Genomic DNA, 57,671 nt, shown 5'->3' with positions numbered 1-57,671 from the left:
CATCGTGACCACCGCCTAAACCGGCCCCACGCTGGCGGCCCACCGCATCGATCTCATCAATGAAGATGATGCATGGCGCCGCTTTCTTGGCCTGTTCAAACATGTCACGAACGCGGGAAGCCCCCACACCAACAAACATTTCAACAAAGTCGGAACCGGAGATGGTAAAGAAGGGGACTTTGGCTTCACCGGCAATGGCTTTTGCCAGCAGCGTTTTACCGGTACCCGGAGGACCAACCATCAGTACGCCTTTCGGAATTTTGCCGCCAAGCTTCTGGAAACGACTTGGCTCACGCAGGTATTCCACCAGCTCGCTAACTTCATCTTTCGCTTCGTCACATCCGGCAACGTCAGCAAAAGTGGTCTTAATCTGATCTTCTGTCAGCATACGGGCCTTGCTCTTGCCGAAGGACATCGCGCCCTTCCCGCCGCCGCCCTGCATCTGACGCATAAAGAAGATCCATACACCGATCAGTAGCAGCATTGGGAACCATGAGATGAAGATCGATGCCAACAGGCTCGGCTCTTCTGGTGGTTCGCCTACTACTTTCACATTTTTAGTCAACAGGTTATCGAGTAACTTGGGATCGTTAACAGGAATGTAGGTGGTGTATCGATTACTGTCTTTTTTGGTTACGTTAATCTCACGCCCGTTAATACGTGCCTCGCGGACCTGATCCTGGTTCACTTCCGACAAGAAGGTTGAATAATCAACCCTACGGCCATTCGACTCGCTGGGCCCAAAACTCTGGAAAACAGACATCAGCACAACTGCGATGACTAACCAGAGAATCAGGTTTTTCGCCATGTCACTCAAGGGATTAACCTCATATTACAACGGTGTTAACAGACAGCGTAGGGTACTATATATCCTTCACACTTGGAATCGCTGCGATGTTGACAGCCATTACAGTCATTCTGGTTATAGTTTGCGCCCTGTCGCTACAATATACACTTCACGCGAACGAGAGCGTGAAGCGTCCGGCTTACGAATTTTCACTTTGGTAAACAGGGAGCGAATTTCCCGCAGGTATTCTTCAAAGCCATCTCCCTGAAATACCTTCACTAAAAAGCTGCCGCCCGGTGCCAGAACGTCACGGCACATCTCTAACGCCAGCTCACACAAATACATCGATCGGGGAATATCCACCGCAGGTGTACCGGTCATGTTAGGTGCCATGTCAGACATCACCACCTGAACTTTGGTGTCCCCTACGTGTTCCAACAGCGCTTTCAGCACCAGTTCATCACGGAAATCGCCCTGTAGGAAATCGACGCCAACGATAGGATCCATTGGCAGAATATCACAGGCGATGACGCGACCTTTTGACCCAATCTGCGTGACCACGTATTGCGACCAGCCGCCGGGAGCCGCGCCGAGGTCGACCACGGTCATCCCATGTTTGAACAGCTTATCGCCTTGCTGTATTTCATCCAGTTTAAACCAGGCGCGCGAACGCAGCCCTTTTTTCTGTGCCTGAAGCACATATTTATCGCTAAAGTGTTCCTGTAGCCAGCGGCTGGAACTGGCCGAACGCTTTTTACCAGTCATACAATTTCCAACTATGATTCAACGTAGCGATAAATAAACCGCGCAAATCAGCGCTGCCGATTTGGTGATACACCAGAGATGGCGGTAGAATGACCCGTTTTCAATCCCAATGTAAGTAAAATATACGATGAATCTGAGTACCAAACAAAAACAGCACCTGAAAGGTCTGGCCCATCCGCTGAAGCCCGTTGTTATGCTGGGCAACAATGGTTTGACCGAAGGGGTGCTGGCCGAGATCGAACAAGCACTGGAGCACCATGAACTTATCAAGGTGAAAATCGCCACAGAAGACCGTGAGACGAAAGCCCTGATCGTTGAAGCTATCGTGCGCGAAACGCGTGCAGTTAACGTGCAGGTTATCGGCAAAACGCTGGTGCTGTACCGTCCAACGAAGGAACGCAAAATCGCCATTCCGCGCTGAGGTAAGAGTGCGGCGGTCGCCGCCCACTTCCTGCCATGCTCAGATCTGGAGAAAGTGCCACGCTCCTGACTTTGATAAAAGGCCGCGCAGCGGCCTTTTTCTTTTCTTTACAAAACCACTCTTCTGGCCTGGACAGTCTGAGTTGCCGAAAAGCGGCAATCGTTCTTATCTCCACAAGCTTACACAAGTATATGATTCGGGTGAACAACTGATCTGCCCGCCGTGAATTTGCACCGCGTGCGCAGCTCACTCACATGCCACGCAAAGGCGACAAGCAGTGTGGATAGTCGCGAAAATCAGAGATATTCCACTTTTATGATTTCGTATTCCACATCGCCGCCGGGGGTTTTAATCACGGTAACATCGTCTGCCAATTTGCCCACCAGGCCTCGCGCCATCGGCGAGTTCACTGAAATCAAATTTTGCTTAAAGTCCGCTTCGTCGTCGCCCACGATGCGGTAAGTAGACTCTTCGTCAGTTTCAACGTTCAGTACGGTTACGGTCGCACCGAAAATCACCCGGCCATTAGCGTTACCGGCCATTTTGGTAACATCAATTACCTGAGCGTTTGACAGTTTCGCTTCAATTTCCTGAATACGCCCTTCGCAGAAACCCTGTTCTTCGCGCGCAGCATGATATTCCGCGTTTTCTTTCAGGTCACCATGCTCACGCGCTTCAGCAATTGAGGCAATAATTCTGGGCCGTTTGACGGTTTTCAGCTCTTCCAGCTCTTCGCGCAGCTTGTCCGCGCCCCTTAACGTCATCGGAATCTGATTCATCTCAATACCTCGTAAAATCTGTCCTGTTCATCGTGTCGTCGTCCTGACGGCTAGTTTGCAGAAAAGGCGTTCTGCGGCGTCTGTTACTGATTTAAAACGAAAGAAACCTGACCCGGAGCAGGCTCCAGGTCAGGATCATTTTTGCAATTTGATACGTATTTTACCCCAGAGTTCCACAGGGGTCATCGTTTACTTTCCACCATGATGCACCGTAGTATGGCAGCATCACCTGTCAGTTAACGCGAGATTATGCGATTTTCACGAATTGTTACCGGCATTACCTGCGCATTTATGCTGCAAGTGCAGGCTGCGCCCGTCGAAGAGTACAGCGAATATTTACCCGACGGCGCAAATCTGGCGCTGATGGTACAGAAAATTGGTGCGGCAACGCCATCGATTGACTATCACAGCCAGCAGATGGCGCTGCCGGCAAGCACCATGAAGGTTATTACCGCCCTGGCTGCCCTGTTGCAACTCGGTCCGGATTATCGTTTCCATACCCAGCTGGAAAGCAAAGGCAGCCTGAGTGGTAATACGCTGCACGGCGACCTGGTGGCTCGCTTTGGCGGTGACCCGACTTTAACGCGCCAGGATCTGCGCAATATGGTCTACGCCCTGAAAAAACAGGGCGTGCAGCATGTTGAAGGTAATCTGGTGATTGATACTTCGGTCTTCGCCAGCCACGACAAAGCCCCTGGCTGGCCGTGGAACGACATGACCCAGTGCTTCAGCGCACCGCCGGCTGCCGCCATTGTCGACCGTAATTGCTTCTCGGTATCGTTATACAGCGCGTCGGTTCCGGGCGATAAAGCCTTTATCCGCGTGGCGTCTTACTATCCGGTAAACATGTTCAGTGAAGTGCGCACGCTGGCTAAAGGCTCGCCCGATGCTCAGTACTGCGAGCTGGACGTGGTGCCCGGTGAGTTGAACCGTTTCACGCTGACAGGCTGCCTGTCACAGCGTGCCGAACCGCTGCCGCTGGCCTTTGCCATTCAGGATGGTGCCAGCTATGCAGGCGCGCTGCTGAAAGCCGAGCTACAAAATGCCGGAATTGATTACAGCGGCCATCTGGTCCGCCAGACGCTGCTGACCCAGCCGGCCACGGTACTGGCTGAAACCCGGTCGGCTCCACTGCATGACCTGTTGAAGATCATGTTAAAGAAGTCCGATAATATGATCGCCGATACCGTATTCCGCACCATAGGCCGCGAGCGTTTTGGCGTGCCGGGTACCTGGCGAGCGGGTTCAGATGCCGTGCGTCAGATCCTTCGTCAGAAAGCAAATATCGACCTGGGTAACAGTATTCAGGTGGATGGATCGGGGCTGTCACGCCACGATTTAATCACCCCGGCAACCATGATGCAGGTGCTACAGTACATTGCGCAAAATGACAGCCAGCTGGACTACATTTCAATGCTGCCGCTGGCCGGTCATGATGGCACGTTACTCTATCGTGGCGGCCTGCATGAGGCGGGCGTTGACGGCAAGGTTTCAGCCAAAACCGGTTCTCTGCAGGGAGTCTATAATCTGGCAGGCTTCATGACCACCGCCAGTGGGCAACGCGTTGCTTTCGTACAGTTCCTTTCAGGCTATGCCGTTCCGCCGCAGGACCAGCGTCAGCGCCGTGTCCCCCTGGTGCGCTTCGAAAGTCGCCTGTATAAGGACGTTTACCGGAATAACTAAGCCGATGAAAATACTGATTGTAGAAGATGATACGCTGCTGCAACAGGGTCTGAACCTCGCCCTGACGGGAGAAGGTTATGCCGTTGACTGCGCGGCGAATGCGGCCCAGGGGACGGCGTTTTTGCAAAGCGGCCAGTATAGCCTGGTGGTGCTGGATCTTGGCCTGCCGGATAGAGATGGCGCCGATCTGCTACGTCAGTGGCGTAAGGAACAGCAGGATCTGCCGGTGCTGATCCTCTCCGCACGTGATGCCCTGTCCGACCGAGTGGATGGACTGGATGCCGGTGCCGACGACTACCTGATGAAGCCCTTTGCGCTGGCCGAGCTGAAAGCGCGCGTCCGCGCGCTGATCCGTCGCTATCAGGGCCAAAGCGATAACCTGTTGCAGCATGGCGATATCACCCTCAATCTCTCTTCACAGCAGGTTGCTGTCGATCTTCAGCCGGTGGACGTGACGCCGAAGGAGTTTTCTCTGTTGACCCGCCTGCTGATGCGTATTGGCCAGACGGTACACCGCGAAACTTTGCAGCAGGATCTCTATAGCTGGCAGGATGACACCTCTTCAAATACACTTGAAGTTCATATGCATAATCTGCGGCGCAAACTGGGTAAAGATCGGATTAAAACGGTACGCGGCGTGGGTTACCGGCTGGAAGAGCGCTGATGAACAGTATGCGCAGGCGTTTGCTGGTGATGCTGGCGCTGATCGTGCTCAGCTGTCAGCTATTGAGCACGTTTTGGCTGTGGCATGAAAGCCGCGAACAGATTGGCTTTCTGGTCAATGAAACGCTGTCGGCACAAGCACGAAATGAACAGGTAGAGAATGAAATCCGCGAGGCGGTCGCCTCGTTACTGCTGCCTTCGCTGGTGATGGTCTGCTTTACCCTGATGCTTTGCTTCTGGGCAATCAGCTGGGTTATCCGCCCGCTGCGCGCGCTGGAAGCCAGCCTGGTTTCCCGCTCGGCTGACAATCTCACCCCGCTTCCTCTGCATTCAGAAATGGATGAAATTGTTGCCGTTACCGGCGCATTGAATCAGCTCCTGGGCCGGCTGGACAACTCTTTGCAACAGGAGCGCCTGTTTACTGCCGATGCCGCCCACGAACTGCGCACGCCGCTGGCCGGATTGCGTCTGCACCTTGAACTGCTTGAGCAGCAAGGGATATCACAATGCTCGGTGCTTGTAGCACGTATCGACCAGTTGATGCATGTCATTGAACAACTGCTGATGCTGGCGCGCGTCGGCCAGGAGCTGGCCAGTGGTCATTATCAAACGATGAGCTGGCAAGAGGTTCTGGATCCGCTGCGCCAGGAAATGGACGAACTTCTGGCACTGCGGCGGCAGCGGTTCATTGTCAGTGGTGATAGCGGGATCAAAGTACAAGGAGATGCCGTGCTGCTGCGCCTGATGCTGCGTAATCTGCTGGAAAATGCTTCACGCTACAGCCCGGAGGAAACAACCATTACGCTGCTGTTGACAGCGGATGCAGAAGGCAGCAGCGTCATCGTGCGTGATGAAGGCCAGGGCATTGATGCCGCCTCCATGCAGGATGCCATCAAAGCGTTCCGTCGCATGGACAGGCGCTATGGCGGCAGCGGTCTGGGGCTGAATATTGTTCAGCGTATCGTACAAATCCATCATGGACGCCTGAGCCTGACTAACCGCAGCGATTGCTGTGGCCTGGATGTCTGCTGCTGGCTGCCAAAGCAGCTGGGTTAGCGCTGCCGGTTGCAAAACGGATCGACAAACTGACGCTTTAAGTTTATCCGCGGACTGGCTCCGTTCACCATGCGGGCCGCAAGTGGCAACGGTTGAGCCCAGCGCCAGCCTTCTGCGCACAGCTATCGCCGGAGGCAGAGAGCAAAACGGGACGCCATCAGAATGCATCCCGTTGCTTTCAGCGTGGCTTAACGCTGATAAATGGTTTCGACGCCTTCTTCGTCATCTTCATCCCAGTCATCGTCCCAGTCGTCGTCTTCTTCCGCTTCTGGCTGCGCTTCTTCCAGCTGCTGACGATGGTAATCATCCCACATGAATTCCACTTTTTCTGGCTGTTTGGCGGCCAGTTCAGCTTCTTTCGGATTGGCTTTGATAAAGGCCATCACGTCCCAGCACAGCGCATTCACACCCGTGCGGTTCGCCGCAGAGATCAGATAGTATTTGTCAGTCCAACCCAGCGCCTCAGCGATAGCTTTGGCACGAGACTCCGCCTCTTCTTCATCCAACAGATCAACCTTGTTGAACACCAGCCAGCGCGGCTTCTGGAACAGCTTATCGCTGTATTTTTCCAGCTCGCCGAGGATGATGCGTGCGTTCTCCACCGGGTCGCTTTCGTCGATCGGGGCCAGGTCGATGGTGTGCAACAGCACGCGGCAACGCTCAAGGTGCTTGAGGAAGCGGATCCCAAGGCCAGCGCCGTCAGATGCACCTTCGATCAGGCCAGGGATATCGGCAACAACGAAACTTTGCTCGCTGTCCATCCTTACCACGCCCAGGCTTGGCACCAGCGTGGTAAACGGATAATCAGCCACTTTCGGCTTCGCTGCGGAAACGGCACGGATAAAGGTCGATTTACCGGCGTTAGGCAGGCCCAGCATGCCAACATCCGCCAGCAGCATTAGCTCCAGCTGCAGATCGCGTTTCTCACCCGGCGTACCCATGGTTTTCTGACGTGGAGTTCGATTCACCGATGATTTGAAGCGCGTGTTACCCAGCCCGTGCCAGCCGCCTTTGGCCACCATCATTTTTTGCTGATGATGCGTCATATCGCCCAGCGTTTCACCGGTTCCCTGGTCGATAATGCGCGTTCCGACCGGTACTTTGATCAGAATGTCATTACCGCGTTTACCGGTACAGTCACGGCTCTGACCGTTCTGACCACGTTCTGCGCGGAAAGATTTCTCAAAACGGTAGTCGATCAGGGTATTAAGGTTCTCATCGGCCTGCATATACACGTCGCCGCCGTCACCGCCATCGCCGCCATCAGGACCGCCGCGCGGAATGTATTTCTCACGACGGAAGCTCACGCAGCCGTTACCGCCATCGCCAGCTACTACCAGGATCGTCGCTTCATCAACAAACTTCATTTTACTTCTCCGTCACTCATACGCCCGGATTCCCATGCAGGTGGCATCGGAACGGGATTGCTCCGCCGTGGCCATAAGCGATGACCAACTGCGAAAAACATGGCGCCTGACAGCACGACTATTGCTCCGACAAACCCTAAAGTATGAAGCTGCGGAATGGCAAAAAAGTCGGGCCAGCCAGGCGATAACAATGCTGAAAAACAGGGCAAACAGCGCCGCTAGCGCCACCATTGTGCTGACCTTCGCCGCCCGCCTGCTTCCGTCAGCGCGCCAGACACACCAGGCTGTTCAGCGCACAAAAAATCAGGCAGCCCAGCTACCCGACGTCCAACTGCCATACCAAATCCAGGTCAGCTAAAGGCAGTAAAACCACTGCGCATAAAGTGTACAACAAATACAGGATCCGTTGTGAGACCGGGCTGGAATTAAACAACATCACCAGCCAGCGGGGATGCCGGTAAAAGCCCCGGGGCGACAGCTGGCGTTTAACGCCAGAATCGTACCAAGACTGAGGACTGCGAGGAAAAGCGGTAAAATACCACCGTGAAGAGTTCATCGCCTGCCGTAACAGCTTCGTCACGATCGGGGCCAGCCCCGGCTTATGGCGGCGAACGGCGCCAGCGCCATCCCCATTTCTGCCTGTTGCCTTGTCACTGACATTCAGTGCTCTGACAGCTCGGGCAGAATGTAAAAAGCCCCGCAGTCTAGTGCGGGGCTTTTCTTTTCGTCGCAGCAAGCGCCTTAACGGCTGCTCTGCGGCACAAACACCGGATTACTCAGCAACGATGCTGATGTATTTACGGTTGTTTGGGCCTTTAACTTCGAACAGGACCTTACCAGTTGCGGTAGCAAACAGGGTATGGTCACGACCGCAGCCTACATTGGTGCCCGCGTGGAATTTGGTGCCACGCTGACGAACGATGATGCTACCAGCCAGTACAGATTCGCCGCCGAAACGTTTTACGCCCAGACGTTTTGCATTGGAGTCACGACCGTTACGAGTCGAGCCGCCAGCTTTCTTATGTGCCATTTGTCAGATCTCCTCTTAGGCGCTGATGCCAGTGATCTTCACATCAGTGAACCACTGACGGTGACCCTGCTGCTTACGGTAGTGCTTACGACGACGGAACTTAACAATCTTGATTTTGTCCCCACGACCGTGAGCAACGATTTCCGCTTTAATCACGCCGCCTGAAACTAAAGGTGCGCCGATTTTAACGTCTTCGCCGTTGGCAATCATCAGAACCTGGTCGAACTCAATCGTTTCGCCGGTTGCGATGTCCAGCTTTTCCAAGCGAACGGTCTGACCTTCGCTTACTCGGTGTTGTTTACCACCACTTTGGAAAACCGCGTACATATAGAACTCCGCTTCCGCGCTTGCCTTTTTTTGATTTCAGGCTGCGCTATAAATATTCACAATAGGGCGCGAATTCTACGCAACTTCCCCGCCAAAGACAAGTGCCTGTTACGCTGTATTGCAGAAAAAAAACGCAACGCGAATGGAGACGTTTCACCGCCGCGTTTTTCAAGTACAATCTGTCATACATTTCATGCCACAGGCACGGGTAAAAGCGCTTATCATCGTTGCGAACTGAGCGATAGCTGAACAGACTAATGAACTTAGAACAGATAAACGAACTCACCGCGCAAGATATGGCGGACGTCAATGCGACAATACTCGACCAGCTGAACTCAGATGTGTCCCTTATCAACCAGTTGGGTTACTACATTATCAACGGCGGAGGTAAACGCATCCGCCCTATGATTGCCGTGTTGGCTGCGCGGGCAATCAATGATTATGCGGGTAAACAACATATTACCGTGGCCGCGCTGATCGAGTTCATTCATACCGCGACGCTGCTGCACGATGACGTGGTAGATGAATCCGATATGCGCCGTGGCAAAGCCACCGCCAACGCCGCCTTTGGCAACGCGGCCAGCGTACTGGTTGGTGATTTTATCTACACCCGCGCCTTCCAGATGATGACCAGCCTTGGGTCACTGAAAGTACTGGCATTGATGTCAGAAGCAGTGAACGTGATCGCCGAAGGCGAAGTGTTACAGTTAATGAACTGTAATGACCCGGATATCACTGAAGAGAGCTATATGCGGGTGATCTACAGCAAAACTGCCCGTCTGTTCGAAGCGGCAGCGCAGTCTTCCGCCATTCTGGCTGGTGCCAGTGCGACAGAAGAGCAGGCTTTACAGGATTATGGTCGTTATATTGGTACCGCATTCCAGTTAATTGACGATCTGTTGGATTACAGTGCTGACGGTGAAACGCTGGGCAAAAACGTCGGCGACGACCTGAGTGAAGGAAAACCTACCCTGCCATTGCTGCACGCGATGCGTAACGGAACGCCCGAACAGGCCAGCATGATCCGTTCAGCCATTGAAGAAGGAAATGGGCGCCACTTACTGGAATCCGTTCTGGAAACAATGAACCAGTGCGGGTCGCTGGAGTGGACGCGTAATGCCGCTGAAAAAGAGGCTGACAAGGCCATTGCTGCGTTGGCAGCCCTGCCAGATTCACCGTGGCGTAGTGCACTGGAAGCACTGGCTCATATGTCGGTTCAGCGCACGTTTTGATACCAGCCACAAGGGAGGCCCGGCACAAGCGCCTTGCTTCCCGTTATCTACGCGACTCTCGCCCCACCATCTGACCGCCATCAAAACATTCTGAAACAACAACACGCAGTTTCCTGAACTTTGTGTAGCCTTACGCAAAAAATCGGTTACGCCACAAATTAATTGGAATTTAACGGAAATTAAATGCTATAAAAACCGTGTTACATCCAGATATGACTGGTTTTTAGCAAGGGAGTTCGGCGAAAGGCTGGCGTACATCACAGTATTCTACCGCTGTAATTTTAAAAAGTGCTCAAGGAGGATAAGCACATGACACACAACCCGCAAGACTGGCACCCCGCCGACATCATTGCCGCCTTACGTAAAAAAGGCACCACGCTGGCTGCACAGTCGCGACTGGCAGGCTTGAGCTCATCAACCCTGGCCAACGCATTATGCCGTCCATGGCCAAAAGGAGAATGGATCATCGCCACAGCTTTGAACATTCATCCATCTAAGATCTGGCCCAGCCGGTACTTTGATGTGAACACACATCGTCTTATCGACCGCCAACAGCGCATTCGACGATAGAAAACAGGGCCGGTATTCGCTACCGACCCTGTTTTTATTTAGCGGAATATTACTCTTCGCCGCTGATCCGCTGGATATTTGCCCCAAGGGCTATCAGCTTATCTTCGATATGCTCGTACCCTCGGTCGATATGATAGATGCGGTCCACCAGCGTGGTGCCTTCCGCAATACAACCCGCCAGCACCAGACTGGCGGAGGCACGCAGGTCGGTCGCCATGACCTGTGCGCTGGAGAGCTTCTCAACGCCGTGACATATCAACGTATGGCTTTCAATCTCGGCGTGCGCACCCATGCGAACTAACTCTGGCACGTGCATAAAGCGGTTTTCGAAGATGGTTTCAGTAATCACCCCCGTGCCTTCAGCCACCAGGTTCAACAAACTGAACTGCGCCTGCATATCGGTTGGGAAACCGGGATGCGGCGCTGTGCGTAAATTGACCGCTTTAGGCCGCTTACCGTGCATGTCCAGGCTTATCCAGTCTTCTCCCATCTCGATGTCCGCACCGGCTTCGCGTAGCTTAGCCAGTACAGCATCCAGCGTATCGGGCTGCGCCGCACGGCAGGTAACCTTACCGCCGGAAATCGCTCCCGCCACCAGGAAAGTACCGGTTTCGATGCGGTCAGGAAGTACGCGATAAACACCGCCACCAAGGCGATCAACACCTTCGATGGTGATACGATCGCTGCCGGCACCGGTGATTTTCGCCCCAAGCGTGTTGAGGAAGTTGGCAGTGTCGACAATTTCCGGCTCACGCGCAGCATTCTCGATAACGGTGGTGCCCGTTGCCAGCGTCGCCGCACTCATGATAGTGACGGTTGCACCCACGCTGACCTTATCCATAACGATATGCGCCCCTTTCAGGCGACCCGCGACAGAGGCTTTAACGTAACCTTCTTCCAGTTTGATCTCGGCGCCGAGCTGCTCAAGGCCGGTGATATGAAGATCAACCGGCCGTGCGCCGATAGCGCAACCACCGGGCAGTGATACTTGCCCCTGGCCAAAACGTGCCACCAGCGGGCCCAATGCCCAAATCGAGGCGCGCATGGTTTTCACCAGTTCATAAGGCGCGCAGTAGATATCCACATTGCTGGCATCCAGATGCACGGAACCATTACGTTCGGCCTTCACACCGAGCTGGCCGAGCAGCTTCATGGTGGTATCAATGTCTTTCAGTTTCGGGACATTCTGGATCTCGACCGGCTCTTCAGCCAGCAGAGCAGCGAACAGGATCGGCAATGCGGCGTTTTTTGCCCCGGAAATGGTGACTTCACCATTCAGCCGGGTCGGACCCTGTACACGAAATTTATCCATTGCAACTACTCTCTGTTGTCAAACATAAAATCTGCTGTCAGCCCTCACCACGAAGCGCGTGATGAGATCTGCGCAGCTTAAAAACCGTTTAGCTTACGGTCACGCGCCCATTCTTCAGGGGTGTAAGTCTTTATGGAAACCGCATGAATACGGTTATCGGCAATGTAAGCCATCAGGGGGGCATAGACCGTCTGCTGCTTCTTCACGCGGCTCATCTCGCCGAAAAGTTCACCAACGGCAATGACCTGAAAATGGCTACCTTCGCCAGTTACGTGGACTTCCTGCAAAGGTAACGCGCTCATTAGCACGGACTGAATTTCACTATTTTCCATGATGCTTTAAATTTCACTTGATAATAAACAGACATACATCTTAGTGGAATCTGCCCAACTCTTAAACAAACAAAAGATGCCCGATGGCATACGAGCAGACCTGAATGGAAGCTCACAGCACGACAAATACAGCGAAAACAGGGGCCGGGACAGCCCCTGGTGGATGAAAAGTCATAAACTTAATACGTTCTCTGCATTGATCAAACAGGCAGTGAACAACCGCGTTTTAATTGCTGCAGACGATAATTTTCTGCAAATTATAGAGCGTGATGAGCGAATTCAGTTTGTCAGTAATTCCGCTAAAGCGCGGTTTCCTGCCGTTATCAATGGCGATCTGTTGCAGATGGACCAGCAATGCCAGTCCTCCCGAATCCACTCGCTGCAGAGCGGAAACGTCAATCGTCTCTACGTGCTGCATCACCGCCTCTCGCTGTTGCCATAACGGCAGCAGCGTTTCACGCTCCAGTTCACCGATGAGGCGGAGCTGGCCCGTCTCAACTTCCCAGCGCAGTTGCTCGTTCATTATGACTGCTTGTTCAACGTAACGGCCTGCTGAGCATAGGATTTCAGGCGCTGGGTTAAACCATCAATGCCTTTCTGGCGCAGGACATCACTCCATTCATTCTGCTTGGTGGTGATCATACTGACCCCTTCAGCGATCATGTCATACGCCTGCCAGTGACCGTTGACGCTATTTTTGCGCCACTGGAAGTCCAGGCGCACCGGTGGCCGGCCATTAGGATCAACGATGGTGACGCGAATGGCGATGATATTTGCTCCGCCAGTGGGTTGTTCTGGCGCAATTTGATAGGTCTGGCCATTGTACATCGCCAGCGCCTGACCATAGGCCTGAGCCAGATAGTCGCCGAAGGCTTTAAAATAAGCGTCACGCTGTGCCGGAGTGGCGTCTTTGTAGTAACGGCCCAATACTAAGGCGCCAGCGTACTTGACCTGCACATAAGGCAGTAGCTCTTCACGTACGATCTGGCGCAGATAGTTGGGATCCTTTTTGATTGCAGGCTGTTCATTTTTTAGACGACTGAACGTTTTCGCTGCGGCTTCATTCATCAGCTTATAAGGATTGGTCTGGTCAGCTTCCGCATGAGCTGCTAAAGGTGCAATGGCCAGCATCGCCACCATGAGTAAACGTTTTAACATTATTTGCCCTCTTATGGATTATTCGCTGCTGCCGGGGCAACTTGCCCCTGAGCTGCCTTATCACCTTCAGCAGGTGGGTTCTTTTCATCATTGTTGCCGCTCTTGTAAAGGAACTGGCCAATGAGATCTTCCAGCACCATGGCAGATTTGGTGTCCTGAACAGTCCCGCCATTTTTGAGAAGAGCAGTGCCCATTTCCGGGTCATTGAAACCGATATTCAATGCCAGATACTGCTCACCCAACAGCCCGGAGGTGCGTACCGCCAGCGAACTGGTATCCGGGATATTGTTATATCGCTCGTCGATATCCATGCTGACCTTCGGCGAATAGCTTTTCGCATCAAGCGTAATATCCGATACGCGGCCTATCACTACCCCGCCGACTTTCACCGGCGAACCGGGCTTCAACCCACCCACGTTGTCGAAAGTGGCATACAGTTTCCAGGTCGACACATTGCCAAATGATTTGAGATCGGTAACGCGCAGACAGAGAAAAATAATTGCGCAAAGCGCTAACAGTAAGAAGGCACCTACCCAAATTTCACTTTTTTTTGATTGCATTGCATTAATTCCCAAACATCAGTGCTGTAAGCACAAAATCAAGACCAAGTACCGCCAGCGAGGCATGTACTACAGTACGCGTTGTTGCCCGACTTATACCTTCAGACGTCGGAATCGCATCGTAGCCGTTAAACAGCGCAATCCATGTCACGGTCAGCGCAAATACGGCACTTTTGATTGTGCAGTTGATAATATCAGTTTGCAGGTCGACCGCATTCTGCATCGCCGACCAGAAATAGCCGGGATCGATACCCTTCCAGCTCACGCCAACCAGAGTACCGCCGAGAATGCCTACCGCAACGAAGATCAGCGTCAGTAGCGGCATGCTGATAAAACCGGCCCAGAAGCGCGGCGAAATGATGCGCCGCAGCGGGTCAACCGCCATCATCTCCATGCTGGAAAGTTGTTCAGTAGCCTTCATTAAACCGATTTCAGCCGTCAATGCCGAGCCGGCGCGCCCGGCGAACAGCAGTGCCGTTACCACCGGCCCCAGTTCACGCAGTAACGACAACGCCACCATCATGCCCAGACTGGCTTCAGCGCCGTAAGTTTTCAGAACCAGGTAACCTTGCAGCCCCAGTACCATGCCGATAAACAGTCCGGAAACCACTACGATCAACAGCGACAGCACGCCAATGCTGTACAGCTGTTTAACCAGCAGCGGCGCATGCCGGCGAAAGCGTGGAATGCCAAACAACGCATGGAACAGCATTAATCCGGCGCGACCAAGAGAGGCGCAAAAACGAATTCCCTGACGCCCTAATAACGCCAGTGCTTGTAGAAACATCAGTGTGTTAACTCCCTGAGCCGACTAAATCTTGCAGATAATCCCCGGCGGGGAAACGGAATGGTACCGGCCCGTCGGCAATACCATCGATAAACTGACGCACGCGAGCGTCATCATTTTTACGCAGATCGGGGGCGGTGCCCTGAGCGATCACTTTCTGATTAGCAATAATATACGCGTAATCGGCAATGCTTAGCACTTCTGGCACATCGTGGGAAACCACGATACAGGTCACGCCTAAAGAGTGATTGAGTTCGTCGATGAGCTTTACCAATATGCCCATGGTGATAGGATCCTGGCCAACAAACGGCTCGTCGAACATAATCAGATCCGGCTCCAGCGCAATCGCCCGCGCCAGCGCTACGCGGCGGGCCATGCCGCCAGACAGTTCAGAAGGTTTGAGATGTGCCGCACCGCGCAGCCCGACGGCTTCCAGTTTCATCATTACCGTGCTGCGCAGCAACGGGGCGGGTAAATGGGCGTGTTCACGCAGCGGCCAGGCCACATTATCGAATACGTTCAGATCGGTAAACAGCGCGCCCGACTGAAACAGCATGCTCATCTTTTTGCGCGCTTCATACAGCCGGGAGCGGGAAAGTGCAGGAATATTCTCGCCATTGAACCATATCTCCCCGCTGTCCGGCGGCAGTTGCCCGCCAATCAAGCGCAGCAGTGTGGTCTTACCAATACCGGAAGGCCCCATTATAGCCGTGACTTTTCCCCTGGGCACCGTAAGCGAGATGTTATCGAAAATCGGCCGATTGCCACGGGAAAAACTCACGCCCCGGACATCCACCAGATTCGTTTCCGTCTGGCTCATAGTTACCTCGATTCTTCTTCTCAGACGATTAATTTAATCCCGATGGTAACGTATTACCTGCGGGGCTGAACACTTTTACAGAAACTTACCGCATAAGATGTAGCTTAAGTGGCCATAAGTTTTACTTTTTGCTTAGACACCGTCAAAATCACTGCCATTAAATCGCCGTAACTTATTGTCATGTACGGCAACCGACGATTATAACCGATTAAAAGGACACTTCATGCTCGTTGCTACAGCACTATTGATTATCGGTTTAGTCTTATTGGTTTACGGTGCCGATCGTCTGGTGTTTAGCGCAGCTATTTTATGTCGTTCTCTGGGCATACCCCCGCTAATTATTGGTATGACCGTGGTGGGTATTGGCACCTCGCTGCCAGAAATGATCGTCTCATTTTCTGCCGCCGCACGCGGGCAAATGGATATCGCAATAGGGACGGCGATGGGTTCAAACATCGCCAATATTCTGTTGATCCTCGGCGCTGCCGCGGTGCTGCACCCGCTAACGGTACATTCTAACCTGATTCGCCGCGAACTCCCGCTGATGCTGCTGGTGACTCTGCTATGCGGCGTCATGCTGTTTGATAACCAGCTGAGCCGTGGCGATGGTCTGACCTTAATGGCTATAGCGACGGTCTACCTGCTGTTTATCATTAAAATCGCCCGCCGGGCCGAGCGCGAAAATAATGATTCGTTAACCCGTGAACAGCTGGCCGAACTGCCGCGTGACGACACAGGCAATACCGTTGCATTCCTGTGGCTGGCAGTAGCGCTGATCGTTCTGCCCATGTCAACCAACATGGTAATCGATAACGCCACGGTGATTGCCGACTACTTCGGCGTCAGTGAACTGGTCATCGGACTGACGATTATATCGGTCGGCACCAGCCTGCCGGAACTGGCTACCGTCATTGCCGGTGCGCTGAAAGGCGAAGATGATATCGCCATCGGTAACCTGATAGGTTCTAATATTTATAATTTGGCTATTGTGTTGGGTATTCCGGCATTGCTACATCCCGGCTCGTTCGATGCAGCCGCCTTTGCCCGTGACTACTGGGTGATGCTCGGCGTCAGCGCGCTGTTTACATTGATCTGTTTGCAGCGCAGTCGCCGCATTGGGCGGCTGGCTGGGGCGCTGTTGCTGTGCGGATTTATCTGCTGGGTGGGCATTCTGTATCAATTCCCCTCAGTGACCTTTTGGTAAAAGGACCGACAATGATGACGCATCTCACTGCCGAAAACGACTTTGATTTTCAACAGGCCGGAAAAGAGGTCTTGCAGATTGAACGCGAAGGCCTGGAACAACTCGACCGCTACATTAACGATGACTTTACCCGTACCTGCGATCTGATTTACCGCTGTCGCGGCAAAGTAGTCGTCATGGGGATGGGCAAATCAGGGCACATTGGCAAAAAAATTGCCGCCACCTTTGCCAGTACCGGTACGCCCGCTTTCTTTGTACATCCTGCTGAAGCCAGCCACGGCGATTTGGGCATGGTCACCTCTGACGATGTGGTGATTGCCATCTCTAATTCTGGCGAATCTTCAGAGATTTTGGCCCTGATCCCGGTGCTGAAGCGCCTGCACGTCACATTAATATGCATCACCAGCCGTCCGGAAAGTGCAATGGGGCGTGCGGCAGATATCCATCTGTGTGTTAAAGTTCCGCAAGAAGCCTGCCCGCTTGGCCTGGCACCGACCACCAGCACCACCGCCACGCTGGTGATGGGCGATGCGTTGGCCGTTGCGCTATTGAAAGCCCGTGGCTTTACCCAGGAAGACTTTGCTCTCTCTCATCCCGGCGGGGCACTGGGGCGCAAGCTGCTGCTGCGCGTTGATGATATCATGCACTGTGGTAATGATATGCCACACGTCAGCCGTGACGCCTCACTGCGTAACGCCCTGTTGGAGATGACGCAGAAAAACATGGGGATGACGGTCATTTGTGACGCTGCGATGCAAATCGGAGGTATCTTCACCGATGGTGATTTACGCCGCATCTTCGATATGGGCATTGATATTCAGCACGCCAGTATTGAAAGTGTCATGACGCCAGGCGGCATTCGCGTGCGGCCTGGTACGCTGGCGGTGGATGCACTGAATCTGATGCAAACCAGGAATATCACCTGCGTCATGGTTGCCGAGAACAATCGGCTACTTGGCGTGATCCATATGCATGACATGCTGCGCGCTGGCGTAGTTTAATCAAGGAAGCGAACCATAATGAGTCACCCAGCAACCACCGTTGACACCTGCTACGGCCCGGTAAACCAACAGGTAATCACCAAAGCACAGGATATCAAACTGTTGATCTGTGACGTGGACGGCGTGATGTCGGACGGCGTGGTCTATCAAGGCAATAACGGTGAAGAGCTTAAAGGCTTCAACGTGCGTGATGGCTACGGTATTCGCTGCCTGCTGACATCCGGGACAGAAGTAGCAATTATTACCGGCCGCAAAGCGAAACTGCTGGAGGACCGCTGCATCACGCTTGGTATTACGCATCTTTATCAAGGGCAGTCAGATAAGGTTTTGGCCTTCCGGGAACTTCTGGATAAACTGGCACTCGGTGCTCACCAGGTGGCCTACATTGGCGATGACCTGATTGACTGGCCAGTCATGGCACAAGTCGGTTTGAGCGTAACCGTCGCCGATGCGCATCCCATACTGCTGCCCCGTGCTGACTACGTGACGCGCATCGCTGGCGGGCGCGGTGCGGTGCGCGAAATATGTGACCTGATATTAATTGCACAGGGTAAGTTTGAAACGGCTACAGGGCAGTCTGTATGAGTAAAACAAGACGCTGGATAACACTGATACTGGCGGTTATCGCCATAGTGTTGATCGGTTGGAATCTGACGGACAGTGATAACGGTAAAGGGGCGGTCACCAGCAATGATACTGAACCCACTTATATGAGCGATAATTCACGTACGCTGGTGTATAGCCCGACAGGCTCCATTAGCTATAAGCTGGTTTCTGACAAAGCGACCTATTACGCTACCGATGCGGTGAGCTGGTTTGACAACCCGGTGATGACAACATACGACGATAGCAAGGCTGCGTCCTGGACGGTACGTGCAGATAAAGCCAGGCTCACCAACGATCGAATGTTGTATCTCTATGGGCATGTGCAGGTAGACAGCCTGACTCAGGATGCACAGCTTGAGCGGATCAAAACGGACAACGCACAGGTCAACCTGACCACCCAGGACGTCACATCGGAGGATCGGGTAAACCTTTACGGCCGGAGCTTTAACTCTACCGGCATGAAGATGCGTGGGAATTTGCGGAACAAAACTGCCGAGTTGATTGAAAAGGTCAAAACATCTTATGAAATTCAAAATGAACAATAAAAGCTTAAAGTTACTGACAGCCGGCCTGCTGCTGGCCAGTAGCGTTCCGGCATTCGCGCTGACCGGCGACTCCAATAAACCCGTTAATGTTGATTCAGAAAACCAGGCGCTGGATATGCAGGGTAATGTGGCAACCTTCACCGGCAACGTGTTGGTCACTCAGGGCAGCATCAAAATTACGGCGGATAAGGTGGTCGTGACCCGTCCGGGCGGCGATAGCAAAAAAACCATTGTCGATGCCTATGGCAATCTTGCAACGTTCTACCAAATGCAGGATAACGGTAAACCGGTTCAGGGCCACGCTGAGAAAATGCGTTACGAGCTGGCGAACGATCGGGTCGAGTTAACCGGGAACGCCTATCTCGAACAGCTTGACAGTAATGTAAAAGGCGATCGCATTACCTATCTGGTAAAAGAACAAAAAATGCAGGCTTACGGCAACACCGGCAAACGCGTTACTACCGTGCTGGTGCCGTCACAGCTGCAAGATAAAGACCCTTCGTCAAACGGCCAGAAGAAGAGTAACTAACGAATATGGCAACCTTAATTGCAGAAAACCTGGCGAAAGCCTACAAAGGTCGTCGGGTGGTTGAAGATGTCAGCCTGCAGGTTAAGTCCGGCGAAATCGTTGGTCTGCTTGGCCCTAACGGGGCGGGCAAAACAACGACATTTTATATGGTCGTAGGGATTGTGCCGCGCGATGCGGGGCGCATCGTGATCGATGAAGAAGACATCAGTATATTGCCGTTACACGCGCGCGCGCGCCGGGGGATTGGCTACTTGCCACAGGAAGCCTCTATTTTCCGTCGCCTGAGCGTTTACGACAATTTGATGGCGGTATTGCAGATCCGTAACGATCTCACCAGCGAACAGCGCGAAGACCGTGCCAATGAGCTACTGGCAGAATTTCATATCGCGCATCTGCGTGATAGCCTGGGACAGGCCCTATCCGGGGGCGAACGCCGCCGCGTGGAAATTGCCCGCGCGCTGGCAGCCAATCCAAAATTTATCCTGTTGGATGAGCCTTTCGCCGGGGTTGACCCCATCTCCGTGATTGATATAAAAAAAATAATCGAACATCTGCGCGACAGCGGCCTTGGCGTCTTGATCACCGACCATAACGTCCGTGAAACGCTGGCAGTCTGCGAACGCGCCTACATTGTCAGTCAGGGGCATTTAATCGCCCACGGTACCCCAGAAGCGATCCTGGCCGATGAACAAGTGAAGCGTGTCTATTTAGGCGAAGAGTTCAGACTCTGATAAGGTGTTCACCTTAGGTATGATTTCTGGGGAATTAACATCCTGAATATGAAGCAAGGTCTACAACTCAGGCTGAGCCAACAGCTTGCCATGACGCCACAGCTGCAACAGGCCATTCGCCTGTTACAGCTCTCTACGCTTGAACTACAACAAGAAATTCAGCTGGCGCTGGAAAGTAACCCGCTGCTTGAACAGACCGATATTCATGAAGAGGTGGCCAGTCGCGAATATCAGGAAACCGAGGCGCTGGATACCCGGGAAGCACTGGAACAGAAGGACATGCCGGAAGAGCTGCCGCTGGATGCCACCTGGGATGAGATTTATACCGCCGGAACGCCCTCAGGGACCGGCACCGACTACCATGACGATGAATTGCCCGTCTATCAGGGGGAAACAACGCAGACGCTGCAGGACTATCTGATGTGGCAGGTAGAGCTGACGCCGTTTAGCGATACCGACCGGGCAATTGCAACGTCGATTGTCGATGCCGTAGATAATACCGGCTATCTGACGGTTTCACTGGAGGAAATCCTCGACAGCATGGGTAACGACGAGCTGGCACCAGAGGAAGTCGAAGCGGTACTGAAACGGGTACAGCGCTTTGACCCTGTTGGCGTCTGCGCGCGCGATCTGCGTGACTGTCTGCTGGTTCAGCTATCGCAGTTCGCTCAAGAGCATCCTTTTCTCAAAGAGGCTCGTCTGATTGTCAGCGAACATCTCGATCTGCTGGCAAACCATGATTTTCGCAGTCTGATGCGCGTCACGCGCCTTAAGGAAGAGGTGCTGAAAAGCGCCATGCAGCTGATTCAGACCCTCGACCCCAGGCCAGGTCAGTCGGTCAATACTCAGGAACCGGAGTATGTTATCCCGGACGTACTGGTACGCAAAATCAGCCATCGCTGGGCGGTAGAGCTTAATGCTGACAGCGTGCCGCGGCTAAAGATTAACCAGCATTACGCTTCTCTTGGCACAAATTCACGCAGCGATAGCGACTCGCAGTTTATCCGCAGTCACCTGCAGGAGGCGAAATGGCTGATCAAAAGTCTGGAAAGCCGTAATGATACCCTGCTAAAAGTGACCCGTTGCATCGTCGACCGACAGCAGGCTTTTTTTGAACAAGGTGAAGAGTTTATGCGCCCGATGGTACTGGCAGATATTGCCAGCGCGGTCGAGATGCATGAGTCAACTATTTCGCGCGTCACCACGCAAAAGTATCTGCACAGCCCGCGCGGTATTTTTGAACTGAAGTATTTTTTCTCCAGCCACGTCAATACCGACAGCGGGGGCGAAGCCTCATCCACGGCCATTCGTGCGCTGGTGAAAAAGTTAGTCTCGGCGGAAAACCCTGCCAAACCGCTTAGCGACAGCAAGTTAACCTCCATGCTTTCCGAACAGGGAATTATGGTCGCCAGGCGCACTGTGGCAAAATACCGAGAGTCTTTATCCATCCCGCCATCGAATCAGCGTAAACAGCTGGTTTGAACGAACAGAGAAGGAAGACACGATGCAGCTCAATATTACCGGACAACACGTTGACATCACTGAACCATTGCGCGAGTTTGTTACCACTAAATTTGCCAAACTGGAGCACTATTTTGACCGGATTAACCAGGTCTATATTGTTTTAAAAGTGGAGAAAGTGACGCAAATTGCAGATGCCACGCTGCATGTAAACGGCGGCGAGCTGCATGCCACCTCGGAAGATAAAGATATGTACGCGGCGATTGACGGCCTCATCGATAAGCTGACGCGTCAGTTGAATAAACATAAAGACAAGCTAAAACAACACTAAACTTCACTAAGCACCGGCTGGATTTTTCAGTACCGAAATCATGAGTGAGGCTGAACGCGGTTAACGGCTCGTCTTCTGTTCAAAGACGAGCCGTTACTCGATGCGGCATGTTAATCTTATGATCCAACCCTGGGAAAATGCCATGCGCCCTGCGGAAGTGAATAAGTAAGTGAAACTATGATGAACAACGATGTGAAACTGGAACTGGACTCCGTGCTAAGCGTCGCCTGCACGCGTAACGATGTACATTGCCAAAGCAAAAAACGCGCTCTGGAAATTATCAGTGAACTGGCGGCTAAACAGCTTAACCTGCCACAACAGATAATTTTCGATGCTATTCTGACGCGCGAAAGAATGGGCAGTACCGGCATCGGTAGTGGCATTGCCATCCCGCACGGCAAATTAGAAGAAGATACTTTGCGCGCCGTAGGCGTTTTTATCCGCCTGGAGAACCCCATCGCTTTTGATGCCATTGATAACCAGCCTGTGGATTTGCTGTTTGCCCTGCTGGTGCCGGCAGATCAGTGTAAAACGCACCTGCACACACTTTCTCTGGTCGCCAAACGTCTGGCAGATAAAACGGTCCTGCGTCGTTTGCGCGCGGCACAAAGTGATGAAGATCTGTATCATATCATCACTGAAGATCACCATGAGATCTAACCGATCGGTGATCTATCCATCATCATTGGCGTAATAATAAAACAATTGCAAAACGCCAAATGCAGTCAGCGATACAGACGCCGTTCACAGCACATCTCGTAGAAACACCGTCCGGCGACAGCCCGGGCAAAGCGGCTAATGCGATTGCAATTTAAAGCACAAAGGTGCAAAGCGCTAAACTGGGGGAAAAGTAAATGGTGCTGATGATCGTCAGCGGTCGTTCAGGCTCTGGAAAATCGGTGGCGCTGCGTGCCCTGGAAGATATGGGATTCTACTGCGTGGATAATCTACCCGTGGTATTGCTGCCCGATCTGGCTAACTCACTGGCAGAACGCAATATGCCTGCTGCGGTGAGTATTGACGTGCGTAACATGCCGGAATCCCCGGAGGTATTCGAACGCGCACTCACCAGCCTGCCTGACAGTTTCTCGCCGCAGCTGCTGTTTCTTGATGCCGATCGCAATACCTTGATCCGACGCTACAGCGATACCCGCCGTCTGCATCCCCTTTCCAGTAAAAATTTGTCGCTGGAAAGTGCCATTGATGAAGAAAACGTTCTGCTGGAACCGTTGCGTTCACGCGCCGATCTGATTATTGATACCTCAGAAATGTCCGTTCATGAGCTGGCAGAAATGCTGCGCACCCGCCTGCTGGGTAAGCGTGAGCGCGAACTGACAATAGTTTTCGAATCGTTTGGCTTTAAGCACGGCATTCCAATCGACGCCGATTACGTTTTTGACGTGCGCTTCCTGCCCAATCCGCACTGGGACCCGAAGCTGCGTCCGATGACCGGCCTTGACCGCCCCGTCGCCGCGTTCCTCGACCGCCATACTGAAGTTCATAACTTTATTTATCAGACGCGCAGTTATCTGGAGCTGTGGTTGCCGATGCTGGAAACGAACAATCGCAGCTATCTGACCGTCGCCATCGGCTGTACCGGTGGTAAACACCGCTCGGTATATATTGCTGAGCAACTGGCAGACTATTTCCGCTCGCGCGGTAAAAACGTTCAGTCCCGCCATCGTACGCTGGAAAAACGCAAACCATGAGCATAAAGCAGACCGTTGAGATTAAAAACAAGCTGGGTATGCACGCCCGCCCGGCGATGAAGCTGTTTGAGTTAGTACAAAGTTTTGATGCCGAAGTGCTGCTACGCAATGAAAGCGGCACAGAAGCCGAAGCCAGCAGCGTTATTGCCCTGCTGATGCTGGATTCTGCTAAAGGCGGCCATATTGAGGTGGAGGCCAGCGGCCCCGAGGAAGAGAAAGCGCTGGCGGCGGTCATCGACCTGTTTAATGCCGGTTTTGATGAAGACTGAGCCAGGGATCAAGGCCGACAACTGACAGCCGGCTTTCTCCTCGCTACCGCCTGTTTGCCACACGGGGGTTAATTTTCACTGCAACTTATGTTCACGCAGAAAGCCTTCCCCGCCTAACTGACGCATTTGGCGTAAAATCCATTGCTGCCGCTGGCGCAAGTAGGCAGACGGCGCATCAGCCCTGAAATGAAGCGGAGCAGGCAGAACCGCCGCCAGCAATGCCGCTTCAGAACGGGTCAGACGGCTGGCAGGTTTATGAAAGTAGCGCTGCGCTGCCTGCTCAACGCCAAAAACCCCTTTTCCCATTTCAGCAACGTTAAGATAAACGGTGAGGATCCGCCGCTTGGTCCAGACAGACTCTATGCCCAGGGTTAATCCGGCTTCCAGCCCTTTGCGTACCCAGCTGCGCCCGTCCCAGAGGAAAACATTTTTAGCCGTCTGCTGCGATAACGTCGAGGCGCCACGCATCTTCTTTTTCTCGCCATCGCTGTCCAGCACCGACTGGATTGCCGCAAGATCAAATCCCCAGTGAGTGGGATACTTTTGATCTTCAGCGGCGATCACCGCCAGCGCCATCCACGGTGATATATCCGGCATGTCAACCCAGTCCGAGTGGGCGACATAGCTGAAGTCGCCGCTAAACCATGCCGCCAACTGCCGCTCAACCATCACAGCAGAGAAAGGTACCGGCACAAAAGCAAAAACCACTAAACCGCTCAACCATAAACCCGTTACGCCCAGCACCAGACGAATAATCCAGTACCTGACAGACTTTAACCTGCTGTTTTGGCCGTGGCTCATATACGTGGAACCACTAAATTGCGATCTGCGTAAAAATCCACCAGGATTTCTCCATAAAGATAAGTTAATCTGTTCTTAGCGGAATCGGTTCCATTAAAACGTACGATCTCGCTACAACCCACAACTTGATGGCCAGCCGGGTAGTCATCTGGCAGGCGAATGATTCAAAATTCTAATATTTATCCTCATCAAGTCAGTGAAAAATGACATCCTTTGAAATAAGTTCATGCAGAATTTTTCACTATGCTACTTATTTCGCCGCGCAAAGGTACTGAACTGAGCAATTCTGCCCGATGGCAGGGTCTGCTTTTAAATATTTCTGATCAACTATCGGATAATTTGTGGTAATACAAATCAGAACGTTGCAGCTATTGCTCAGAAAAACTCAACAAAATAAATAAAAACAGATGGTTAAACTGAACTCATGCCGATATGATAACATCAGGCTCCGTCGGAGAGAAAAAGCGGTTCAACTTATGCGTTCAACCTAATCCTGCGGGTCAAAAAAAAGACAAATATGTTTAAAAAGTAAGCAATCTGTCGTTCAAATTGATTCCTTGCTTGACTAAATGCTCAAATTCGGGTCTCCTGTTGAAAGACGCCGTTCAACATCACACATTTTAATGAATCTGGTAACATGTGATGAAGGATTTGCTAAGCTAGTAACACGATGTTTTAAGTTCTACCCAATACCAAACCTGTGCTCCCGACGATACCTATCAGAACAGCACAGGTTACCAATTTCCCTGGTGTTGGCGCAGTCTTCGCGCACCCCGGCTTCGGTCGGGGTCATTTTTTTTCAGCGTCTGTTACCCATTGCCGTAAAACTTCCATATCATTCCGCCACTCAAGTTTAAGTTCATCGATCCATTCCTGAACGTTGTCCCACCATGCCGGCAGCTCCGGGCTTTGAATCTGTTTAGCCACCTGCTGCAAATGCATCAGGCCAACAGAACCCGCTGCACCCTTAATTTTGTGCCCCTCTTCCACAATCCCTTTCTGGTCGCGAGCCATCATATTCGAGTCCAGCACCGCCAGATATCCGGGCATCATCTGCTTAAATATCGCCAGGCTTTGGTGGATTAACCCGGGGCCAACCAGCTCCATATACTGTTCCAGCATCGGTAAATCGAGTAACGCCAGCTCCTTTTCCCCCATGCCAGGCTCAGGATCCGCCGTGCGATCCTCTGGCTGGCAATCCCAGTATCCTTTGATCATTGCCGTCAGTGCAGGTACCGCCAGCGGTTTGCTCAACACGTCATCCATGCCGGCATCCAGATATTCCCGTTTGTCCTTCAGCACGTTGGCCGTCAGCGCCACCAGCGGTGGCAGCGGTGCATCGGGATAGCGCAGATGAATAGCGCGCGCCACATCCAGCCCGGTCATATCCGGTAGCTGAATATCCAGCAACACCAGATCGAACTCATCCGGGTCAAACATATCCAGCGCTGCCTGACCGCTCATCGCCACTTCCACGCTGTTGCCCAGCTTCTCAAGCACGGAGCGGGCCACCACGACATTCAGCTCAATGTCTTCTACCAGCAGGACATGCAGGGCCGGCAGCGGCAGTTCTTCTTCAGCACCATCGTTCTGTGCTACTTCCGCCACGCGCGGCGCGTTAACAATCAGGGTAAAGCACGATCCTTTGCCGGGTGCGCCTGAAACGCTGATATCCCCACCCATGCTTTGAGCCAGCCGACGTGAAACAGCCAGACCAATGCCGGTGCCGGTAGCAGGTTTACCGCCGCGGCGATCCTTCACCTGATAATACATGGCAAATATCTTGTCCTGCTCATCCAGAGGGATGCCAATACCGGAATCCTGGACATCAAAACGCAGGCACTCTTCGCTCTGATAGCCGACACGCACCACAATTTCACCCTGCCGGGTGAATTTCACCGCATTACCAATCAGATTCCACAGGATCTGACGTAAGCGTGTACCGTCGGCCAGGATTTTGTGGGGCAGCGGCGGCTGCGTTTCCAGCACAAACTTTAGCCCTTTCGGCTCGACCAGCAGCCCGGCGATATTTTCCAGGTCAGCAAGGAAGCCGGTGAAATCCATCGGCTGAGTATCCAGCTGCACTTTACGTCGTTCCATTTTGTCCATTTCGATCACATCATTAAAAATGTTGCCGAGGGTAATGGCCGACACATGGATCGTTTTGAGGTACTTGAGCTGTTCCTGGTCGAGATGGCTGTCCAGCAGAATACGGCTTAAACCGACAATGCCATTAAGCGGCGTACGCAGCTCGTGGCTGATCGTTGAAATAAAGGTAGTCTTTTCCCTGCTGGCGTTCTCTAACGCGTCCTGATAGCGCTTACGCTCGGTTATATCGCGTCCGAAGCCCATCAGCCCGCTGCGTTTACCCACCCGGTCGTAATAGGGCACCTTACGGATTTCAAAGCAGGCTTTGCGCCCATCAGGATATTGCAGCCACTGTTCATAGGTGAGTGAGACATTGTGATGGAATACTTTTTCGTCAGTTTCCAGCACCTTGGTGGCCGCATCGTCGTCATAGACTTCTTTGGGCGACAGTCCAATCAGCTGTTTTTCACTTTTGCCCGTCAGCAGCTCCATTGCCCGGTTACAGCCGGAAAACTGACGATCGCTGTTGCGGTAGAACACCAGGTCCGGTGAGGCATCAAGAAAAGAGCGCAGAAATGAGGATTGTTGTTCGAGTTCTATCTGCGCCTCTTCACGCCGCGACATCTCATCTTTAAGCCGCGCCATGACCTGCAGACGCTCCTCTTCTGCTTTAATACGATCGGCAATCTCCTGGTTTAAGCGGATGATATTGCCCTGCATTTGCTGATTCAGCTCAAGGTCGCGTTTGCGCATCTCCTCCAGCTTATCCACCAGCCGCTCCAGCCGCTGGCGCGATTCTTCCAGCTGTTCCACCACTACCGAGAGAAAATAGACCGCCCAGGGGGTTATCAGCAGGCCAAAAAACACCGAACGCACCATATCAATGCTTTCAACGTGCCCGTGCAGTACCATCGTGACGGCCATTTGAACAATCATCGCCAGTACAACCAGCGCTGAAGCCAGCAGCAACGAGAAGCGAATTAGGCCTAGTTTTACCATTAAATCAACGTAGTACTGCGCTAACAAACGAATTTGCTTCATATAATGTCCCTTTCAGCCTGATAGCCGCAATCATACCGGATTTGTTTAAAACACCAATGCGCCATGTGACCCACGCAGCACCCTGATCGTGCCCGCTGATCGTGCATCGGAGCGAATATTTCGCCTGGAAACCAGGCTGGGATATCTTCGGGTTACAGGTAGAGATGCGGGGACAGGCCGATCGCACTCGGCCTTAAAACGGCCCCTTTATGCGATGGAGCCAGCAACGGAAAAGTTAATCTGAAGGGTATTGACTAAATTCGATAACGGCATAATCTGTAGGGCCGCTCTGAATTCAGTGCCTCCCTTTCTGCCTGTGCTCTGGCAACCAGCGCCAGCTTCAACTGCGCATAACGCATAACCATTCATAATTAATGACATATTAACCACATCGTGCGCAATTAATTTTACTAATGGCTTGTCGCCTTTTTATTCAAATACGCCAACCGGGCAAAAACAGTGCATTCATGCGGTTTTATCCACCCATGCAGTATATTATGCCAGCAGTAACCCCGATATTAGCATGGTGCGGAGATTTGCCCGCGACCCTATAGTGAGTCAACTCACACTATTTAGCCTTGCTGCCAGCAGCACAACAAGGAATAAAATTCTAATATTATCTTATTAATCAAATTCATAATCCGAAATAAGTACTAAAAGCCATAAGTAAAACCTCTATTTGACCTGAGTCCGCTTTACCGATAAGTTGGGAATCCGCCGGAAGCTTTCCTGACGGGCCAGTGTCTCGGCATATCTATGCAGCAAGACGATTCCCTCGTGATGCAAGTTATCTTCAATTTGAGACCCGGATTTTAGCGAGCAAATCATCTCAGGACGTTCAGGATTATGTCTCGAAATGAAATGCCCGGACTAACGGTGTCCGCGTTTTAGCGGCAAGCAAATGATACAGAGCCTGAGGCAACACTCCGTTGCGCTCTGAGCCTGCAAAAATACAGGTAATGTTAAAAGAAGTTCGGAGGCCCACGATGTCCAACTCAACACCTTTTCCTTACGGTTTGTACGATCCCTCAAAAGACAGCGACAGCTGCGGCGTGGGCTTCATTACGCGTAAGGATGGCGCGCAAACTCATGAGGTGCTGGAAATGGCACACGGCGCTCTGTGCACCGTTCCGCATCGTGGGGGAATGTCAGCCGAAGGCGTGGGTGATGGCGCCGGGGTTAACGTAGACCTTTCACTGCACTTCTTCCGTAAAATCACCGGCCAGCCGCTGGAAGCTGGCCGTTTCGGCGTCGGTAACTTCTTTGTGCCGAAAGACAGCACGCTGCGCGCCAACGCCGAGCGGCTGGTTGAAGACACGCTGCTTTCCTGTGACCTGAAAATTATTGCCAGGCGTGATATCCCGCTGGACAACAGCGTGTTGCGCCCGGCAGCGATCCCTTTCCAGCTGCCTGTTGCGCAATGGATATTTGCTGCCCCGGACGATGTCAGCAACCAGATTGATTTCGAGAAGCGCATTTATCGCGCCCTGCTGCAAATCGAAGCCCGTGCTTTTAGCGACGGCGAATTCGGCGGGCTTTACCCGCTGTCGCTCTCCTCGCGCACCCAGGTGTTAAAAGCACGCCTGAACTCGAATGAAGTGATCCCCTATTTCAAAGATCTGACCGATCCCGATCATCAGGTACGCGGTCTGTTCTTCCATACGCGCTTCTCAACCAATACCGATCCGCATACCACCATGGCGCAGCCGTTCCGGCTGATGGCGCATAACGGCGAGCTAAACACCGACCGTAAAAACCGCATTGCGGAAGCCGCGCTGGCGCTGGCGCGCGGTAAGAAAATCGTGCGCCCGAAAGGGCAATCGGACAGTTCACGTCTTGACCAGAGCATCCACAGCCGCCTGATGGAAGACAATCTCGACCTGGTCACCGCCGTGGTTTCCATGATGCCGCCCGCCTGGGAAAACGATCCGTCACTGTCGCCCGAAGTACGTGCCATGCTGGAGTATTTCTCGCTGTATGAAGAGAAGAACGACGGCCCGGCCGCGCTGATTTTTGGCAATGGCGAAGTGATCGGCGCACGTCTCGACCGTCTTGGTCTGCGTCCACTGCGCTCGGTGGAAACCGCCGAATATATCGGTGCCATGTCGGAAGCTGGCCAGATCGCCTTCCCGCCGGAAAGCGTGCTGCGCCGTGGCCGTATCGAAGCAGGCGGCATGCTGTATTACGATCACCGCGAAAAGCGCAGTTACACCACCATTGACGCGCTGGAAAAACTGGCGGCGGCGGCTGACTATCCGGCCTTGCTGGCGAAGTCCCGCGTGCTGTTGCAGGATCTGCCGGTGGTTCCGGCTGAACAGCAGGGATCTCCGTTGCGTTATGGCGGCGACCTCAAAACCTGGCAGCGTTTTGTCGCCTATTACTATAACCAGGAAAGCTTCAAATTTATGATGGACCCGATGCTGACCACCGGCGCAGAGAAAATCTCCGCTATGGGTTACGGCAACGCCATCAACGCCCTGTCCGACCATGAAGGCGGCATGGCGCACTATTTCTCCCAGCGCTTCGCACAGGTTACCAACCCGCCGCTGGACTCCATCCGTGAAGCTGACGGCATGACTCTGCGGGTTGCACTTGGTGCCAAACCGCATTTGGGTCGCAGCAAGGGCCAGCAGATCGTGATCCCTACGCCGATCCTCACGCATCTTGATATGCTGCAACTGCGCGAGCAGACTGTGGCCCCTTATGCCCGCTTTGAAATGCTCTATACGCCGGTCACCGGCAGCGATGCCGCAAGCCGGGCGGCCAATGCCAACGCGCTGGAGCACGCCATTGATGAACTGGCGCAGCAGGTGGTTGACTTCGCCCGTGAACAGGGTGGCATCGCGGTGGTAACCGACCGCCATCTCTCCACCACGCGCGCCGCCATCCCGATGCTGCTGGTGGTTTCTGCCATTAACCAGCGGCTGGTGCAGGAAGGTTTGCGTCTGGACGTATCGCTGGTGGTTGAGAGCGGCCAGAGCATCTCTTCCCACCATATCGCCGCAGCGCTGGGCTTTGGCGCTTCTGCCATCTATCCACTGGGCGTGCAGATGCGTGCCGAAGAGAAATATGGCGAGGGTGAAGGCGGCAATAAAGCCTTCAAACGCTATGCCAAAGCCGCTGAGAAAGCGCTGATGAAAACCATGGGCAAAGTCGGCCTGTGTACCGTGGAAAGCTACAGCTGCGGCGAGTTCTTTGAGCCCAACTTCCTTGATACCGAAGACCGCGTGCTGAAGAAGTACTTCCCCAACATCAAAACCCCGGTTGGCGGCGCTGGCTTTGCCTCCATCGCGCAGATGGCGGTTGACTGGCACCAGAGTGCGCTGCGCGTGCAGGGTGAAAATGACGTTCCGCTACTCGGCCTGTTCAAAGAGCGGGCAGAAGGCGCGGGTCATTCCTACGGCACCATTGCGGTGCGTACCTTTATTGATATGACGGAGCAGCCTGTCCGCTTTGCCGATAAGCCGCGCGAGGAGGATAACTTCATCCGCCTGATGACGCTGGCAAAACTGGATAATGCGTTTAATATCAAGGCAAAATCCTTTGCTGACAGCAGTTTTGAACGTATCCCGAACGAGGTTATCGATAACTTTTCCATTACCGCTGACTATCGCCAGTTCTCCAGCCTGATGCTGGAAGAGCGCAAACGCCGCCCGGCGGCGCTGCGCGATATTCTTGCTTTCCCGGCAGATTTAACCCACGTCGACAGCCAGGCGGAATTTACCCGCAAGCTGGGCCGTTATTCGCTGGTTAACAACGGCTTTGCGGTGCGCGGCCTGGAATGCGAGGCCGTGGCAGAATGTGCAGGCCAGTTCAGGCTGCGCCTGACCGATGCGGTCGCCGGACTGAAAAGCGAGCAGGAACGCCTGACCACGCTGTGCGGCGTGCTGACCAAACGCTTCGGTGACGCTATCGAACGCGCCGAGGTGACGGCGGATGCGCTGCTGCTTACGGCCAGTGGTAAGGCGGCTGAGTATCTGGCGCGCATCTTCACTATTGCTCCGGCATTGCCGCTAAGCGAAGTGCAGCCGGCCCATGAAATTACCCGCACCTTCGCCTCCGGGGCGATGAGCCACGGCGCGCTGGTCGCTCCGGCGCACGAAGCGGTGGCGCACGGCACCAATATGGTCGGCGGCATGAGCAACTGTGGCGAAGGGGGCGAGCACTACTCGCGTCACGGCACCCTCCGCGCATCACGCATTAAGCAGCTGGCATCCGGTCGTTTCGGCGTCTGGGCCGCCTATCTGGCCGACCCGATGCTGGAAGAGCTGGAAATTAAGATTGGCCAGGGGGCGAAGCCCGGCGAAGGCGGCCAGCTGCCGTCGGCCAAAGTAACGGTAGAAATCGCCGCCGCGCGTGGCGGTACGCCAGGCGTGGAGCTGGTATCCCCTCCTCCGCACCACGATACCTACTCAATCGAGGATCTGGCGCAGCTGATCCACGACTGTAAAGCCGCCCGCGTGCGGGTGATCGTCAAACTGGTTTCCTCTGAGGGTATTGGCACCATCGCCGTTGGCGTGGCCAAAGCCGGCGCTGACGTGATCAACGTGGCCGGCAATACCGGCGGCACCGGGGCAGCTTCGGTAACCAGCCTGAAATACACCGGGCGCGTGGCGGAAATCGGCATCGCTGAAGTTCATCAGGCGCTGTGTGCTAACGGCCTGCGTGAGAAAGTCCTGCTGCGCTGCTCCGGTGCGCAGCAAACCGGCAGCGATGTGGTGAAATCCGCGCTGCTGGGCGGCGACAGCTTCGAGTTCGGTACCACGGCACTGATGATGCTGAAGTGCGTGATGGCGAAAAACTGCAATGTGAAATGTCCGGCGGGGCTGACCACTAACGCCGAAGCATTTGACGGCGACCCGCGCCAGCTGGCGCAGTATTTCATCAACGTGGCACACGAAGTGCGCGAGATGCTGGCGCGGCTTGGCCTGCGTTCACTGCGGGAAGCCCGTGGCCGCTCCGACCTGCTGCACCTGATGGATCATCCGCTGGAAGTGGGCAAGCTGGATCTGCGCGCCATGCTGACGGTGGTTCCCGAAATGAAAATCAGCCATCCGGTGTATCTGGAAAAAGATTTTGCGCTGGATAACGGCTGGATCGATCGGTTACAGGAGCAGCTGGTAATCCAGGGATCGGGCGCGATCGTACTCGGTGACGGTATCACCCTGAACAACCGCAATAAAAGCGTGGGTGGACAGCTGGCTATCGATATCGAACGCCTGCTCAATCACCAGCTGAACGCCGAACATCTGAGCCGCATTCCGGCTGCGCTACAGGACGATCGCGGCCGCCGCTATCTTGCCCCGGCCACGGTGACCGTCACCACCTGCGGTTCCGCCGGGCAGTCTTACGGCGTGTTCTGTAATGACGGCATGCGCCTGCAGCACCAGGGCACCTGTAATGACGGCGTTGGTAAAGGCCAGTGCGGCGGCGAGATCGTGGTGAGATCGCCTGGCGGTGGTTCACAGGACGCGGAAGGCAACGTGCTGATTGGCAACTTCGCGCTGTTTGGCGCTACCGGCGGGCGTCTGTTTGCCCAGGGCCAGGCGGGCGACCGCTTTGCCGTGCGTAACTCGGGAGCGACGGCGGTGGTCGAAGGCGTTGGTGATTTCTGCTGTGAATATATGACCAACGGCGCGGTGCTGAATCTTGGCACCTGTGGAACGGGTTTCGGTAACGGTATGAGCGGCGGCTTCGCCTATCAGTACGATCCGTATGGCACGCTGGCGGATTGCGCCGCCGCCGACTCGGTAATGCTCGGTGCCATCAGCGATGACAATGAAATGGCCCGCGTGCATCAGCAGGCGGTACTGACCATGCTGAACTGGCATCTGGAAGCGACCGGCTCGCCACGCGCCCGGTGGTTGCTCGACCACTGGGAAACGGAATGCCAGCATTTTGTTTATGTGATGCCGCGTTCTCTGCTGCTGTATCAGGACGCGACTGAAATCCTTAAGGCAAAAGCGCGTAAGGACCTGCTGGAAGAACTTTCTACCGCTCTGGCCAGTCACCAGGTGGCGAAATTCAAAGCCGCATGGCGCGCCGGCAAACCGATCGCCGACGGCTCGGTTCCGGTCTACGGCGCCATGGACACCCCGGAAATGCTGGTGCTGCTGAATAATTATACCGTCCTGAGCTGTGCCCAGCAGCTGGCGCTGTCCCGTCTGCCGAAAGGCACGGCGGTGCAGGACCCGGCGGTGGAGAAAGCGGTGCGTAACCTGCTGATGACAGAAGATTTTGCTCTGATTAGTAAACTGCAGCGCCACGGTCGTGCGGCGATTGAAAGCTACAGCGATGAGCAGCTGGCCTGCCTGATCGGTGCCAAACGCATGGCGGACTATAAAGCGGCGCTGACGCAGCGCAATATCCGTTCGATGGACAGTCTGGCCACCTATGGCTGGATCCAGTATCAGGATGCGTGTAACAGGGAAGTGCTGGGACGACTGCCTGACTTTGAAGAGCTGTTTGCCCGCGCCGCACTGCCTGAGTTAGCGGCGGCGGTCGGCAAACTGGCCGGATAACACACTGAATCACAAACGGGATTGAGTAGATAAAAGCGATGAAAATTCCTTATATTCCTGAAGATGCGCCATTTAATGGCGAGCAGAAGTTTTGGCTGGCGGGTTTTCTTGCCGGGTTACACTCACGCCTGCTGGTGCTGGAAAACCAGCCTCAGGCGGCCGGGGCGTCCGCATCGGCTGCCACCACTCAATTGCATATCCTGTTTGGATCGCAGACGGGCAATGCCGAAGCGCTGGCACAAAGCGCCGCCAAGGCGGCGCGTGCTAAAGGCCTGGTGCCGGTGGTTCAGGGCCTTGATGAAGTGGATATCGACGTGTTCGCCACCATGCGTCACGTGCTGGTGATCACCTCAACCTACGGCGAAGGCGAAATGCCGGACAACGCCCAGCTGTTCTGGCAGGCGATCTCTGCCAGCACCGCGCCGCGCCTTGAGCAAATGCACTTTGCCGTGCTGGCGATTGGTGATACCGGCTATGATGGCTTCTGTCAGGCGGGTAAATTTATCGATATGCGTCTTGAGCAGCTGGGCGCGAAACGGGTTTATGAACGCATTGACTGCGATATCGACTTTGAGGAACCGTCCAACGCGTGGCTTGGCCAGTCGATGCCCCAGTTCGCCAGCAGCGCCGGCAGCAGCGGCAACGTGCTGGAAAGCGCGCCGGAAGCGCCCGTTATCCCCGGCAGCAATAAAAACAACCCTTATGCGTCGACGCTGGTCACCAACAAACGTCTTTCCGGCGAAAACTCCGGCAAGGATATCCGCCACTTTGAATTTGACCTGAGCAACAGCGGCCTGAAATATGAAGCTGGCGATGCGCTGGGCGTTATTCCGGTGAATGATCCGGCGCTGGTTAACCTGCTGCTGGCCCAGCTGAAATCCGACTACGATACGCCGGTGCCGGGCTTTGAGAGAAGCCTGGGCGACCTGTTAACCTACCAGTTCGAGATTTCTGAGCCTTCGCGCAAGCTGATCGAATGGGTGGGCCAGAATACCCGCAATCAGGAATTGCGCCATGTGCTGCAACACGATGATAAGGATGCGCTGGGCGTGTGGCTGTGGGGGAAAGATACTCTTGACCTGCTACAGCTGGATGCCACCCGCTCGTTAAGCATTGCCGAGTTCGTTGCCCTGCTGCGCCCGCTGCAGCACCGCGCCTACTCGATCTCATCCAGTCAGAAAGCCCATCCGAATCAGGTGCATCTGACCATTGCTTCGGTGCGCTATCACAGCGGCGGGCGTGCACGCAGCGGCGTGTGCTCCACTTACCTGGCCGAACGCGTCAAACGCGGCGAGAAACCGGCGATCTTTATCTCGCCAAATAAAGCCTTCCGCCTGCCGGCGAACAACGATGCTCCGCTGATCATGATCGGACCAGGTACCGGCATCGCGCCGTTCCGCGCCTTCCTTGAGGAGCGTGAAGCGCTGGGCGCAAAAGGCAAAAACTGGCTGTTCTTTGGCGACCAGCATCAGGAACACGACTATATCTATCGTGATGAACTGGCCGCCTGGCAGCAAAGCGGCCTGCTGACCCGCCTCGATCTGGCTTTCTCACGCGATCAGGCGGATAAAATCTACGTACAGGATCGGATGCTGGAACAGGGTGCCGAGCTGTTTGCCTGGCTACAGGAAGGCGGCTGTTTCTATGTCTGCGGCGATGCGTCGCGCATGGCGAAAGACGTGGATAAAGCCCTGTACAGGATTGTCAGCCAGTTTGGCGGCATGTCGTCGGAACGTGCGGCGGATTACATCGACCAGCTGAAGAAAGAGAAACGCTATCTGCGCGATGTTTACTAAGTGCTGATAGCGCCCGGCGCCGGCCATATCGTTGACTGACCGCCTGAACAGAAATAGCAAAAAAAATCCGGTAGCCCTCAGGCTAGCGGATTTTTTTATACCCGGGTCTTTAACAGAACGGCTTAAGCCACGCGAACCGTAATTTACTTCACCACGCGCAGCGCCGGACGCCCACCGCGCGGAGGCGGTTCATCGTCAGGGCCGTCGTCGGCGGCCGTTTTGTCATCAGGACGGTCGCCGTCAATCACCGACATCACCGTTTCCGGGGCTTCATTCTCGCCGTTTGACGCCTGAAACTCACCGGCGCCATCGTACACTGGCTCAGGTTCAAACATCGTACCGGCTCCGTTTTCACGGGCATAAATCGCCAGCACGGCCGCTAACGGAACTGAAACCTGGCGCGGAACGCCGCCAAAACGTGCGCTGAAACGGACTTCATCATTGCCTAATTTCAGGTCCCCTACCGCGCGTGGTGCGATGTTCAGCACGATCTGCCCATCACGCGCATATTCCAGCGGGACCATCACGTCAGGCAAATTGATGTCGACGACCAGATGCGGCGTGAGATCGTTGTCAAGCAACCACTCATAAAAGGCACGCAGCAGATAGGGACGGCGGGCAGTCAGTTGAGACATTTCCATTGTATCAGCCCCGCGTGTGCAGGCGCATTTCACGTTCCGCTTCCGTCAGGGATGCAAGGAAGGAATCACGCTCGAAGACACGAGTCATATAGCCTTTGAGTTCTTTGGAACCCGCGCCAAGTAGCTCAATGCCCATCTGCGGCAGGCGCCACAGCAGCGGAGCCAGGTAGCAGTCAACCAGGCTAAATTCCTCGCTCATAAAGAAAGGTGTACGCGCGAACAGCGGGGCGATGGCCAGCAGCTCTTCACGCAGCTGTTTACGTGCGGCTTCCGCTTCCTGCGCCGTGCCGTTTTCTATTTTACGCATCAGGCTGTACCAGTCCTGCTCGACGCGGTGCATCATCAGGCGGCTTTCGCCACGCGCAACCGGATAGACCGGCATCAACGGTGGATGAGGAAAACGTTCGTCCAGGTATTCCATGATGATGCGCGATTCGTACAGCGTCAGCTCGCGATCGACGAGGGTGGGTACGGTACGGTATGGGTTGAGGTCAATCAGATCCTGTGGCAGATTATCCGTTTCAACCTGCTCGATCTCGACGCTCACGCCTTTTTCAGCCAGTACAATGCGTACCTGATGGCTAAAAATGTCAGTCGGACCAGAAAACAGCGTCATTACCGAACGTTTGTTGGCAGCGACAGCCATGTAAACCTCCAAGTTTATCGAGAAAATTACTGCGAATAGCCATCACGCGGCGACTCATTATTGCCATTAGCCTGAAGACAAACGCCGCCACACCACACAGGCCGCACGCATCTTTACCCGACTAATGGGCACAAAGTGACACATAGTTTACCAGATTTTAGCCTGCTTGTGGGGATGGCAATACGCAATTGCGGGGAAAATGGTAAAGCCGCGTGTCTTCGGCACATTTTGTTACGGGAGAAAAATAAAAAACCCGGCGCCTGAGCACCGGGTTTCCCGATAATTGAATCTGCCGTAGCAGAAAAAAATTAACGTTTGGAGAACTGAGGACGACGGCGTGCTTTACGCAGACCGACTTTCTTACGTTCAACCTGACGAGCATCACGAGTAACGAAGCCTGCTTTACGCAGTTCGCCACGCAGTGACTCGTCATACTCCATCAGCGCGCGTGTGATACCGTGACGGATCGCACCAGCCTGACCAGAGATACCACCACCTTTAACGGTGATGAACAGATCGAATTTACCGACCATGTCCAGCAGTTCCAGCGGCTGACGAACTACCATGCGGGCAGTTTCGCGACCGAAGTACTGTTCTAATGAACGCTGGTTGATAACGATGTTACCGCTACCCGGCTTGATGAAGACGCGTGCGGAAGAGCTTTTGCGGCGACCAGTGCCGTAGTTTTGATTCTCAGCCATTGCCTGTAATCCCGATTAAATGTCAAGAACTTGCGGTTGCTGTGCCGCATGGTTGTGCTCGTTGCCCGCGTAAACTTTCAGTTTACGGTACATAGCACGACCCAGCGGGCCCTTTGGCAGCATGCCTTTAACCGCGATTTCAATCACACGCTCAGGACGGCGAGCAATCATCTCTTCGAAGGTCGCTTGCTTGATACCACCGATGTGGCCGGTGTGATGGTAATAAATCTTATCGCTACGCTTGTTACCGGTTACGGCAACTTTCTCCGCGTTAAGAACGATAATGTAATCACCCGTATCGACATGCGGAGTGTATTCCGCTTTGTGCTTACCGCGCAGACGACGAGCCAGTTCAGTCGCTAAACGACCTAAGGTTTTGCCTGTTGCGTCAACAACATACCAGTCACGTTGGACCGATTCTGGCTTAGCTGTAAAAGTTTTCATCTAAAAGCTTACCCAAATTAAGTTACACGTTGGTGAAATCCCAAACGCTTGAATAAACGGTTGGAGCTCACACGACCATCTTGACCAGCAAGCCCACCCCTTCGGATAGAGTTACTGGAACACAAAGAGTTTTGGGAAAAAAACCTTTGCTGTAACGTGGGGTCGCAAGATTATAGAGAAGTCGCCGATAAAGATCGAACTTTTTCTGCGATAAAATGGCGATGCCACCACGCCCGTATGCCTTTCAGGGCAAATGCGCCAGGCGCAGATACTCTTCGCTCTGCATCTCCTGCAGGCGCGAAATGCAGCGCTGGTATTCAAACTTCAGCCTTGTACCCTGATAAATCTCGAAAAGTGAGGTTTCCGCCGAGACCACCAGCTTAACGTGACGCTCGTAGAATTCATCGACTAACGCCAGAAAACGTCGCGCCTGATCTTCGGTCTTGTAGAGCATCACCGGCACATCATACAGCAATACACTATGAAAACGGCGCGACAGCTCAATATAGTCGTGCTGACTGCGCCCTTCGCCACAGAGTGCGAGGAAGCTCATTGCCACCACGCCTTCCGCTACCCCCAGCGTCGGCAGCTGGCGATGGTTAATCTCCAGCGCTTCATGTTGCCTGGGCGGTTTGCCCGCCAGCGCAATGAACATCCTTTCCATCTCCTGCGACGTTTCAGCGCCAGGTGGAGTCATCCAAAGATGTGCTGCGGTCAGCGTACGCAGACGATAATCGATACCGGCATCCACATTCATCACTTCACAGTGCTGTTTAATCATCTCGATCGCCGGAATAAAACGCGCCCGTTGCAAACCGTTACGATAGAGATCGTCCGGCGGGATATTCGAGGTCGCCACCAGCGTAATGCCCCGACTGAACAGCGCCTCCATCAGCGTCCCCAGCAGCATGGCGTCGGTAATATCGGAGACAAAGAACTCGTCGAAACACAGCAGGTCGGTCTCGGCTTTGAAGCGGTCGGCAACAATTTGTAGCGGATCGCTGTGGCCCTGCAATTCGGCCAGCTGCTGATGCACCCGCAGCATAAAGCGATGGAAATGCAAGCGCTGTTTACGCTCGCCGGGGATCGCCCGAAAAAACATATCCATCAGCCAGGTCTTGCCGCGCCCGACGCCGCCCCACATATACAGACCGCGTGACGGAGCCTGAACATCGGTTTTGCTTTTTGCCAGCAGCTTGTGCAGCTTGCCAAACAGACCTGTGCCGGCGGGCGCGGAAGGCGGGCCGGCATGGCTTAACGCCTGATAAATAGCGTCTAAACGGGCGACGGCGGCATGCTGTACCGCATCGGGCTGATATTCGCCGTTGTCCAGTGCCTGTTGATATAGCGCCAGTGGAGACATCGTTTGCATAATTTAGTTACATTCCCTGAAAAAATGACCTGGTCAGATGGCTGAACGGCAAAAAAAAAGCCTCTCTACACTAAGCGAAGCTGCCACAGGATTCCACTTCCATCAGATTAGCGGTTATAGTGACGGTATTACATGGAACAGCCCTAGTGAACAACGAAGACAAAACGGGAGTTATTATGACCTGGGAATACGCGCTTATTGGATTAGTGGTTGGGAGTATTATCGGCGCGGTGGCAATGCGTTTTGGTAATCGAAAACTGCGTGAACAGCACAGCCTGCAGTACGAGCTGGAGAAAACAAAAGCCGAACTGGCGGATTATCACCAGGAACTGAGCAACCACTTTGCTCACAGTGCCGAACTGCTGGACAATATGGCGCGCGACTATCGCCAGCTGTATCAGCATATGGCAAAGGGATCCAATGACCTGCTGCCTAACCTGCCGGGTGAGAGGAATCCGTTTGCTTATCAGTTAACTGAATCTGAAGCGGATAACGATCAGGTACCGGTGCAGATGCCGCGTGATTACCCGGACAGCGCTTCGGGCCTGCTGCGTGGCGATAGCGCCGTTAAATAGACGGATGGGGCTGCCTGGCCCCCTCTTTTCTGCCAGACGCCCGTTCCTGCCTGTCAACCCACAGCCTGCCTTTGCGGGTTCCTTTTTCACCCCCGGTAGCGAGAGCTTATTCCGATGAACAAGAAATCATATCTGTTAAGCGCTTTGGCGTTGAGTATCAGCCTCCATCTGAACGTGGCTTCTGCCGTCGGCGCATCGCTTCCGACCCAGCTTCAGGGGCAACAGCTGCCCAGCCTGGCGCCGATGCTGGAAAAGGTGTTACCTGCCGTGGTCAGCGTGCACGTTGAGGGAGAAGAAAGCGCCAGCCAGCAGCAACCCATTCCCGACCCACTGAAGCGCTTCTTTGATCAGAACGGCGAGGAGGGTACAAACGGCGATAACCGCTCCCCCGAGTTTGAGGGGCTGGCCTCCGGGGTGATTATCGATGCAGCCAAAGGCTATGTGCTGACCAATAATCACGTTGTCAATGGCGCGGACAAAATCAGCGTACAGTTGAGCGACGGCCGCGAGTTTACCGCCAAACCGATCGGCCGTGATGAGCAAACCGATATTGCCCTCATCCAGCTTAACGGCGCAAGCAACCTGACCCAGGTGAATATCGCCGATTCAGATCGGCTGAAAGTGGGTGATTTCGCCGTCGCCATTGGTAACCCTTTTGGCCTAGGTCAGACGGCAACTTCTGGCATTGTTTCTGCTCTGGGGCGCAGCGGCCTGAATCTGGAGGGGCTGGAAAACTTCATCCAGACAGATGCTGCCATCAACCAGGGTAACTCGGGTGGTGCGCTGGTGAATCTTAACGGTGAGCTTATCGGCCTGAATACGGCAATTCTGGCATCGAGCGGTGGCAATATCGGCATTGGCTTTGCCATTCCCAGCAATATGGCGATGGTGCTGGCACAGCAGCTTATCCAGTTTGGCGAAGTCAAACGTGGGCAGCTGGGAATCAAAGGCACCGAGATGACCGCCGATATGGCCAAAGCTTTCAACGTCGACGTACAGCATGGGGCTTTCGTCAATGAGGTGTTGCCACAATCTGCAGCCGCTAAGGCCGGGATTAAAGCCGGAGATATTATTACCCGCGTAGATGATAAGCAGATTGCCAGTTTTGCCGGGCTGCGAGTCAAAATCGGCACTACTCCACCGGGACAGGAGGTGAAGGTTGGCCTGCTGCGCGAAGGTAAACCCCTTATCGTCAGCGTAAAGCTGGATAACAGTGTCCAGACCAGCGTTAACGTTGAACTGATGACGCCAGCGTTACAGGGGGCCTCCCTGAGCGATGGCGCGGCGAAAAGCGGTGCTAAAGGTGTGACGGTAGATAACGTCGATAAAGCCGCTACGGCAGCCCGGTTCGGCCTGCAAAAAGGGGATGTTATCGTGGGGATCAACCGTACAGCTGTGCATAATCTGGCGGAATTGCGCAAGATACTGGTGGCTAAACCGCCGCTGCTGGTGCTAAGCGTTATGCGCGGCGATGAAAATCTTTACCTGCTGCTACGTTAGCTCCCCGCGCGGACGCGGGCTGCTGGTAAGTGACACGCTGTTTCCCCCTCGGGCGTATTAGCTCCCCGCGCGGACGCGGGCTACTGTGTCCGCGTAACTCATGCTATTCTGCCCGCATCATCATTCATCATTTAAAAGCATGCTTCCTAAACTCATACGTTCAGCCATCTTCGGACTGATTATAGCCGCCATCCTTCTGTTAGCCGTTCCGGGCCTCAGACTCGGTAGCGATCTGCTGTCGCCAACGGATGACAGCAGCAGCCAGCAGCCGGTCAGCTACAATGCGGGGGTACGCCGCGCGGCACCCGCCGTGGTTTATGTCTATAACCACAGCGCTAACGGTGCCAGCGATATTCTCGGCTCAGGGGTGATTATGGACCCGCGCGGCTATATTCTTACCAACAAGCATGTCATTAACGATGCCAGCCAGATTGTTGTTAATCTTCAGGACGGCCGCTCTTTTGAAGCCATGCTGGTAGGGTCTGACTACCTGACCGATTTGGCAGTGCTGAAAATTAATGCGGCCAGTCTGCCGGTAATCCCCATCAATCCGCAGCGTATTGCCCATATCGGTGACCTGGTGATGGCGATCGGTAACCCGTATAACATTGGCCAGACGGTAACCCAGGGGATTATTGGCGCAACCGGGCGTGTTGGCCTTAGTCCTTCACGTCATCAGGACTTTCTGCAGACTGATGCCTCGATCAATCGCGGTAACTCCGGCGGAGCGTTGATCAACTCGCTGGGCGAGCTGATGGGGATCAATACGCTGTCATTTGACAAAAGCAGCAACGGTGAAACGCCCGAAGGTCTGGGCTTTGCGATCCCCACCAAGCTGGCCACCAAAGTCATGGAAAAACTGATCCGTGATGGTCGGGTTATTCGTGGCTATATTGGTATTACCGGGCAGGAATTCAGGCGTTTTAGCGGACCTGATAATGTTATGGAACACCCTCAGGGACAGGGTATTGTGGTCACCGAAATCAGGCCGGGTGGCCCCGCTTTTACCGCCGGTATGCAGGTCAACGATGTGATTACCCGGGTCAATGGCGCTGCGGCGGTGTCCCCATTGGAAACCATGGATCAGGTGGCAGAAATACGCCCCGGAACGGTCATCAACGTGGAAGTCAGTCGCAATGAGAAAAAGCTGACGTTACCCGTAACGGTACAAGAGTACCCGGAAGAAAATCAGAGCCGGTAACCTGGCTGCACCTGCCCCATCCGGCGATGGGGCAGAGAACGCAAAAGGCTACTTAACGAACTCTTCACCGAGCGTAATATCTTTTTTCAACGTATCAAGCATGTGGGTCAGTGCCTGTTGTTCAAACGCACTGAGTTTTCCGACAGGACGACGCTCAACAATGCCATTCTTACCCAACAGCAGCGGCTGCGAGAAGAAACGCGCATGTTCTCCGTCTCCTTCGACGTAGGCACATTCAACGACGTTGCTTTCACCTTTCAGCGCGCGTACCAGCGACAGACCAAACCGCGCCGCAGCCTGGCCCATTGACAGCGTGGCCGAGCCACCGCCAGCTTTCGCCTCCACCACTTCGGTACCCGCATTCTGGATGCGTTTAGTCAGGTCAGATACCTCCTGCTCACTGAGGCGGACCCCCGGGATCTGTGACAGCAACGGCAGAATGGTCACGCCTGAGTGACCGCCGATAACCGGGACATTCAGCGCTTCAGGCTGTAGACCTTTCAATGCGGCAACGAACGTATTGGCGCGGATGATATCCAGCGTAGTGATGCCAAAAAGTTTATTCCTGTCATAGACGCCGGCTTTTTTCAGGACTTCCGCCGCGATGGCCACCGTGGTGTTGACCGGGTTAGTGATGATACCAATCAGCGCTTCAGGGCTGGTGGCAGCGACCTGCTCAATTAAATTGCGCACAATACCGGCATTGACGTTAAACAGGTCAGAACGATCCATACCCGGTTTACGCGCAACGCCAGCTGAAATCAGCACCACGTCAGCACCTTTCAGCGCCGGGGTCGCATCTTCACCACTGAAGCCTGTAATTTTGACCGAAGTTGGGATGTGGCTTAAGTCAACCGCAACACCTGGGGTAACGGGTGCGATGTCGTACAGAGAGAGTTCTGAACCTGCCGGAAGCTGGGTTTTTAGCAGCAGGGCAAGAGCCTGGCCAATACCACCCGCTGCACCGAGAACTGCAACTTTCATCCTATACTCCTTATTATATTTTAAGCATTTTGCGTGCCGGGGAACCCCGGTAAGCCCGCTATGAGACAACTGAAGTGTACGCAAATCGGCGAATAGTGAGCCTCACCGCGCTTTGTTAACGCTAAGCGAGCGGGAGATAAACTCAGGCGGCCAACCCAGCGTCAGCTCCAGATATTCAGGGTATTACCGTGATTCGGCGTTACATTACACCCTTAGCGCTAACCAGAACAACCATCACATTATAACAATCCGTTCACTTTCTGCGCGCCAATGCACAGAGTCGGCAAATTCTTTTTCCCGGCAAAATTTGTTAGACTGCGCCGCCGTGCGGTGAGTGAGTGAGCCAATGCCACATTTGCAATTTGCATAAAAATTCATTTAATTGCATAATAATGTAAAATCCCACTGAGGGGATGGCTGAATAACCCATTTTATCGGTAACCTATGCGTAACTCATCAAGACAAGAAGACCTGATTAAGGCGTTTAAAGCCTTACTGAAAGAGGAAAAGTTCAGCTCACAGGGTGAAATCGTCATTGCCCTGCAGGATGAAGGATTCGAGAACATTAATCAGTCGAAAGTGTCGCGTATGCTGACAAAATTCGGTGCGGTGCGTACACGCAACGCTAAAATGGAAATGGTTTACTGCTTACCCGCCGGGCTTGGCGTACCTACCACCACCAGCCCACTGAAGAACCTGGTACTGGATATCGACTTCAACGACGCGCTGGTGGTGATCCACACCAGTCCGGGGGCAGCGCAGCTGATTGCTCGCCTGCTGGACTCGCTGGGCAAAGCGGAAGGCATTCTCGGCACCATTGCAGGCGATGACACCATTTTTATCACTCCGGCGCGTTCCTTTAGCGTAAAGCAGCTGCATGATGCCATCCTGGTGCTGTTCGAACAGGAACTTTAAACCTTCCGCTCCTCTGTCGCCCGCCATCGTACCGCGCTGCATAAGCCGGAGCGATCGGCAAACAATTCGCTGTCGGCAATGTTCTGGCATCAACCCGGCGACGGTAGCCATTCTCCGGTAATTTCCGGGCCAGTCAGCGGCCCTGCTCTCTTTGCGACATCCGAATTATCGCCGCCGGCATATGCTGCTGGCTGAAACGACTGCCCTTCATACTAAAGCCTGCCTTTCACCTCTTTGACAATGTGATCTACCGCAAATAAGCGCACAAATAGATAAATTATCCTGACATACTGTTTTTTAATACTTTTTGGCGAAAATGCGCAAAAAACAGGCGTTTTTGATAACCAGACGTCATTAAAAACACCGCCTCACGCCTGTAAAACACTTTAATATTATTAGCCTGCTATTAATTTTTTACGTTATTAGATCTATACTTGTTTCCGTGATGCAGATCAAAACAATCAAAAGTTAACAATCGTTGACGAGGGAAATCTCATGTACATCAAAACCACTATCGCGGCCTTTGGCCTGCTTTCTACCCTGTCATTTGGCGCATTCGCCGCTCAGTCTGTCAATTCGGACCAGACGAAAGGCCTGCAATCGATCGGAATAGTCAGCGTTAGTGGAGTTAGCGGATCGCCAATGGATATCCGTCAGGCGCTGAATGATAAAGCCCGTGAAAAGGGCGCCAGCGCCTACCGTGTTATTGAAAACTACCAAAACGGTAACTGGCACGCGACCGCCGAACTTTATCAATAAGCTAAGCGGTAATCTAAAGAATCAATCATTAAAGCTATGCGGTAATCCCAGGTATAAAAAATTGTTTTTCATCCCTTTAGATTACCGTGCAATAACTACTCTGGAGTCATCATGAAAACGACCTTCACAATTGTTGCCTTAAGTCTTGCTTCTGTTCTTTCATTCGCTGCCGGCGCGGCGGATCTGGTCACCAGCGAGCAGGTCAACCGCCAGAATCTACAGCCGGTAGGCACCGTCAGCGTTAGCGGGATCGACGGTACGCCGATGGAAATCCGCCACCAGCTTTCACAAAAAGCGGATCGCCAGGGTGCAACGTCTTACCGCGTAATCGAAGCGCGTACCGATGGTAACTATCACGCCACGGCCGAGCTTTACAAATAACCAACCCTCAAGCGGTGCATCAGCGCCGGTATTTTGCTGCCATTGCTCGTCCATCTGTTGCTGTAAACCTGGTGGAATATCACTTTAGCCCCGTACGCCGGGGCTTTTGTTTGTTCTCACTGCCGGGCGGAGCAGAAATGTGCAAGCCAGACGGAACACACGGAGGGGGGCCCCGCATCCTGTTACGGCTTCTCTGCCAGGCGCGGAAGAACTCAAACCTCGATCAGCGTTTGCTGATATTTCTTTAATACCATCGCCAGACGCGCAACGGGTTCAGTCACGCTTTGCGCGGCCTGATACTGCTGTAGCTTTTGCTGGTAAATGTCGAACTCGCCCAGCAGGCGCGCAAAGTCATCACGTCTCTTTGCATCGCTGCCTGCCGAGATCACCCGGTCGGCCGTGTGGCGCAGCTGCTGATGGAACGCTGACAGATCGGGGTTGATCGGCACGTCGGCAGCACGCAGTCGCTGGTGTGCGATGATCAGCGTCAGCGCCAGCCGGTACTTATTGATATCGCCTGGGAAGCTGTTCATCAGCATAAACAACTGCTGGTAAAGGGCAGGCAGATGGTTTTCTTTGCGCCGCACGGTATTCGTGGTCATCGCTGATACGGCGGCATACATAAAGCGATTGAGCAAAATGCGCCCGACACGCGCCTTAGAGGTATCGCGGATAAGCAGAATAACCAGCAGCGCGACAAAACAGCCGATCGCCTGGCCCAGGGCATTATCCAGAAACGGGCTGACTTCGAACTGCATCGGGTTGTCCAGCGTCAGGATATTGATAGTGCCCACCAGCGCGCCCAGAGCACCAATTTGACGCCGCTGGATAAGAAGACCGCTGATAAAGGCGATCAGCCCCAGCGCGATACATAAAAGCAGCATACTTTGCTGGGTATTCGGCATCACCACCATGTAGTAAAGCGATCCCAGCGGGATGGCGACGATCATGCCGTAGAGGAAATCTTTAGCGACCATCAACGGGTTAGGCATACGCATGGCCAACGAGGTAACAACGGCCAGCATCACCATTGCGCCACTGCCCGAAGTCCAGCCGGTCCACAGCCAGAACAGTGAGCCCACGGCGGTTGCCACAAAAGTACGTATCCCATTCACCAACGCATGCCGCGTTTCTGCCGAACGCATCTTCACGATCGGGTCAGCATTCAGCACCTCTCCCTCGCGGCGGCTGATACTGCTGTTAGTGTGGATCCCTTTCAGCAGCAGCAGGTAGCGGCTGGCTGCCCCAACCCAGCTGCTGATAGTCGCCGGGGTATTTTTACTGCCGCTGGCGGTGATGACCCGGCGCATCATCTTCATGCGTTGATGGATATCAGCAATGTTTGCTACCGGCTTTCTGAATAACAGCTGGAACTGGGGCGGAAGGTATTCAGGGTGGTTATTCTGGATCAGGAAGGTTTCAAAAGCCTGAGTAATGAGCGTCAATGACAGGGTATTAAGCACCTGCAGGCGCGGATCAATTTTGTGCCAGCGCCCGGCCTCCATCATCAGATGAGTACGCATTCCGTTAAGAGCGGTGGTGCGTCGTACCAGCCCGGCCCAGCATTTATCGACCTCTTCTTTATCAGCATGTTGCACGCACAGCTGCATCAGGCGGTACTGCTCCACCAGCAGCGCATCAATTTCGCGGTCAATGTCCTGTTTGATTGAACGCGGTGAAAACAGCATATCGGCGAGGATCGCACAGACAATCCCGATAATGATTTCACTACAGCGCTCTACGGCGAACTGCGGTGCCAGCAGCACAGAACCATTAGCATTCAGGCTGACCACAATAATCAGAGCGGTATAGCCCGCCAGCCCGAGGGCATAAGAGTTTTCAACTTTGATCAGCGAAGAAACCCACACGCAGCCCCCGGCCCAGATGCAGCACAGCAACAGCATCACCACCGGCGCACGGATGGTGGCAATCATGATCACCAGCGCGGCAATACAGCCAATAAAGGTGCCGATGATGCGCAGCATCCCGCGGTGACGCAGAGCGCCGGAAAACGGATCGCCCCCGGCAATGAAGGCGGTTCCCCCGCCCACAATCGCGGCGGTCATCACCGCCCAGCGTGGGGTTTCAAGATTGAATTCAAAACCGACAAACAGCGCCAGCAGAATAGCGAAGGTCAGTTTGAGCGGAAAGCGCAGACGATACCACAGCATGATCTGCCCCGCCTCAGCCAAACTCGCGCAGACGATGCATCAGCTTCATCAGCGGTGGCCTGTCTTTCGCCTGGCGATCCTGAGCCCCGGTCACCACCACGGTCGCCGTGGTTCCCGATGGGTAGAGATTACCCGGCTGCCTGTCAAGGTGAATACGTACCGGCACACGCTGCGCAAGGCGTACCCACTCCAGGTTGGAATCAATAGTCGCCATGCCTTTACTGTCAACGGTGCTGCTGCTGTTGGTCACGCCTGCGGCAATACTGTCAACCGAGCCGCGCAGCACCTTATTGCTGCCCAGCGGGGTAATTTCAACACGATATCCGGGACGAATACCTTCGAGTTTGGTCTCTTCCAAATAGGCCAGCACGTAGAATGAGTTCTGTTTGACCAGCGCTACCGAGGTCGATCCACGGGTAATGAACTCGCCGGTATAGACATTCAGGTTGGTGACCCAGCCTGCGGAGGGCGCTTTAATCACGGTACGCTCCAGGTCCAGTTTGGCCAGGTCGCGTGAAGCAACCGCCCTGGCCAGCTGGTGCTGCGTAGTCTGATAATCGTTGTTCGCCTGCTCTATGGCCTCGCGCGACATGGCAGAAACCCCCAGCTGGTTGCGGCGCCCGGCCTCCCGACGTTTCTCACTCATCACCGCCTGGTAATAGGCCACATCAGCTTGGGCTTCATCAAGCGCTTTCTGATAGCGCGGCTGGTCGATGCTAAACAGCACCTGGTTTTTCTGCACCAGCTGGTTATCGTGCACGCGTACTTCGGAGATCAGCCCGCTGACGTCGGGAGCGATCGCCACCACATCAGCGGCAAACCTGGCATCACGCGTCCAGGGTGATTCAGTGTAAAACACCCAGACGCGGAAGATCAGTACCATCGCCACGATAGCCAGCAGCAGCGTAATGGCGGTACGGGAAATTTTTCTTATTAGCCTTTTCACTATGACCTCAGACGAACATTCGGGATACAACGTAGAACAGACAGCAGAAGAGAGCGGTATTAAACAGGGCTGGATGCCAGACCCTGTCATAGAGTCCGGTTGGCGTAATCACACGCCGTATCAGCCAGAACAGCATCAGTGACACGATAATTTCAATAAAAATGGGGGGGAACGACATCCCAAACACGACAACAACCGGAAGTACACTCATCTTTTTTCCTTGTCAATACGCTACCGGACTCACTGATTATCGTCATTCGCTCTTCTCCCGGTGTCGCGCAGTACGCTAACTGATACGGATAATTGACCGACGTAACGTGATTCAGACGCCGTTCGGGATCGGGACTTTTTCATGATAGTTTAAGCCGCAACCTGCCTATAACGGCAGTGGGATAACGGATCCCTGACCCAATGTCGCTATAGTAACGCGGTTGACTATGAGTTATCTACCAAATGTGATCTAAATCACTTTTAAGCCAGAGTTAATAATGGAAAGACTAAAAGGCATGTCCGTTTTCACCAAAGTGGTTGAGCTGGGTTCGTTCACGGCGGCAGCAAAGCAGATGCAGCTTAGCGTATCAGCGGTCAGTCAGATCGTTGCCAGGCTGGAAAATGAGCTACAGGTGAAACTGCTCAACCGTAGTACCCGCAACCTGGGGCTGACCGAAGCGGGTAAAATCTATTTTCAGGGTTGCCGCCGCATGATGGCAGAGGCACAGCAGGTGCATGAGCAGCTGTGGGCCTTTAACAACACGCCCGTCGGTACGCTGCGCATTGGCAGTTCGTCGACCATGTCGCAAAATCTGCTGGCCCCGATGGCCAAAGAGATTTTGCAGGAGTACCCGGGACTGTCGGTCAATCTGGTGACCGGCATCCCGGCGCCGGACCTGATTGCTGACGGGCTGGATTTAGCGATACGCGTTGGAGCTTTACCGGATTCCAGCCTGTTTGCTAAACGCCTGGGTTCAATGCCGATGGTCGTCTGCGCAGCGAAGGCATATCTGCTCCAGTTCGGTACTCCGGAAAAACCGTCGGATATCAGCAATCACTCCTGGCTGGAATACAGCGTACGGCCGGACAACGACTTTGATCTGATCTCGCCTGAAGGCATCGCCATCCGCCTGTCGCCCCAGGGGCGATTTGCCACCAACGATGCGCAAACGCTGATCCGCTGGCTGAAAGCCGGAACCGGCATCGCTTATGTGCCGCTAATGTGGATAATCGATGAGATTAACGCCGGAGAGGTGGAGATCCTGTTTGCGCACTACCAGTCGGTACCGCGCCCGGTGTATGCGCTTTACAGTCAAAAAGATAAGCTGCCGTTGCGAGTTCAGGTTTGTATCAACTACCTGACCGACTATTTCGACCGGGTGGCGGAGATTTACCGGGAATTTCGTAAGGGATAGTCAGGGGTAAGCGGGAAGAATGGCGGCAGACGGCCCGGGCAGAGCCGTTCAATTCCGCCCATAGCCGCCGGCGCCTCCCGGCAAGGGAGGCACCCGCCCTGATTTACGCCGTGCCGCCCACGGTGAGTTTGTCCAGCTTCAGGGTAGGCTGCCCAACGCCAACGGGCAGGCTCTGGCCCTCTTTGCCGCAGACGCCAACGCCTTTATCCAGCGCAAGGTCATTACCGACCATCGAAATCTGCTGCATCGCCTCAATCCCGGAACTGATAAGCGTTGCGCCTTTCACCGGTTTGGTCACTTTACCGTTTTCGATCAGATAGGCTTCTGACGTCGAGAAGACAAATTTACCGGAGGTGATATCCACCTGGCCGCCGCCAAAGTTTGGCGCATACAGGCCGTATTCGACGCTTTCGATGATCTCCTGCGGCGTGGATTGGCCCGCCAGCATGTAGGTGTTGGTCATGCGCGGCATCGGCAGGTGCGCATAGGACTCGCGGCGGCCGTTGCCGGTCGGCGCAACGCCCATCAGGCGCGCATTGAGTTTATCCTGCATGTAGCCTTTCAAAATGCCGTTTTCAATCAGCACGTTATACTGGCCCGGAACCCCTTCATCGTCGATAGCAAGCGAACCGCGCAGTCCATCAATGGTGCCATCATCCACCACGGTACAGAGTTCAGAAGCCACCCGCTGGCCCATCTGCCCGCTGAATACCGAGGTGCCGCGACGGTTAAAGTCGCCTTCCAGCCCGTGCCCGACCGCTTCGTGCAGCAGCACCCCCGGCCAGCCGGCCCCCAATACCACCGGGATGCTGCCGGCCGGGGCCGCTACCGCGCCCAGATTAACCAGCGCCATGCGCACCGCTTCACGCGCCCAGGCTTCCGCCCGCACTTCACCGGCTTCATTGGCAAGGAAGAACTCATAGCCAAAACGCCCGCCGCCGCCGCTGGAACCGCGCTCGCGCTTGCCGTTGTCTTCCACCTGCACGCTGATCGACAGGCGCACCAGCGGGCGCACATCAGCGGCCAGCGTACCGTCGGTTGCGGCAACCAGCACCTGTTCGTACACGCCGGTCAGACTGGCTGAAACCTCCTGCACGCGTTTGTCTGCGGCGCGTGCGGCGCTGTCAACGCGGTGCAACAGCGCGATTTTCTCTTCACGCGACAGGCTGTGCAGCGGATCCAGCGCCGGATACCGGGCACGATTAACCACTGCTGCCAGAGTACGGGACTGACCGTTTCCCTGCTCACGTACGATACTGCGCGCCGCCGTTGCGCTTTGGTGCAGCGCATTCAGCGTAATCTGATCGGCATAGGCGAAGCCGGTTTTTTCCCCGCTGACAGCACGCACGCCCACGCCCTGGTCAATATTGTAAGAGCCGTCTTTAATGATCCGGTCTTCCAGCACCCATGACTCATGAAAGCTTGACTGGAAATAGAGGTCGGCGTAATCCAGCTTTCGTTCAGACAGCTGGCCGAGAAGGGAAAAGAGGTCGCTTTGACTCACATTGTTCGCAGTTAGTAACTGCTCACTTACCAGATTCAGACTCATGAATTCTCGCTTTATATGGATAAGCCCACATGCGGGCTTCATCACTTAACTGGGTTGGGATGAATGGCAATAGTGATAGCCTGAGGCAATTCCCCAGCTACGTCAAATTCACTTCTCGCTGGCTTCTCGCGGTGTACGCAGCACCTCATCAATTTGCGGCTTATCCAGCGGGCCGCTGATACGGTAGCGCAAAACGGAAATCTTGTTCCATAACGGCCCCAGCACTTTGCTGGCGGCGAACACGGCGGCACCGACTACCGGGTTGACCACAAATGCCGTGGCAACGCCAACCGAAGCCGATATTTCCGGCGCCACCGTGGCCTGCAAATTGACCCGGCGCTGTACCAGATCGATATCACCGTTCATCGCGATATCGGCTTCCAGCCCGTCCACCAGCAGATTATCGGTATGCATCACGCCGTTATCAATCCACGCCGTGGCATTCACCGAGTCAAAGTAGAAGCCCTGAGTGAAAGTGTCGCTGAAATCGAGGCGCAGCTTGCGTAGCAGAGCATCGAAACTGACCAGCCGCATCAGCTGACCCGCTCGTCCGGTAGAGACGTCAGCAATCTGACCCGAACCGAGATGAGATTTCAGCACGCCGCTCAACGTCTCGCTGGAGGGCTGCCACGGGGCGGCGCGCCAGTGCAGATCGTACTCAAAATTAAAGGGCGCAGCGCGCAGCGGGGAAGTGATGCCAAACCACTGGATTGCCCTGTCAATCTGCTTGCCGCTCAGTACGCCTTTTAGCGCAGTGCGCTGCTCGCCAGCCCGGTTTACCCATTCACCGCTGGCCGTCAACCGTGCGCTGCCGCTGTCTATCAGGCCGTTTTGCAATTTCAGCGTATCGCCGGACGGGTTCAGTTCGGCCTGTATACGGCCAAAGTTTTGCCCGCGTATCCAGCACTCGTTACAGTTCAGTCGCAGCGCTGGCCAGCTGCTGAAGTTGATTGCGTTGGCGCGGTCGGGAACAGGCGACGCGCTCTGCGGGTTATCCCACTGCGGATTGTAATACAGGTACTTCAGGTTGACCGCCCACGGGCTGCCCTGTTTGACCGCCAGCGAGCCATGAATATCCTTGCCGTCAGCAGCGACCTTCATTCCACCGGCCGCGTCCTGACTGAGCGTGGCGGTGAGATCCTGCCATTGCTGGCCTGCCAGCGATAAAGCCGGGGTATGCAGCCGGAGATCGCCCGGCAGCAATGCGCTACCGGCCTTACCGCCCGCACCGATACCGCCGCCCAGTAGCCCCAGCCAGGCTTCGCCATCCAGCGGCGGCAGATTCAACAACATACCGTGGCTGTCCGGCAATGCCGGTGTGCGCAACGCATTGTTTTGCCACACGCCGCGTTCAACCCGCAGCTGCCTGCCCAACAGCCAGCGACTGTTAAAGCGCTGGCTGGCGCCTAGCGCACCGCTCAGATCAAAACTCTTCAGATTACCTTGCACCGCCACTGCGATCGGCAGCGCTTCACCGGAGGCTTTATCCAGTGGAGAAGGTAAGTGACTGCTTACATTCTTCAGGTCGCCGTCAATGCCCACCTGATAATCGGCCCCGCCTCGGTGAGACAGGGCAATCTGCACCCTGGCCTGCCACGGCAGATCCCCCCCCAGCCGTTGGCGCACGGCAGACGGTAACGCTGGCATTTTTCCCGGCTGCCAGTCTGCATCAAGGTCGACGCCAATACGGTAATCCTTTTCGCCTTCCCGGGTCGTAAAGCGAACGCCAAGCGGCTGACCGAACCAGCGGGCGCTCATCGCATCACTTTTCAGATTACCGTTATCATAAACAAAACGCCCGCTAAGCTGCTCAAAGCGCGTAGCCAGCGGCTTAATCAACAGCGAATTTTGCCGCAGATTAACATCCCCCGTGGCCCGCACCTGCTGGCCATCCAGCGGTATATCAAGATGTAAGCGACCACTTACATCTCCGCCAATCTGCAGTTCATCAAGCGCGGCCCCCAGCGATAACTTCAGCGGAGAACGATTAAAATAGTCGCGTATCTGCGGGCCAGCGCCCCTGATATCGCCATCAACAATCAGCTTCCGCCGCAAATAATCCGGGATCGCGGCAGAAATATGGTGGCCGCCCACTTCGCCAAGCTTGACCTCCGCTGCCTGCATCCACAGCCCGTTATTAACAAAATCAAGGTCTATATCAAGGTTTTCCAGCGCCGGCCAGCCGGGTTGAAACTCATAGGTCGCCTTGCGCAACGGTACTGCCACCTCAAACATCCCCTGATGATGGGTGAACGGGAACTGATGCGGGTCGCCCGCAAAGAGCAGCGTGGCGTTGTTTACCTCGCCCCCTTTAATCGCACCACTCAGATAATCGGTGAGGGATTTCCCCATCAGGGGTTCGGGGAAATAGCGCCAGGCGTCACTCGCGTTGGTCAGGTTGATGCCGGCCAGAATAGCAAGATGCGGTGCCTGGCCCTGCTGCTGCTGATAGCGGAAATCACCGCGCGCCCACAGAGAGCGCGCCTGCACATCAAGATGCTGACCGGACAGCGTCAACCCGTCCCGCCCATACTGCCAGCGCAGTGCGCCGCCGGCCCGTTCGATCTCCAGCGGTGCACGGAACATATCCCCGTAGGGTAGCGACGCCTGCTGAACAGCAAAGGTCATACGCCCGTCAGCCACGCCGCCTGTCAAAGTTCCATCAAAATTTTCCATGCCGGGCAATAGCTGCCACTGCTGCCAGCTTAAACCGTGCCATTTGGCCTGGAAACGTGTCTGCTCCGGCTTTTGCAGCGGAATATCCAGCGCCAGCGCGCTAAGCTGACCGCGCGGCTGTAGCCTGTGCCAGTCCTCCAGCAGCGGTGGCGATAACCCGGCAAACAGCGGGATGAGGGGTGCAAGGTGCTGAAGATCAAGATGGGTGGCGCGTAGCCTGAGCTCCTGTTGATTGCCCGGTCCGGGTAACCGATCGTCCTGCGGCTGCCACAGCAGTGAAAGCTGGCCGTGGGGCCAGGGTTGGCCGTCCATAATAAAGCGGGTTTGTGGCACTTTCAGACTCCAGCCGCCTTTAAAGCGGCTGATATGTGCCGTCAGGTTATCTACGCTAAGGTGATGTGGCTGCGCATCCCCCTGCCAGCTGGCGCCGCCCTCTTTCAGCCAGATATCCCCGGCGTGAACGTCACCATTTTTGACCTCCATCCAGGCCGCAAGGCTGAAACGCGCGCTTTCCAGGCTGGTATTATCACGCATCCACTGCCCAAGCCAGGGTTTGACATCCACGTCGTCGGCCTGCATCCATACGCGTCCGGTATCAAGATAGCCGCTGCTGTCGGCCAGGTCGAGCCGCACCTGTACTGCACCGTGCTGGCCGGTGATGCTGGACAGGCTGACCAGCCCTTCCGCGCGGTGGCGTTCTTTTTCATTCATCCAGGTCAGCTGTGGAATAGCCAGGTTGGCGCGCTGACCCGAAGGCGTCAAAAAGCGGATTTCGCTGTCGCGCAAGGTGAAATGGTCAAACTGACGCAGAAAGAGATCGTTAAGGCGTTCGGCAGTGACATCCGACTTGCGGCCGCCGCCAAATGACAGAGGCGTATTGGTGGCGAGGCGGAAATGCCAGAAGGTGAGATCGCGGAACTGCCAGCGCAAATGAAGTAATGACTGCCAGATATCCAGCGCCAGCGTGACGCGCCGGATCTGCAAGCTCCCGCCATCGGCAAGGGCGGCCTGAATATCTGCGATCTCAAGGCGCGGGCCAAAGTTTTCCCAGCTGCCCTGCAGAGCGCTGGCCTGCACTGTTACTCCCGTAGCCGCCGAGACACGTTCAAGGATCGGCGTGCGCCAGCTGTTCATGTGCGGCATCAGCAGGCGCAGAGCACTGACCACCAGCGCAGTCACCACCACTAATGTTGCGCAAGTCAGTAACAAAATCCTCGGCAGTTGCCTCACTCACCTCTCCTGGTATTCTGCGGGAACGGACGTTCAGCCAGTGACCTTCTCAGATAACCGGCGGCGGGCTACATCATCACCACGTCAAATTGCTCCTGAGTATAGAGCGGTTCAACCTGGACTTTAACCTGTTTGCCGACAAAGATTTCCACTTCGGCCAGGGCATGCGATTCGTCGCTTTTTAACGCTTCTCCCACGGATGGGGAAACGTAGACCAGGAAACGATCTGAGTCATAGGCATGATGCACACGCACGATCTCACGCATAATCTCGTAGCAGACGGTCTCAACGGTTTTCAACGTGCCGCGCCCTTTGCACACCGGGCAATCCTGGCACAGTACGTGTTCAATACTTTCGCGCGTTCGCTTACGCGTCATCTCAACCAGCCCCAGCTGGGAGAATCCGTTAACACCGGTTTTGACCCGATCTTTGCTCAACGCCTGGTCCAGGGAATGCAGCACCCGGCGCCGGTGGTCTTCATTATTCATATCGATAAAATCGATAATGATAATGCCGCCCAGATTGCGTAAACGCAGCTGGCGGGCAATGGCCTGCGTCGCTTCTATATTGGTATTGAAGATGGTTTCTTCCAGATTGCGATGACCGACAAACGCCCCGGTATTGATGTCGACAGTGGTCATGGCTTCCGTCTGATCGATGATCAGATATCCGCCGGACTTCAGCTCCACTTTACGGTCAAGCGAACGCTGAATTTCATTTTCGACATCGAACAGGTCAAATATCGGCTGCTTGCCGGTATACAGCTCCAGCTTCGCCGTCATTTCCGGGATGTATTCGCGGGTGAACTCGATCAGCTGTTCAAAGCTTAGCCGCGAATCGATACGGATGCGATCCAGCGCCGCACCGGCAAAGTCACGCAAGATGCGTTGCGACAGCGCCACCTCGCCATAAAGGCGGCAGCGCGTCTGATTACGTTTTTTACGCTCGATGACTTTGGTCCACAAACGCTTAAGAAATGCGGCATCAGAAGCCAGTTCATCTTCACCGACCCCTTCGGCGGCAGTACGAATGATATAGCCGCCCAGTTCGTCGCAGTAAGCCGCTACCACTTCTTTCAAACGGTTGCGTTCAGCTTCGCTGTCAATACGCTGCGATACGCCAACGTGTGAAGCCCCCGGCATAAACACCAGGTAGCGCGATGGCAAGGTGATGTCGGTAGTGAGACGTGCGCCTTTGGTGCCAAGCGGATCTTTTACTACCTGCACCATCAGGTCCTGCCCCTGACGCACCAGCTCGGAGATATCGCGTACGATAAAGTTTTTCTTTTCGTC

At 54.4% G+C, this 57,671-nt stretch carries 54 protein-coding genes (2 of these 54 only partly in view); 27 read left to right on the top strand and 27 right to left on the bottom strand.

The window, feature by feature from the left end:
* On the bottom strand, positions 1-808 hold the 5' portion of the coding sequence (gene ftsH, locus JGC47_RS01880; protein ID WP_004163899.1) for an ATP-dependent zinc metalloprotease FtsH. It extends 1,127 nt beyond the left edge of the window; 808 of the gene's 1,935 nt are visible here — the first part of the coding sequence; it begins with the start codon at positions 806-808; its stop codon lies beyond the left edge, outside the window.
* Between the two features lie 114 nt (positions 809-922).
* The gene (gene rlmE / locus JGC47_RS01875) at positions 923-1,552 is read right to left on the bottom strand and encodes a 23S rRNA (uridine(2552)-2'-O)-methyltransferase RlmE (RefSeq protein WP_004155118.1); all 630 of its coding nucleotides are present in this window, start codon (positions 1,550-1,552) and stop codon (positions 923-925) included.
* Between the two features lie 127 nt (positions 1,553-1,679).
* On the opposite strand from rlmE, the gene yhbY reads away from it, so the two are divergent.
* Positions 1,680-1,973: a ribosome assembly RNA-binding protein YhbY gene (gene yhbY, locus JGC47_RS01870; protein WP_004155116.1), complete on the top strand. Its 294-nt coding sequence runs from the start codon at positions 1,680-1,682 to the stop codon at positions 1,971-1,973.
* Positions 1,974-2,269: 296 nt separating this feature from the next.
* On the opposite strand, the gene greA is transcribed toward yhbY, so the two are convergent.
* Positions 2,270-2,752, bottom strand: a complete 483-nt coding sequence (greA, locus tag JGC47_RS01865; RefSeq protein WP_004155114.1) for a transcription elongation factor GreA — start codon at positions 2,750-2,752, stop codon at positions 2,270-2,272.
* Positions 2,753-3,001: 249 nt separating this feature from the next.
* Between greA and dacB the strand changes: the two genes are divergently transcribed.
* From dacB to pmrB, 3 genes are read left to right on the top strand one after another with little or no spacing between them, the layout of a single operon-like run.
* On the top strand, positions 3,002-4,435 hold the full coding sequence (gene dacB, locus JGC47_RS01860; RefSeq protein WP_004155111.1) for a serine-type D-Ala-D-Ala carboxypeptidase: 1,434 nt from the start codon (positions 3,002-3,004) through the stop codon (positions 4,433-4,435).
* Between the two features lie 4 nt (positions 4,436-4,439).
* Entirely contained in the window at positions 4,440-5,099 is a 660-nt protein-coding gene (gene pmrA / locus JGC47_RS01855) for a two-component system response regulator PmrA (protein ID WP_013036273.1), read from the top strand.
* On the top strand, positions 5,099-6,154 hold the full coding sequence (gene pmrB / locus JGC47_RS01850) for a two-component system sensor histidine kinase PmrB (RefSeq protein WP_004155109.1): 1,056 nt from the start codon (positions 5,099-5,101) through the stop codon (positions 6,152-6,154). Before pmrA ends, pmrB begins: the two co-directional genes overlap by 1 nt.
* Before the next feature lie 188 nt (positions 6,155-6,342).
* Here pmrB and cgtA read toward each other — a convergent pair whose 3' ends face one another.
* Positions 6,343-7,521 carry an Obg family GTPase CgtA gene (gene cgtA / locus JGC47_RS01845; protein WP_004155108.1) on the bottom strand — a complete coding sequence of 393 codons (1,179 nt, stop codon included), beginning with the start codon at positions 7,519-7,521 and terminating at the stop codon, positions 6,343-6,345.
* A gap of 190 nt (positions 7,522-7,711) precedes the next feature.
* Between cgtA and JGC47_RS01840 the strand changes: the two genes are divergently transcribed.
* Positions 7,712-7,879, top strand: coding sequence for a hypothetical protein (locus JGC47_RS01840; protein ID WP_155118287.1), 168 nt, complete (start codon positions 7,712-7,714; stop codon positions 7,877-7,879).
* Between the two features lie 414 nt (positions 7,880-8,293).
* On the opposite strand, the gene rpmA is transcribed toward JGC47_RS01840, so the two are convergent.
* Positions 8,294-8,551: a 50S ribosomal protein L27 gene (gene rpmA, locus JGC47_RS01835; RefSeq protein ID WP_004155107.1), complete on the bottom strand. Its 258-nt coding sequence runs from the start codon at positions 8,549-8,551 to the stop codon at positions 8,294-8,296.
* Between the two features lie 15 nt (positions 8,552-8,566).
* Positions 8,567-8,878: a 50S ribosomal protein L21 gene (gene rplU / locus JGC47_RS01830; RefSeq protein ID WP_004155106.1), complete on the bottom strand. Its 312-nt coding sequence runs from the start codon at positions 8,876-8,878 to the stop codon at positions 8,567-8,569.
* A 257-nt stretch (positions 8,879-9,135) separates the two neighbouring features.
* On the opposite strand from rplU, the gene ispB reads away from it, so the two are divergent.
* Complete coding sequence (gene ispB / locus JGC47_RS01825; protein WP_004155105.1) at positions 9,136-10,110, top strand: octaprenyl diphosphate synthase; 975 nt, start codon at positions 9,136-9,138, stop codon at positions 10,108-10,110.
* A gap of 309 nt (positions 10,111-10,419) precedes the next feature.
* Entirely contained in the window at positions 10,420-10,680 is a 261-nt protein-coding gene (locus JGC47_RS01820; protein WP_004155104.1) for a helix-turn-helix domain-containing protein, read from the top strand.
* Positions 10,681-10,729: 49 nt separating this feature from the next.
* Here JGC47_RS01820 and murA read toward each other — a convergent pair whose 3' ends face one another.
* The 7 genes from murA to mlaF form a co-directional block, all read right to left on the bottom strand.
* Positions 10,730-11,992 carry a UDP-N-acetylglucosamine 1-carboxyvinyltransferase gene (gene murA / locus JGC47_RS01815; protein ID WP_004155103.1) on the bottom strand — a complete coding sequence of 421 codons (1,263 nt, stop codon included), beginning with the start codon at positions 11,990-11,992 and terminating at the stop codon, positions 10,730-10,732.
* Positions 11,993-12,069: 77 nt separating this feature from the next.
* Complete coding sequence (gene ibaG / locus JGC47_RS01810; RefSeq protein WP_004155102.1) at positions 12,070-12,324, bottom strand: BolA family iron metabolism protein IbaG; 255 nt, start codon at positions 12,322-12,324, stop codon at positions 12,070-12,072.
* 226 nt (positions 12,325-12,550) lie between these two features.
* Positions 12,551-12,847 (bottom strand): lipid asymmetry maintenance protein MlaB, encoded by a 297-nt coding sequence (mlaB, locus tag JGC47_RS01805; protein ID WP_004155101.1) that lies wholly within the window; start codon positions 12,845-12,847, stop codon positions 12,551-12,553.
* Positions 12,847-13,482 (bottom strand): phospholipid-binding protein MlaC, encoded by a 636-nt coding sequence (gene mlaC / locus JGC47_RS01800; RefSeq protein WP_004155100.1) that lies wholly within the window; start codon positions 13,480-13,482, stop codon positions 12,847-12,849. Before mlaC ends, mlaB begins: the two co-directional genes overlap by 1 nt.
* An 11-nt stretch (positions 13,483-13,493) precedes the next feature.
* Positions 13,494-14,042, bottom strand: a complete 549-nt coding sequence (mlaD, locus tag JGC47_RS01795; protein WP_004155098.1) for an outer membrane lipid asymmetry maintenance protein MlaD — start codon at positions 14,040-14,042, stop codon at positions 13,494-13,496.
* A gap of 4 nt (positions 14,043-14,046) precedes the next feature.
* Entirely contained in the window at positions 14,047-14,829 is a 783-nt protein-coding gene (gene mlaE, locus JGC47_RS01790) for a lipid asymmetry maintenance ABC transporter permease subunit MlaE (RefSeq protein ID WP_004155095.1), read from the bottom strand.
* A 7-nt stretch (positions 14,830-14,836) separates the two neighbouring features.
* Positions 14,837-15,649 carry a phospholipid ABC transporter ATP-binding protein MlaF gene (gene mlaF, locus JGC47_RS01785; protein WP_004155094.1) on the bottom strand — a complete coding sequence of 271 codons (813 nt, stop codon included), beginning with the start codon at positions 15,647-15,649 and terminating at the stop codon, positions 14,837-14,839.
* A 223-nt stretch (positions 15,650-15,872) separates the two neighbouring features.
* Between mlaF and JGC47_RS01780 the strand changes: the two genes are divergently transcribed.
* The 11 genes from JGC47_RS01780 (at position 15,873) to npr (ending at position 24,035) form a co-directional block, all read left to right on the top strand.
* Positions 15,873-16,853: a calcium/sodium antiporter gene (locus tag JGC47_RS01780; RefSeq protein WP_004155093.1), complete on the top strand. Its 981-nt coding sequence runs from the start codon at positions 15,873-15,875 to the stop codon at positions 16,851-16,853.
* A gap of 11 nt (positions 16,854-16,864) precedes the next feature.
* The gene (gene kdsD, locus JGC47_RS01775; protein WP_004155091.1) at positions 16,865-17,854 is read left to right on the top strand and encodes an arabinose-5-phosphate isomerase KdsD; all 990 of its coding nucleotides are present in this window, start codon (positions 16,865-16,867) and stop codon (positions 17,852-17,854) included.
* An 18-nt stretch (positions 17,855-17,872) separates the two neighbouring features.
* On the top strand, positions 17,873-18,439 hold the full coding sequence (gene kdsC, locus JGC47_RS01770) for a 3-deoxy-manno-octulosonate-8-phosphatase KdsC (RefSeq protein WP_004155090.1): 567 nt from the start codon (positions 17,873-17,875) through the stop codon (positions 18,437-18,439).
* Positions 18,436-19,005, top strand: coding sequence for an LPS export ABC transporter periplasmic protein LptC (gene lptC / locus JGC47_RS01765; RefSeq protein WP_004155089.1), 570 nt, complete (start codon positions 18,436-18,438; stop codon positions 19,003-19,005). The genes kdsC and lptC overlap by 4 nt, the downstream gene beginning before the upstream one ends.
* Complete coding sequence (lptA, locus tag JGC47_RS01760; protein WP_004155088.1) at positions 18,983-19,534, top strand: lipopolysaccharide ABC transporter substrate-binding protein LptA; 552 nt, start codon at positions 18,983-18,985, stop codon at positions 19,532-19,534. The genes lptC and lptA overlap by 23 nt, the downstream gene beginning before the upstream one ends.
* A gap of 5 nt (positions 19,535-19,539) precedes the next feature.
* Complete coding sequence (gene lptB, locus JGC47_RS01755; RefSeq protein WP_004155087.1) at positions 19,540-20,265, top strand: LPS export ABC transporter ATP-binding protein; 726 nt, start codon at positions 19,540-19,542, stop codon at positions 20,263-20,265.
* A 48-nt stretch (positions 20,266-20,313) separates the two neighbouring features.
* The gene (rpoN, locus tag JGC47_RS01750) at positions 20,314-21,747 is read left to right on the top strand and encodes an RNA polymerase factor sigma-54 (RefSeq protein WP_004155086.1); all 1,434 of its coding nucleotides are present in this window, start codon (positions 20,314-20,316) and stop codon (positions 21,745-21,747) included.
* Positions 21,748-21,769: 22 nt separating this feature from the next.
* Positions 21,770-22,057, top strand: coding sequence for a ribosome hibernation promoting factor (gene hpf, locus JGC47_RS01745; protein ID WP_004155084.1), 288 nt, complete (start codon positions 21,770-21,772; stop codon positions 22,055-22,057).
* Between the two features lie 177 nt (positions 22,058-22,234).
* Positions 22,235-22,717, top strand: a complete 483-nt coding sequence (gene ptsN / locus JGC47_RS01740; protein WP_004155083.1) for a PTS IIA-like nitrogen regulatory protein PtsN — start codon at positions 22,235-22,237, stop codon at positions 22,715-22,717.
* Positions 22,718-22,911: 194 nt separating this feature from the next.
* Entirely contained in the window at positions 22,912-23,766 is an 855-nt protein-coding gene (rapZ, locus tag JGC47_RS01735) for an RNase adapter RapZ (protein WP_004155081.1), read from the top strand.
* Entirely contained in the window at positions 23,763-24,035 is a 273-nt protein-coding gene (gene npr / locus JGC47_RS01730; RefSeq protein WP_004155080.1) for a PTS phosphocarrier protein NPr, read from the top strand. The genes rapZ and npr overlap by 4 nt, the downstream gene beginning before the upstream one ends.
* Before the next feature lie 75 nt (positions 24,036-24,110).
* On the opposite strand, the gene mtgA is transcribed toward npr, so the two are convergent.
* Both mtgA and arcB read right to left on the bottom strand, forming a co-directional pair.
* Positions 24,111-24,836, bottom strand: coding sequence for a monofunctional biosynthetic peptidoglycan transglycosylase (gene mtgA, locus JGC47_RS01725; RefSeq protein WP_004155078.1), 726 nt, complete (start codon positions 24,834-24,836; stop codon positions 24,111-24,113).
* A gap of 789 nt (positions 24,837-25,625) precedes the next feature.
* Positions 25,626-27,965: an aerobic respiration two-component sensor histidine kinase ArcB gene (gene arcB, locus JGC47_RS01720; protein WP_004155076.1), complete on the bottom strand. Its 2,340-nt coding sequence runs from the start codon at positions 27,963-27,965 to the stop codon at positions 25,626-25,628.
* A gap of 986 nt (positions 27,966-28,951) precedes the next feature.
* On the opposite strand from arcB, the gene JGC47_RS01715 reads away from it, so the two are divergent.
* Positions 28,952-34,486, top strand: a complete 5,535-nt coding sequence (locus tag JGC47_RS01715) for a glutamate synthase-related protein (RefSeq protein ID WP_004155074.1) — start codon at positions 28,952-28,954, stop codon at positions 34,484-34,486.
* A 38-nt stretch (positions 34,487-34,524) separates the two neighbouring features.
* A complete protein-coding gene (locus JGC47_RS01710) occupies positions 34,525-36,282 on the top strand; it encodes a sulfite reductase subunit alpha (RefSeq protein WP_004155072.1) in 1,758 nt (585 codons plus the stop codon).
* A gap of 143 nt (positions 36,283-36,425) precedes the next feature.
* Here JGC47_RS01710 and sspB read toward each other — a convergent pair whose 3' ends face one another.
* The 5 genes from sspB to zapE all read right to left on the bottom strand — a co-directional run bounded on the left by sspB (position 36,426) and on the right by zapE (position 40,086).
* A complete protein-coding gene (gene sspB, locus JGC47_RS01705) occupies positions 36,426-36,923 on the bottom strand; it encodes a ClpXP protease specificity-enhancing factor (protein ID WP_004155069.1) in 498 nt (165 codons plus the stop codon).
* Between the two features lie 4 nt (positions 36,924-36,927).
* On the bottom strand, positions 36,928-37,569 hold the full coding sequence (gene sspA, locus JGC47_RS01700) for a stringent starvation protein SspA (RefSeq protein WP_004155068.1): 642 nt from the start codon (positions 37,567-37,569) through the stop codon (positions 36,928-36,930).
* 308 nt (positions 37,570-37,877) lie between these two features.
* Positions 37,878-38,270, bottom strand: coding sequence for a 30S ribosomal protein S9 (gene rpsI / locus JGC47_RS01695; protein ID WP_004155067.1), 393 nt, complete (start codon positions 38,268-38,270; stop codon positions 37,878-37,880).
* Positions 38,271-38,285: 15 nt separating this feature from the next.
* Complete coding sequence (gene rplM, locus JGC47_RS01690; protein ID WP_004155066.1) at positions 38,286-38,714, bottom strand: 50S ribosomal protein L13; 429 nt, start codon at positions 38,712-38,714, stop codon at positions 38,286-38,288.
* A gap of 244 nt (positions 38,715-38,958) precedes the next feature.
* Positions 38,959-40,086, bottom strand: a complete 1,128-nt coding sequence (zapE, locus tag JGC47_RS01685) for a cell division protein ZapE (protein ID WP_004155065.1) — start codon at positions 40,084-40,086, stop codon at positions 38,959-38,961.
* A 176-nt stretch (positions 40,087-40,262) separates the two neighbouring features.
* On the opposite strand from zapE, the gene zapG reads away from it, so the two are divergent.
* The 3 genes from zapG (at position 40,263) to degS (ending at position 43,362) form a co-directional block, all read left to right on the top strand.
* Positions 40,263-40,661 (top strand): Z-ring associated protein ZapG, encoded by a 399-nt coding sequence (zapG, locus tag JGC47_RS01680; protein ID WP_004155064.1) that lies wholly within the window; start codon positions 40,263-40,265, stop codon positions 40,659-40,661.
* A gap of 114 nt (positions 40,662-40,775) precedes the next feature.
* Entirely contained in the window at positions 40,776-42,161 is a 1,386-nt protein-coding gene (degQ, locus tag JGC47_RS01675; RefSeq protein WP_004155063.1) for a serine endoprotease DegQ, read from the top strand.
* A 139-nt stretch (positions 42,162-42,300) separates the two neighbouring features.
* Complete coding sequence (gene degS, locus JGC47_RS01670) at positions 42,301-43,362, top strand: outer membrane-stress sensor serine endopeptidase DegS (RefSeq protein WP_013036276.1); 1,062 nt, start codon at positions 42,301-42,303, stop codon at positions 43,360-43,362.
* A 48-nt stretch (positions 43,363-43,410) separates the two neighbouring features.
* Here degS and mdh read toward each other — a convergent pair whose 3' ends face one another.
* Positions 43,411-44,346, bottom strand: coding sequence for a malate dehydrogenase (mdh, locus tag JGC47_RS01665; protein WP_004155061.1), 936 nt, complete (start codon positions 44,344-44,346; stop codon positions 43,411-43,413).
* 444 nt (positions 44,347-44,790) lie between these two features.
* Here mdh and argR point away from each other — a divergent pair, with 444 nt between their 5' ends.
* From argR to yhcN (JGC47_RS01650), 3 genes are all read left to right on the top strand, one after another.
* Positions 44,791-45,261: a transcriptional regulator ArgR gene (gene argR / locus JGC47_RS01660; RefSeq protein WP_004155060.1), complete on the top strand. Its 471-nt coding sequence runs from the start codon at positions 44,791-44,793 to the stop codon at positions 45,259-45,261.
* Positions 45,262-45,756: 495 nt separating this feature from the next.
* Entirely contained in the window at positions 45,757-46,020 is a 264-nt protein-coding gene (yhcN, locus tag JGC47_RS01655) for a peroxide/acid stress response protein YhcN (protein ID WP_004155058.1), read from the top strand.
* 111 nt (positions 46,021-46,131) lie between these two features.
* A complete protein-coding gene (yhcN, locus tag JGC47_RS01650; RefSeq protein WP_004155057.1) occupies positions 46,132-46,401 on the top strand; it encodes a peroxide/acid stress response protein YhcN in 270 nt (89 codons plus the stop codon).
* A gap of 212 nt (positions 46,402-46,613) precedes the next feature.
* Here yhcN (JGC47_RS01650) and aaeB read toward each other — a convergent pair whose 3' ends face one another.
* From aaeB to aaeX, 3 genes are read right to left on the bottom strand one after another with little or no spacing between them, the layout of a single operon-like run.
* Positions 46,614-48,572: a p-hydroxybenzoic acid efflux pump subunit AaeB gene (gene aaeB / locus JGC47_RS01645; protein ID WP_004155056.1), complete on the bottom strand. Its 1,959-nt coding sequence runs from the start codon at positions 48,570-48,572 to the stop codon at positions 46,614-46,616.
* 13 nt (positions 48,573-48,585) lie between these two features.
* A complete protein-coding gene (gene aaeA / locus JGC47_RS01640) occupies positions 48,586-49,518 on the bottom strand; it encodes a p-hydroxybenzoic acid efflux pump subunit AaeA (RefSeq protein ID WP_004155055.1) in 933 nt (310 codons plus the stop codon).
* 7 nt (positions 49,519-49,525) lie between these two features.
* Positions 49,526-49,729, bottom strand: a complete 204-nt coding sequence (aaeX, locus tag JGC47_RS01635) for a p-hydroxybenzoic acid efflux pump operon protein AaeX (protein ID WP_004155052.1) — start codon at positions 49,727-49,729, stop codon at positions 49,526-49,528.
* 277 nt (positions 49,730-50,006) lie between these two features.
* On the opposite strand from aaeX, the gene aaeR reads away from it, so the two are divergent.
* On the top strand, positions 50,007-50,924 hold the full coding sequence (gene aaeR, locus JGC47_RS01630; protein WP_004155051.1) for an HTH-type transcriptional activator AaeR: 918 nt from the start codon (positions 50,007-50,009) through the stop codon (positions 50,922-50,924).
* Positions 50,925-51,027: 103 nt separating this feature from the next.
* Here the strand turns inward: aaeR and tldD are convergent, their stop codons facing one another.
* From tldD to rng, 3 genes are all read right to left on the bottom strand, one after another.
* Positions 51,028-52,473 carry a metalloprotease TldD gene (gene tldD / locus JGC47_RS01625; protein ID WP_013036277.1) on the bottom strand — a complete coding sequence of 482 codons (1,446 nt, stop codon included), beginning with the start codon at positions 52,471-52,473 and terminating at the stop codon, positions 51,028-51,030.
* Positions 52,474-52,581: 108 nt separating this feature from the next.
* A complete protein-coding gene (gene yhdP, locus JGC47_RS01620) occupies positions 52,582-56,379 on the bottom strand; it encodes an AsmA2 domain-containing protein YhdP (RefSeq protein WP_004155049.1) in 3,798 nt (1,265 codons plus the stop codon).
* A gap of 68 nt (positions 56,380-56,447) precedes the next feature.
* Positions 56,448-57,671, bottom strand: the 3' portion of a protein-coding gene (rng, locus tag JGC47_RS01615; RefSeq protein ID WP_004155048.1) for a ribonuclease G. The gene runs 246 nt beyond the window's last position; 1,224 of the gene's 1,470 nt are visible here — the last part of the coding sequence; the start codon falls outside the window, past its right edge; its stop codon occupies positions 56,448-56,450.

The organism is Erwinia amylovora, assembly GCF_017161565.1.
Taxonomy (GTDB): Bacteria; Pseudomonadota; Gammaproteobacteria; order Enterobacterales; family Enterobacteriaceae; genus Erwinia; species Erwinia amylovora.
This window is presented reverse-complemented; position numbering and strand designations above follow the sequence as displayed.

Bases quoted from the DNA above. Each gene is read 5' to 3' on its own strand.
- pmrA (WP_013036273.1), top strand. From the start codon at position 4,440: ATGAAAATACTGATTGTAGAAGATGATACGCTGCTGCAACAGGGTCTG.
- JGC47_RS01710 (WP_004155072.1), top strand. From the start codon at position 34,525: ATGAAAATTCCTTATATTCCTGAAGATGCGCCATTTAATGGCGAGCAG.
- tldD (WP_013036277.1), bottom strand. From the start codon at position 52,473: ATGAGTCTGAATCTGGTAAGTGAGCAGTTACTAACTGCGAACAATGTG.
- ibaG (WP_004155102.1), bottom strand. From the start codon at position 12,324: ATGGAAAATAGTGAAATTCAGTCCGTGCTAATGAGCGCGTTACCTTTG.
- rpoN (WP_004155086.1), top strand. From the start codon at position 20,314: ATGAAGCAAGGTCTACAACTCAGGCTGAGCCAACAGCTTGCCATGACG.
- sspB (WP_004155069.1), bottom strand. From the start codon at position 36,923: ATGGAAATGTCTCAACTGACTGCCCGCCGTCCCTATCTGCTGCGTGCC.
- arcB (WP_004155076.1), bottom strand. From the start codon at position 27,965: ATGAAGCAAATTCGTTTGTTAGCGCAGTACTACGTTGATTTAATGGTA.
- mlaE (WP_004155095.1), bottom strand. From the start codon at position 14,829: ATGTTTCTACAAGCACTGGCGTTATTAGGGCGTCAGGGAATTCGTTTT.
- ptsN (WP_004155083.1), top strand. From the start codon at position 22,235: ATGATGAACAACGATGTGAAACTGGAACTGGACTCCGTGCTAAGCGTC.
- yhcN (WP_004155057.1), top strand. From the start codon at position 46,132: ATGAAAACGACCTTCACAATTGTTGCCTTAAGTCTTGCTTCTGTTCTT.
- pmrB (WP_004155109.1), top strand. From the start codon at position 5,099: ATGAACAGTATGCGCAGGCGTTTGCTGGTGATGCTGGCGCTGATCGTG.
- mtgA (WP_004155078.1), bottom strand. From the start codon at position 24,836: ATGAGCCACGGCCAAAACAGCAGGTTAAAGTCTGTCAGGTACTGGATT.
- lptA (WP_004155088.1), top strand. From the start codon at position 18,983: ATGAAATTCAAAATGAACAATAAAAGCTTAAAGTTACTGACAGCCGGC.
- mlaB (WP_004155101.1), bottom strand. From the start codon at position 12,847: ATGAACGAGCAACTGCGCTGGGAAGTTGAGACGGGCCAGCTCCGCCTC.
- murA (WP_004155103.1), bottom strand. From the start codon at position 11,992: ATGGATAAATTTCGTGTACAGGGTCCGACCCGGCTGAATGGTGAAGTC.
- aaeX (WP_004155052.1), bottom strand. From the start codon at position 49,729: ATGAGTGTACTTCCGGTTGTTGTCGTGTTTGGGATGTCGTTCCCCCCC.
- rplM (WP_004155066.1), bottom strand. From the start codon at position 38,714: ATGAAAACTTTTACAGCTAAGCCAGAATCGGTCCAACGTGACTGGTAT.
- rpmA (WP_004155107.1), bottom strand. From the start codon at position 8,551: ATGGCACATAAGAAAGCTGGCGGCTCGACTCGTAACGGTCGTGACTCC.
- rlmE (WP_004155118.1), bottom strand. From the start codon at position 1,552: ATGACTGGTAAAAAGCGTTCGGCCAGTTCCAGCCGCTGGCTACAGGAA.
- rplU (WP_004155106.1), bottom strand. From the start codon at position 8,878: ATGTACGCGGTTTTCCAAAGTGGTGGTAAACAACACCGAGTAAGCGAA.
- degS (WP_013036276.1), top strand. From the start codon at position 42,301: ATGCTTCCTAAACTCATACGTTCAGCCATCTTCGGACTGATTATAGCC.
- zapE (WP_004155065.1), bottom strand. From the start codon at position 40,086: ATGCAAACGATGTCTCCACTGGCGCTATATCAACAGGCACTGGACAAC.
- npr (WP_004155080.1), top strand. From the start codon at position 23,763: ATGAGCATAAAGCAGACCGTTGAGATTAAAAACAAGCTGGGTATGCAC.
- argR (WP_004155060.1), top strand. From the start codon at position 44,791: ATGCGTAACTCATCAAGACAAGAAGACCTGATTAAGGCGTTTAAAGCC.
- rapZ (WP_004155081.1), top strand. From the start codon at position 22,912: ATGGTGCTGATGATCGTCAGCGGTCGTTCAGGCTCTGGAAAATCGGTG.
- zapG (WP_004155064.1), top strand. From the start codon at position 40,263: ATGACCTGGGAATACGCGCTTATTGGATTAGTGGTTGGGAGTATTATC.
- mlaC (WP_004155100.1), bottom strand. From the start codon at position 13,482: ATGTTAAAACGTTTACTCATGGTGGCGATGCTGGCCATTGCACCTTTA.
- kdsC (WP_004155090.1), top strand. From the start codon at position 17,873: ATGAGTCACCCAGCAACCACCGTTGACACCTGCTACGGCCCGGTAAAC.
- mlaD (WP_004155098.1), bottom strand. From the start codon at position 14,042: ATGCAATCAAAAAAAAGTGAAATTTGGGTAGGTGCCTTCTTACTGTTA.
- ispB (WP_004155105.1), top strand. From the start codon at position 9,136: ATGAACTTAGAACAGATAAACGAACTCACCGCGCAAGATATGGCGGAC.
- sspA (WP_004155068.1), bottom strand. From the start codon at position 37,569: ATGGCTGTCGCTGCCAACAAACGTTCGGTAATGACGCTGTTTTCTGGT.
- hpf (WP_004155084.1), top strand. From the start codon at position 21,770: ATGCAGCTCAATATTACCGGACAACACGTTGACATCACTGAACCATTG.
- mdh (WP_004155061.1), bottom strand. From the start codon at position 44,346: ATGAAAGTTGCAGTTCTCGGTGCAGCGGGTGGTATTGGCCAGGCTCTT.
- JGC47_RS01820 (WP_004155104.1), top strand. From the start codon at position 10,420: ATGACACACAACCCGCAAGACTGGCACCCCGCCGACATCATTGCCGCC.
- yhbY (WP_004155116.1), top strand. From the start codon at position 1,680: ATGAATCTGAGTACCAAACAAAAACAGCACCTGAAAGGTCTGGCCCAT.
- lptB (WP_004155087.1), top strand. From the start codon at position 19,540: ATGGCAACCTTAATTGCAGAAAACCTGGCGAAAGCCTACAAAGGTCGT.
- greA (WP_004155114.1), bottom strand. From the start codon at position 2,752: ATGAATCAGATTCCGATGACGTTAAGGGGCGCGGACAAGCTGCGCGAA.
- rpsI (WP_004155067.1), bottom strand. From the start codon at position 38,270: ATGGCTGAGAATCAAAACTACGGCACTGGTCGCCGCAAAAGCTCTTCC.
- dacB (WP_004155111.1), top strand. From the start codon at position 3,002: ATGCGATTTTCACGAATTGTTACCGGCATTACCTGCGCATTTATGCTG.
- degQ (WP_004155063.1), top strand. From the start codon at position 40,776: ATGAACAAGAAATCATATCTGTTAAGCGCTTTGGCGTTGAGTATCAGC.
- lptC (WP_004155089.1), top strand. From the start codon at position 18,436: ATGAGTAAAACAAGACGCTGGATAACACTGATACTGGCGGTTATCGCC.
- JGC47_RS01840 (WP_155118287.1), top strand. From the start codon at position 7,712: ATGCTGAAAAACAGGGCAAACAGCGCCGCTAGCGCCACCATTGTGCTG.
- JGC47_RS01715 (WP_004155074.1), top strand. From the start codon at position 28,952: ATGTCCAACTCAACACCTTTTCCTTACGGTTTGTACGATCCCTCAAAA.
- mlaF (WP_004155094.1), bottom strand. From the start codon at position 15,649: ATGAGCCAGACGGAAACGAATCTGGTGGATGTCCGGGGCGTGAGTTTT.
- yhcN (WP_004155058.1), top strand. From the start codon at position 45,757: ATGTACATCAAAACCACTATCGCGGCCTTTGGCCTGCTTTCTACCCTG.
- aaeB (WP_004155056.1), bottom strand. From the start codon at position 48,572: ATGCTGTGGTATCGTCTGCGCTTTCCGCTCAAACTGACCTTCGCTATT.
- cgtA (WP_004155108.1), bottom strand. From the start codon at position 7,521: ATGAAGTTTGTTGATGAAGCGACGATCCTGGTAGTAGCTGGCGATGGC.
- kdsD (WP_004155091.1), top strand. From the start codon at position 16,865: ATGATGACGCATCTCACTGCCGAAAACGACTTTGATTTTCAACAGGCC.
- JGC47_RS01780 (WP_004155093.1), top strand. From the start codon at position 15,873: ATGCTCGTTGCTACAGCACTATTGATTATCGGTTTAGTCTTATTGGTT.
- aaeR (WP_004155051.1), top strand. From the start codon at position 50,007: ATGGAAAGACTAAAAGGCATGTCCGTTTTCACCAAAGTGGTTGAGCTG.